Genomic DNA, 57,671 nt, shown 5'->3' on the forward strand with positions numbered 1-57,671 from the left:
TAGAAACTGGAGTCGACTCCAGGTCAAGCTCGGCAGGTTGGCCGTTCAGGAGTCCGCGGCCGCCCTTTGGCCGGGCCGGACGTCACGACCTGCGAAATAGGCGTCGTCGACGTCATCCCGCACAAAGAGCTCCCCGGCAGATCCTTGTGACAGAGCCTCCGTGTACGCAGCCACCTTCGCGGTGATCAGATCGAGAGATTCTTGCAGAACAGCCATTTGGGCACGCACGTCTGCTTCATGACGCTGCAGCAGCTCCAGGCGCTCGGTCTCGTTGCCGGTCCCTGCTCACACCATCTGGGCGTACCGGGCGATCTCAGCCAAGGACATCTCGGATGCGCGCAGACGCTGGACAATCCCGATCCAGGCCAGGTCATCGATGGACAGGAAGCCTTGTACTTCTGACATGAGACGAGGATACGTACACCGGGATGTCGCACATCAGTGACGATATGACCGTCAACACGTCAGCTGAAGGCAGGCGACATCCCGGCATTCGATGCTGCGGACGGATTTTCAGTACCGCTCGATGGGCTTACCGGTACCGGTTGTGATCAACTGCGGCAGGCTTTGGGTGATGTAGAAGCCCCATCCGCGCGAGCAGGCCTCGAAACATTCGGAGTCCTCGGTCAAACCTTCGTGGGTGAACTCGAGCGTCGCACCGCCCGGTGTGGGGGTGATATCGAAGACGACGTTGGTGTCGGTCCACTCGTTGGTGTCATCGATGAAGGTCAAGACCGAATCCAGCACGCGCCAGACCATCCGCTTTCCGGGAACCACGTCGGTCAGATGGAACCTACAGAATCGGATGCCCTCTTTCGAAGTGAGGGCCATCTCTCCCGCAAACTTGGTGTCGTCGGTGAAGATGAACTCGTCGCCGAGGTCGGCAGTGCCGCCGACGATGTTCTCCGACCACCATCCGCGCACGTTGGTGATCGCATCGAAGACTTCCTCCGGCGTGCGATCGACGGTCATCGTGGCGCTCAAATACTCTTTGTTCGACATTTTTGTTCTGCCTCTCTATTCGGTGGGTTACATCCCACCGACGAAGCACGCGGCCTCTCTATTCGGTGGGTTACATCCCACCGACGAAGCACGCGGCCCCAGATCGACATCATCCGAGAATTCTTTTCACCGGCCGTGCCGAACTCCGCGACCGAAGCGGTCTAGAGATCCCGCAGGCGTCGGTCCAGGTAGCGACGTTCGGCAACCGTCGGCGCCAACGACAACGCCTCGCGATACGCCGACGCGGCCTCGGCCGCTCGGCCGTCACGGCGGAGCAGATCGGCGCGAGCCGCGGGTAGGAGGTAATACCCGTCGAGCTCTCCCGCCTCGGTGAGTTCGTCGATCAGGCTCAGGCCTGCAGGGATGTTGTCGGCCATGGCGATGGCAACCGCACGATTGAGTTCCACGACCGGAGACGGTGTCATGCGCGCGAGTTCGGCATAGAGCGCCGCGATCTGCGGCCAGTCGGTGTCGGCGGTGTCGGATGCGGTCGCGTGACAGGCGGCGATCGCGGCCTGGACCTGGTACGGGCCCGGCCACCGCATTGTCAGCGCGCCGTCGAGCACGGCAACACCGTCTGCGATGAGCGCAGCGTCCCAGCGGGTGCGGTCCTGGTCCTCCAGCGGGACCAGTGTGTCGGCCTCGAAACGCTGTTCGCGTCTGGCCTCGAGCAGGAGCATCAGCGCCAGCAGTCCACGCGGTTCGGGTTCGTCGGGCATCAACCGGACCAGCATCCGGGCGAGGTGGATGCCCTCGCCGGCCAGTGCCCGGCGCCCATCCTTCTCGTCGTAGCCCTGGTTGAAGATCAGGTAGAGAACCGCGAGCACCGCGGACAACCGGTCCGGAAGACTTTCGACCGGCGGGATCCGGTACGGGATGCCCGCCTCCGCAATCTTGCGCTTGGCCCGTACAAGTCGCTGCGCCATGGCCGATTCGGAGGTCAGGAACGCATCGGCGATCTCGGCCGTGCTCAGCCCTGCCAGAGTGCGCAGCGTGAGTGCGACGCGCGCCGCGAACGGCAAGGCGGGATGACAGCACGTGAAGATCAGCCGTAAACGCTCGTCGGGAATCTCCTGCGGCACAGCCGGTTCCATGGGCAGCGCCGCGACCTGGCGTAGTTTTGCCGTTTCGGCGGTGGCGTGACGCAGCCGGTCGGTCGCCCGGTTGCGCGCCACCGTGGTGAGCCACGCTCCCGGGCGGCGTGGGACGCCATCGCGCGTCCAGGTGGCCACGGCGGCGGCGAATGAGTCCTGCGCGCATTCCTCGGCGAGGTCCCAGTCTCCGGTCAACCCGATCAGGGTCGCCACCACCTGACCCCACTCGCGTCGATATGCGTCTTCGACCGCGGCACGAACCTCGTCGGGTGTGGTCATTCCCAGACGGGTCGCACTTCCACACATCCTCGACGTGCATAGGGATGTCCCGCCGCAATCTCGATCGCCTCGTCCAGATCTGCGCATTCGATGATGTCGACACCGCCGACGAAGTCTTTCGTCTCCGCGAACGGGCCGTCGGAGATGAGCGTCTCGCCGTCCCGGACGCGCACCGTGGTCGCATCTGCGGTGGGACGGAGCCGGGCACCGCCGTGTTGGACGGCTCGTCGCGCAACCTCGGCGTCCCACTCCTGATATGCGGGATCGGCCGCGATCTCCTCGTTGGAGGGAGCGTCCTTCTCGTCGTCGCAGATCAGAAGCACATATTTCATTTGCCACATATACCGCAACGACCGAGGCGCAACAAGGGTGACCGATCTCCACCAGAGAAATAGAACTCGTTCTAGTATGGGCGCACGACGATTCTAGGAGGATCATGCGGTTCACGTTCGCGGAGGCAATGACCGATCCGAGCTACTACCTGCCACTGGCGAAGGCGGCAGAGGAAGCCGGCTACGAGGGATTCACGATCCCCGATTCGATCGCCTATCCCGAGGAATCGGACTCGACGTATCCGTACACCGAGGACGGCAATCGCGAGTTCCTCGACGGCAAAGCCTTCATCGAGACGTTTGTGATGGCGGCGGCGATGGGTGCGGTCACCGAGAAGATCCGGTTCAACCCGTTTGTCCTCAAGCTTCCCGTGCGGCCACCGGCGTTGGTGGCGAAGCAGGCGATGTCGGTGGCGGTGTTGACCAACAACCGACTTTCGCTCGGCGTCGGCACCAGCCCCTGGGCCGAGGATTACGACATCATGGGCGTCGACCCCAAACGCAAGGGCCGGCGGATGAACGAATGCATGGACATCATCCGCGGACTGAGCAGTGGCGAGTACTTCGAGTTCCACGGGGAGTTCTACGACATCCCCAAGATCAAGATGAATCCGGTTCCCACCAAACCGATCCCGCTTCTGGTCGGCGGACACGCCGATCTCGCCCTCAAACGCGCGGTGATCCGCGGCGACGGCTGGATGCACGGCGGCGGGCAACCCGAGGAACTCGATGCGCTGCTGGACAAGATCACGGCCATCCGCAAGGCGGAAGGAAAACTGAACGACCCCTTCGAGATCCATGTGATCTCGATGGATGCCTACACCCCGGACGGCTGTAAACGCCTCGAGGACAAAGGCATCACCGACGTGATCGTCGGCTTCCGGATCCCCTACATCACCGGCAACGACACCGAGCCGCTGCAGAAGAAGATCGACAATCTCAACATGTTCGCCGATTCGGTGATCAGCAAGGTCAACGGCTAGCTCAACTCACCAAGCCGGCCCGAAAAGCCACCAGCGCCGCCTCGACGCGATTCTTCGCGCCGAGTTTCGTGAAGACCGCCGACACATGGGTTTTCACGGTCGTCTCACTGAGGAACAGCTCCCCGGCGATGACGGCGTTGGGGGCGCCCGTGGCCATCGCGCGCAGCACATCTCGTTCACGGCCGCTCAACTTGTCAACCGCGGACGGGACCGCGGCCACGGGCTGCGGCCGACCGTCGACGATGCGACGCAACGACTCCTGACTGAACAAAGTGTTGCCCGCCGCGACCGCGCGTACCGACTGCTGGAACGTCTGCGGCGGTTCATCCTTGCTCAAAAAGCTGTGCGCCCCGGCGTAGACCGCCTGAATCACAAGGTCGTCCACATCCATGGCGGTCATGGCGATGACCCGCGGCGGATTCGGCATGGCCATCAGTGCGCGGGTGGCGTCGAGTCCACCCATGCGCTTCATCTTCAGATCCATCAGCACCACGTGTGGCCGGAACTGCGTGACTGCGGCCAAGACCTGGTCGCCGTCATCGACATCGGCGACCACAACGATGTCCGCGGTGGCGGCAAAGATGTCGCAGACACCGCGCCGAACAAAGGGATCGTCGTCGGCGATCAACACGGTGATGCGGTGTGGCCCGGTCATGGTGGCCCAGGGTATTACCCTGCACCGACAGCAAGACTCGCGGCACCAGCAAGACTCGCGGCCCTAGGAATACCAGGGCAACCAGCAATCGGTCACGAACTCGCCTCCCACCACGCCCGCGTGGAACGTCCCGCCGATGTCCCTTGCCTGTTCGGCGAGCCCCCGCAACCCGGACCGCGAGCCCACCGGGACCAGCGGCGGACGGCTGCTGAGCTGGTTGCAGATGTTGATGCGGATCCCGTGTTCACCGGCACCGACTATCGAGATCCGAATCGTCTGATCACCGGCGTATTTCTGCGCGTTCGTGAGCGATTCCTGCACCACCCGGTAGGTGACGTGCCCGGAGACCGTGCCGACGTCGCCGGGCAACAGGTCCGTGTAGAGGGTGGCGTGCAGGCCGGCCGCCCGCGCGCCCTGCACCAGCTCGGCGACTGCATCGATCCCCTGATGGCCGCTGTGTTGCGGAGCCGAACCGCGCAGGACCCCGACGATGTTCTTGAGGTCGTCGAGGGCATCGTGCGCGGTCGACCGGATCAACGACGCATTGTTGACGATCTTCTCCGGATTGTCGGTGCCTCCGACCTGAACTGCCCCGGCCATCAAGGAGATCCGGCTCAGGCTCGCCGCCAGGGTGTCGTGCATGTCGCGTGCGATGCGGGTCCGCTCTTCCGTTCGGATCATCTCGTCACGCATCACATCGGTCTGCTTGGTCGCCCGGTCTCGGCTCAGTTTCACCTGGGCCAGTTCGACCTGGGCATGTCGCAGCAACGCGACGGTCACGACGATGGCCACCAGAACCGCCGCGACGATCCACGGGATCCACAGCGGAACATCCCAATCCGGGCTGGGCGCGCCTTCTTCGGGCCGCGGGGAGCTGATGGTCAGAATCGAGTTGTCTCGGGTCCGCATGGTGTCGTAGATGAGCGACACACTCGAAGCCAGGTAGACGGCGAACGCAGCCAGGACAAGCCTGATCCCGCGCTCGGCCTGCGCCAGTGCATAGAGCGCGATGAGGGCCGCGGTGGCATCGGTCGAGAAGAACATCGGCCCGATGACCGAGACCGCCAGCACGGGTATCGGGTACCGGTGTCGCCAGATGAGCGCTACGGCAGCCACCAGGTTCAACAGCAACCCGATGGTGGAGTTCCACACCGGGACACTCCCCGATTCTTCGGTGAGCGCCACCGCCAGAATCGAACCGAAGACGCTCAAGCTCACCGCGCCGGTGGTCCACAGCCGGCGCCGGATCGTTTCGCCGGAAGTTGTTGTCACGGTATGGAGGCTACGGCGAACCTCTGACGTTGCACGATCCACCGAACGGTCTGCATCGGCCGAACCTCCGTCCGAACGTATGAGGGGTGCCGTCCCTTTGGAGGAGGCGACCCGATGTCCGGTTGCGGTCTGCTGTTCTCACCACGCCAACCCCCACCCCCCTCAGGAGGATCTGCCATGACCAATCCCGGCCTGCCAGGCGACAACAACCCCTACAACCAGCCCTACAACCCCACCCCGGGTCCGTATCAGCAGCCGCCGAAGAAGAAGCGCAAGGTCTGGCCCTGGGTCGTGATCGGTGTGCCGATTCTGTTGATCGGCGCCTGTACCGCGATCGTCGCCGGCAGTGGCGGCAACAGCGAAACCAGCGTCACCAAAGCCTCCGGCGAGACCTCTGCAGCGGTCTCGACAACCGCGGGCGCCGAGACCGAAACCGAGAGCGAGGCCGGACCCCAATTCCCGGGGAAATTGGACGACGACACCGCAGCAGCCGGTGGCGATACGATTACCCGCGACGACCTGGCATATACCGTTTCCGCGTTGGAAAGCGCCAATACCGATTTCGGCAATTACCTCTGCAGCAGTGTGACGATCAAGAATGTCGGTTCGAAGCAGAATGACTTCAACGGCTATATCGATTGGAGTCTGCAAGACGCCAGCGGAACCATTCGGAACGCCACGTATGCGCCCGAGAAGCAAATGCTGAATTCGGGCAAGATCGCACCCGGCGGCCAAACAGCGGGTGACATCTGCTTCGACGCACGCGACGGCGCAGCCCCCGGCACCTACGTGGTGCTGTTCGAAGACACGTTCTCGCTGTCGTCGGACCGCCTGGCGTGGGTCAATACCCTGTAACGCAGCTGGGTCATGGTCAGCGGATCTTGAAGATCACCATTCGTTGCACCACGAAGTTGATGACGGTGGCGGTGCCCTGGGCGACCACGAAGGCGGCCAGGCTCCACACCACGGTGTCGTCCCAGATCCGCGACAACACGGTGTAAATCCCCACCTGAACCACAAAGGTCAGCAGGTAGAGCAGTGCAACGGCCACAAATCGGGCCACACTCGGTTCGGCCCGGAACGTCCATCGCCGGTTGATGAGGTAGGCCATTGTGGTGCCGAACACAAAACCGATCGACTTGGCGGCCCATTCCGGGAAGCCCAGCACATGCTGGAAGAGCAGGGTCAACCCGAAATCGAGGACTCCGGACGCCGCGCCGGTGATGACGAAACGGACCATTTGGGTCTTCAAATCGCCACCGGCCGGCTTCGGGGTCTCGACTGCCGCGTCCAGTCCGGTTGTCCGACCCCCCTGGGCCTGCTCTTCTACCACCCAGACACCCTAGCGGCTGGCCGGTTCGGCCACACCCACGGCTCGACACCTCGGCCCAGAACCCGAATGAACACGGCGTCGAATAATAATTCAAGAGAATTGCAAAACCGAACAACTCCACGCAGTTTGCGAATTGGCCACGGGGGGCCTATCGTCCACATCCGGGCGTTTTGCACAAAGGCGAGCAATTGCAATACCGTGCATCTCACCTTTCAGCCCCCATCAATTCTCGATTTTCTTGGTTTCCGATTTCGTCCCCACGTGCGTTGATCACGCGCGCGTCGAAAGGCGCCCTTGTTTTCGCTGAATGATCGAGTCGTTCACGCCCGCACCACGCTGACCGTGGTCTGCATCGGCGTGTTCATGCTCCTGCTCGACATGACGATCGTGTCGGCCGCACTCGCTGACATCCAATCCGACCTCTCCGCAGACCTGAGTGGACTGCAGTGGGTCGTCGACGGATATGCACTTCCGATGGCCGCATTCCTCCTGACCGCGGCGACGCTCGGAGATCGGTTGGGACGCAAGCGGATCTTCCAGATCGGCCTGACGATCTTCGTCCTGGCGTCGCTGGGTTGTGCGTTGTCGGAGAGCATCAACACCCTGAACCTCGTTCGCGTGGTCCAGGGTTTCGGTGGCGCGATGATGCTGGGTGTCTCGCTGCCGCTGATAGCCGCGGCCTACCCGGCCGGCCGGGGGCGTTCGTTCGCGATCGCGATCTACGGGGCCGTCATGGGTGCGGGCAGCGCGGCAGGCCCATTGTTGGGCGGCGCGCTGGTCGACGCGTTCGGATGGCCGGCGATCTTCATGATCAACATCCCACTCGGGATCGTTGCGCTGGCCGTCACCGCTTGGAAAGTCCAGGAATCGCGCGGCGACGTCACCCGCGCAATCGACTTCATCGGCACGGCGACACTGAGCGTCGCCCTGTGCGCCGGTGTGTACGCGATCATCGAAGGAAATGGTCAGGGGTGGACGTCGCCGCTGATCGTCGGACTGTTCTCCATCGCAGCGGTCTTCGCCATCGCGTTTGTGCTCTGGGAAGCAAAGACCACCGATCCGCTCATGAATCTGGCCGTGGTGCGCAGGCCAGGTTTCGCCGGCGTCTCACTTGCCGCCTTCACCACCTCCGGCACAGTCATCGCCGGCACGAATTATCTGGCCCTGTATCTGATGAACACGTTGGGGTTCACTCCCTTTGAATCCGGTGTGCGCGCACTCCCCCTCACGATCGCCTGCATTGTGGGCGCACCGATCGGAATGGTGGTCACGCGCTGGCTTGCGATGCGCCACGTGGTGCCCCTGTCGACGGCAATGATCGCCGCCGGGCTGTGGACGATGATCGGCATCTCCGGTGATACCGGATGGACACACTTCATTCCCGGTTCGATCATCGCCGGCCTCGGCGTGGGAATGATGAGCGCCATCGCCTCGGACGCAGCGCTGTCGTTTGTCCCCGAATCAGAATCCGGGATGGCGACGGGTGTGGTCAGCACCGCCCGCCAGATCGGAACCGTGATCGGCATCGCCGGAATGGGCGCGTTGTTCACGCAGTACGCCGCCTCGCACGCCCGCGAGGAACTCGACTCGTTGACGATCGCCGGAACACCGGTCGATGTCTCTGCCGAACAGACTCTTGCACTGACCGATGCTCTGGGATCGGGTGCGGGTCTGGCGATCCTCGACTTCATCCCGGACCAGTTCGCTCTCGCACTACCCGAACTCGCCCGCATCGCCCGTGAATCCTCGGCTGCCGGTCTGCAAGCGGCCGTGCTGGCCGCAGCCACGGCGGCGACCGTCCTGACCGCAATCGTCTACGCGTTGATCCACCGCGACCACGCATCACAACAGGCTGCCGCCGAGCAGCCCCGAGAGGAGCCACATGTCCGTCACTGACACGTTGCTGATTCCCCCCGCGTCTGCGACCGGCTACTCGATCAGCCTGACGACCAACCCGGCGGACATCGAGGCAGCCCAGCGTCTGCGTTACCAGTCGTTCGCGGACGAGATGGGTGCATCGCTACCGAATGCGGTGCGCGGGCAATACACCGGCGAGATGATCGACGTCGATCGATTCGATCCGTACTGCGACCACGTGGTCGCGCGCGCGGAGAGCACCGGAGAAGTGGTGGGCTGTTATCGGCTCCTGCTTCCCGAAGGTGCCAAGGCGGCCGGTGGCATGTTCACCGAGACCATCTTCGAGTTCGGTGAGGGTATCGAGGCGCTCCGACCCAATCTCGTCGAGCTGGGAAGGGCCGCAGTGCAACCCGAGCATCGCAGCGGCGCGGTGATGGGCATGTTGTGGGCCGGGATCTTCAAATACCAGCAGATGACCGGACATGAGTACGCCATCGGTTGCGCCTCGGTGCAGATGGAAGACGGGGGCCCGCGTGGATCCCTGGTCCGCAAGGTTCGCGACTTCGCCTACAAACGCAGCGTCACCCCGCCCGAACGCCGGGTCACGCCCAAGAACCCGGTGAGCGTCGACGGGCAGTCGCTGGACGAGATACCGGCGACGCCCGGTCGAGTGAAGATCCCACCGATGATGCAGGGATACCTGCGAATCGGCGCTGCCGTCTGCGGTCCACCGTCGTACGACCCGGATTTCGACATGGCCGACTTCGCGGTCTTCCTGTCGCACTCCGATTTCAACGTCCGGTACCTCCAACGGTTGACCGAGGCCCTGGCGGCCCGCCAGTCCGCAGATGCTTCTTCACGACCTAAGGAATGAACCATATGACGCGCGATTCCGCGATAGTCGATCTCGTCGGAATCGGCTTCGGCCCGAGCAATCTGGCGTTGTCTCTTGCCGTCAACGAGCACAACGAGACAGCGCCGGATGCACCTCTGCGGGCACGGTTCTTCGAGAGCAAGCGCTCGTTCCAGTGGCATCCGGACATGATGATCCCCGGCGCACAGATGCAGGTGTCATTCCTCAAGGATCTGGTCACACTACGTAATCCGTTGAGCCAGTTCACGTTCATCAACTATCTGAAGTGCCGGGGTCGACTGGTCGACTTCGTCAACCATCAGACCTTCTTCCCCTCCAGGGCGGAGTTCGCCGACTACCTCGCGTGGGCGGCGGAGCAGGTCTGCGATCAGGTGACCTTCGGCTCGACGGTCTGCGGCGTTCGCGCGGATGGCGACCATTTCGTGGTCGAGGTTCGCGACGCCGACGGCACCACTGCCGAGGTGACGGCCCGCAATGTGGTGGCAGGCGGCGGGATCACCGGTGTCCTACCCGATTTCGTGACACCGTCGGTGCGCCAGTGGCACAGCCACAACCTGCTCGCCCGTCTGAGCGACCTGCCGCCCCTGACCCATCAACGATTCGTGGTGGTCGGAGCCGGGCAGAGTGCCGCCGAGGTGGCCGCCTATCTCCACGAGACCTACCCGGCCTGCGAGGTGCACGCGGTCTTCGCGAAGTACGGTTACACCCCGGCCGACGACAGCCCCTTCGCCAACCGCGTGTTCGATCCTGCGGCCGTCGACGATTTCCACTTCGCGCCGCCCCAGGTTCGACAGCAGTTGATGAGCTACCACAAGGGCACCAACTACTCGGCTGTCGATTCGGACGTCATCAACGACCTCTATGCGCGGGAGTACCAGGAAAAGGTCAGCGGCCGTAGGCGTTTGTTCGTTCGCGGCGCATCTCGACTCGACTCCAGGACGACCGTGGAAACCGACAACGGTGTTCAGGCCACCATCAGCCATCTGCCGACGGGCGCCTCGGAGACCGTCACCGCCGACGCGATCGTGTACGCCACCGGATTCCGGTCCGTTGGCCTCGCCGACCTGCTGGGCGATGCCACCGACGACTATTGCTTCGATGAGGCCGGACTGCCTGTGGTCACCCGCGACTACCGCGTCGAGCGCAAGGGCAATCACCCGGGCAATCTGTATCTCCATGGCGGCGTGGAACATTCACACGGTTTCACCTCGACCCTGCTGTCGAACATCGCCATTCGCTCTGGCGATATCGTCGACTCGATCGTGAACGCTCCGACGTCCTGACTGGCAGCCCGGCCCTCAGCCGGCACCGCAGAGCTTCTCGAGCTCTTCCAATGCGGTGTCGAGGTGGGTCAGGATCCGCTGCAGGCTCGGGATCTCCGCTCGTGCGCCGGTCACCCCGAAGTTCACCATGTCAGCGTTGGTGGCAACGGTGACGTTGAGGGCTTGACCGTCCATCGCGATCGACGCCGGATACACACCGGCGAGTCTGGCGCCGTTCCAGTACAGATCATGCGGCGGCCCAGGAACATTCGAGATGATGAGGTTGAACGGCGGCGGGGTCAGCCGAACAAACCCCGGCACCGTCGAGAATGCGAGCGGGGCGGCGATGACGGCGCCGTACCCCATCGCCTGCAGCGGGCTCAGATCCCGGATCACCTGCTTGCTGGCCCTCGTCGAATCGATCACGGCCGCCAGCCGGCGTTCCGGATCGGGTTGATCGGTCGCGAGGTTCGCCAGGATCGCGGTGATCGCGTTGCCCTCCGAGGAGTCGTCACCCTTGGCGTGCATCGACACCGGCATCATCGCGATCAGCGGGTCGTCGGGCAGGGCATTCTGATCGATCAGATACGAGCGCAGTGCGCCTGCGCACATCGCCATCACCACATCGTTCAGCGTGATCTCCAGCCCCGCAGCCAGCGCAAGCAGACGAGTGGTCGACCACTGTTCGCCCGCGAACCGGCGGGCGCCTCCGATCGGCACGTTGAACATCGTGCGCGGCGCCTGCATCGGCACCATCAGGTTGGCGTCTCGCATGGCCCGAAGTCCGACCCGCGCGGAAGCCGGAAGGAAACCCACGAGCTCACCGGCGATCTTGAACCCCTCGGAGAACAGACTCCGGGACTCCTCCGAGCCCGGCTCCGGCGCTTTGGGCCGGGGAATGAACAACTCCGGATCCCACGACGCCCGGCCCGTCCGGGAATCACAGTCGGGAGACAGCGTCTTCTCGAGCAGCTTCAGGGCAGAGACCCCGTCGACCAGCGAGTGATGGATCTTCGTGTACATCGCAACGCGTCCGTCGGCGAGACCCTCGATGAGGTGTAGCTCCCACATCGGACGATGCCGGTCCAGGAGCGCGCCGTGATTGGCCGAGACGTACCGCAACAGTTCACGTATCCGGCCCGGACGCGGGAGCACGGTTCGCCGAACGTGATATTCGAGGTCGACTTCTTTGTCATGGGTCCATCGCACGGTGCCCATCACACCCACGGGCGAAGCCGGACGTTTGCGAAACAGCCGGTGGACCTCGGTCTGTGCCTGAAATGTCTCGAACATCTGCTCGGAGAGGTCGTCGGCACCATCGACCGGCTCGAACAACTGCAGGCCTCCGACGTGCATCGGATGCTCCCGCGATTCGGCCAGGAGGAACATGGATTCGGTGATGGGCATATAGGGCATACGCGCTCCTGACCTTCGGTTCGACGTGCTTCAGGACTCGATGACCCCGTGCATGTGGCACACGTTACAAGCCCGCCGCGCGCAGCACAGGGTTTGCACATGCCTGCAATCCGATCGGCGTACCACGTGGCCGAGGTTTTGCCTGCGGACAGAAGGGGAACCTTCGAGGTATGCGTTACGGATATACGTTGATGACAGAACAGAGCGGCCCCAAGGATTTGGTGCGCTACGCCGCGGATGCAGAGAAATCGGGCTTCGACTTCGAAGTCGCCAGCGATCACTACTCGCCATGGCTGGTCTCACAGGGTCACGCGCCCTACGCCTGGACCGTGTTGGGTGCCGTCGCCCACGTCACCGAACGCGTCGATCTGGCGACCTACGTGACCGCACCGACGATGCGATACCACCCCGCTGTCATCGCGCAGAAGGCAGCGACGATGCAGCTCCTCGCCGACGGGCGATTCATCCTCGGCCTGGGTTCCGGCGAAAACCTCAACGAGCACACGGTCGGCCAGGGCTGGCCCGCTGTGGACCAGCGTCAGGACATGTTCGTCGAGGCGGTCGAGATCATCCGCGAGCTACACGCGGGCGGGCTGGTAACCCACGACGGCAAGTACTTTCGTGTCGATTCCGCCCGAATCTGGGATCTGCCCGACGATGGGATCCCCATCGGGCTCGCGGTGTCGGGCGACAAATCGATCGAGAAGTTCGCACCGCTCGGCGATCATCTGATCTCCACGGAGCCCGAGGCCGATCTGGTCAGCTCATGGGACCGACACCACCCCGACGACTCCAGGAAGATCGGCCAGATCCCGATCTGCTGGGATCACGATCGCGACACCGCAATTGCCCGGGCCCACGACCAATTCCGCTGGTTCGCCGGCGGATGGTCGGTCAACGCCGATTTGCCCACCCCCGCAGGTTTCAGTGGCGCGACCGAATATGTCCGGCCCGAAGACGTCGCCTCATCGATTGCCTGTGGACCCGACCTCGATGAATTGGCCGAGAGCGTCAAACCTTTTCTGGAGGCGGGTTATACAGATGTGGCGCTGGTACAGATCGGCGGAGATACGCAGGACGCGTTTTTGAGCGAGGCGGCAGAACCCTTGCTCAAGAAGCTGCGCGCACTCTGAGACCGCGCTCGGACCGTTCTTCCAACTCGTCGGCCACCGCGTCGAGGACTGCGAGCGCATCATCGAGACGTCCGGAGCGAATCCATGCCCGAGACCACTCACTGGTGGAAGAACCGACCTGTTTCAGTGCTGCCAGAGCGAGATCGGCGAGCTCAGGGGTTACCGTGAACACACTGTCCGCCAACGTTTTCGGACCAACACCCGCCGCAAGCAAGGGCCTACCCGGTAGCGCTGCGGCCACAGTCGTCGCGGCCGCGAGAGCCGCGAACCCAACAGACTCGTCGTTGCGATCGAACACCGCCGCCAACGCCGCGCGCGTCACGATGGGCCGCGCCGCTGCAGCAGCACGGTCGAACCTGCCCACCCACGCGGTCGCGGGATCGTTGTCGAAAGCTCCGGTTCCCCAGATCTGCATTTCGACGCCCCTCACGTGATGAACAAGTTCCAATAATTACCAACAGTAAAAATAATACCGGACGTGACAGTTCGTCCGCTATTTCAGCGCGCATCGGCGCACTACAATATTCGGCACATTCGCGGCGATAACGCGCACGGTTTCCTCGGACTCGGCTGCAATGTAGATGCCATAGGACGGGATGACGACACCCTGACAATTGCTGTCTCACCAGGATGTCTGGTCGCGGGATGCAGGTGGCGGCATCATGACCGCATGGAGACGTACGACGACATCGTGATCGGGGCCGGCCACAACGGACTCACCGCAGCCGCGTACCTCGCCCGCGCCGGTCGCAAGGTGCTGGTTCTCGAACGGTCCGATCACATCGGCGGGGCAACCGTTTCTGCTCGGCCCTTCCCCGGCATGGACGCCCGACTCTCTCGGTACTCGTATCTGGTGTCGCTGCTGCCCCGGCAGATCATCACCGATCTCGACCTCGACCTCACACTCGTCAGACGACGCTATTCGTCATATACCCCGACGCCCATGGACCCGACCCGCGGCATCCTCGTCGACACCGCCGACGACCGGGCCACCGCGGAGTCGTTTCGCGCCGCCACTGGTTCGGACCGGGACTTCGCGGCCTGGCAGAAGTTCTACGCCGCGATGTCCACCATCGCCGAGGGCGTTTTCCCGACCATGCTGCGACCGCTGATGAGCGCCGACGAAATGGCGTCGATCGCCGGATCCGACCTCGAATCCATGGATCTCTGGGATGACCTGACCAGCACACCTCTCGGCAGCATCATCGAGGACACCTTCACCGACGACATCGTGCGCGGGATCGTCGCGACGGACGGATTGATCGGCACGTTCGCCGACCTGTACGACCCCTCGCTGCTGCAGAACATCTGTCTGCTCTATCACCTGATCGGGGGCGGCACCGGCGACTGGGACGTCCCCGTCGGCGGCATGGGCGCGGTGTCCGGCGCGCTGGCGGCAGCGGCAGTCGCGGCCGGGGCGCAGATCAGGACGGGTGTAGAGGTGACTGCCATCGATACCGTCGACGGCCGGGTCGGTTGGCCCGGCGGCGCTGCGTCGGCCGAGTTCATCCACGCCGCCTGCGCGCCCGCGGTCCTCGATACGTTGCTCGACACCCCGACCGTCGGTGGGCCGCCGCCGCAGGGCGCGCAATTGAAGATCAACGTGCTGCTGCGACGTCTCCCGAGGCTTCGCGATCAGTCCATCGCACCGGGCGTCGCGTTCTCCGGGACCTTTCACGTGCACGAGGGTTTCGAGGCGCTCGCACGCTCACACCGCCAGGCCGCGGCCGGTTCCATCCCGACCACACCACCCTGTGAGATCTACTGCCACACACTGTCCGACCCCACGATCCTCGGGGCCGCACTCGACGGCATGCACACGCTCACCCTGTTCGGCCTGCACATGCCGCCCGAGCTGTTCGCCGCTGCGGGCGCCAAAGACCAAGCGGTGCAGGCAACTCTGGCCGCACTGGACTCGGTGCTCGACGAACCCATCGCCGACGTCATCGCCGTCGACATCAACGGCGACCCGTGTATCGAGGCGAAGACCCCGCTGGAGTTGCAGACCGCCGTTGGCCTGCCCGGCGGCAACATCTTCCACCGGCCACTGCAGTGGCCGTGGGCGCCGACCCCCGATGCCGTGGGGACGTGGGGTGTGGAGACCGAACATCCCCGCCTCCTCATCGCCGGTGCCGGAGCCAGACGCGGAGGTGGGGTCAGCGGGATTCCTGGACACAACGCGGCCGCCGCGGTCCTCGAACCCTGAGCGGGCCCGCTCTACGAATGTGCGAGACGCTTGTTGACCAGTCGGGTCAGCCAGGCGGGAGAGAAGCGAGAACCCAGGGTCATCACCTTGGTCTGCGTACCCACCGCGTGGTGCACCCGATGGATGAGTTTGTCGACCCTGGTTTCCTCCACCGCCGCGACGATCGCATCGGCGACATCCTGGGGTCCGAGCCGGATCCCCAGCGAGTCGGTGGTGCCCGTCGACACGTTCTCGGTCATCGCGGTCTGCACGAACAGGGGCCACATCGCGATCACCCGGATCCCGTGGACGCCCCACTCGATGTCGAGTGCCTCGGTCAGACCGCGGACATAGAACTTGGTGGCGCTGTAGGTGGCCAGTTCAGCCTGGCCGTAGATCGCCGAAGCCGACGCCATGTTGACCACCACGGAGCCCGGAGTGTTCTTCAGATGCCGAAATGCCTGGTGACAGCCGTTGGTCACGCCTTTGACGTTGATGTCGATCTGCCGGTGTTGAGCAGCCAACGGAATGTCCTCGAAAGCCCCGGCAAGCAAGATCCCGGCGTTGTTCAACAGCACGTCGAGTCGACCGCCGCTGTGCTCGGCGAACTCGTCGAGGCGGGCACCGAACTCGTCGGCGTCGGTCACATCGAGATGTCCGGTGACGATCTGCCCACCGAACCCGGCGACCTCTGCGGCGAGGGTGGCCAGTCCGGCGTCGTCGATGTCATAGGCGCCGACCGAATATCCCCTGCGTGCGAAGGTCAGCGCGCTGTGGCGCCCGATTCCTGCTGCGGCTCCGGTGATGAACACCCATCGTGTGGTCATACCTGATTCTTACCATCGTTGGTTGTCACACAGACGTCGCGGCGGACCGTTCCACCCCAGGTAGTCTCTGAATCGATGTCTACCGCTGAATTGCCCATTGAAACCCGCAAGCTCGTCGGCTGGAGCCGCACGACGCCGATCGAGGGTCACGTGCTGGCGACACCCGATGTCGAGGTGATCGCCAAGGCTGTCGCACAGGTTGCCGATGCAAATGCCGACAAGCCGTCCTACCTGCGTCGCGGCGTGATCGCACGCGGCCTGGGACGCTCCTATAACGAGTCCGCGCAGAACATCGGTGGCCTGACCATCGACATGACGCAGCTCAAACGCATCCACTCGATCGACGACACCACCGGGATCGTCGACCTCGACGCCGGCGTCTCGCTCGATGAGCTGATGGCCGTCGCCCTGCCGTTCGGGCTGTGGGTTCCGGTGCTGCCGGGTACCCGCCAGGTCACCATCGGCGGTGCGATCGCCCACGACATCCACGGCAAGAACCATCACAGCGCAGGCACGTTCGGGCAGCACGTGGTCGAGATCACGCTGCTCGTCGCCGACGGTCGCGTCCTGACGCTCACACCGTCGGGCACCTCCGACGATCCGGATGGTGAACTCTTCTGGGCCACGGTCGCCGGAATCGGTCTGACCGGCATCATCTTGCGGGCCAAGGTGCAACTGAAGCGCACCGAGAGCGCGTACTTCATCGCCGACACCGCCACCACGGCAAACCTCGACGAGACGATCGCACTGCACCTCGAAGACGGTTTCGAGGACGGCTACGAGTACGCATCGGGCTGGTTCGACTCGATCAGCAAGCCACCGAAGCTGGGCCGTGGATCCTTCAGCCGCGGCAACCTCGCGAAGCTCGAAGAACTCCCGCCGAAGCTGCAGAAGGACCCGCTGAAGTTCGTCAGCAAGCCACTGCTGACGTTGCCGGACGTCTTCCCGAAGGGCCTGGCCAACAAACTCGACTTCTCGATCGTCGGCGAGGCGTATTACCGGATCGGATCGAACAAAACCGGTCAGGTCAAAACTTTGCCGCAGTTCTATCACATGCTCGACGTCCTCGGAGAGTGGAATCGCGCCTACGGACGCGGTGGCGGATTCACGCAATATCAATTCATCGTGCCCACCGGCAACGAGGATGAATTCAAATCGATCATCGCCGATATCCAGGCATCCGGACACGTCAGCTTCCTCAACGTGATCAAGCTGTTCGGCGAGGGCAACCGGGCGCCGCTGAGTTTCCCGTTCCGCGGCTGGAACGTTTGCCTCGACTTCCCGATCAAGCGCGGGCTCGGCGAGTACCTCAATGAACTCGACCGTCGGGTGATGGCCATGGGTGGACGGCTGTACACGGCCAAGGATTCGCGGACGTCTGCGCAGAACTTCCACGCGATGTACCCCGAGATCGACTCGTGGATCGCCACCCGTCGCCGGATCGATCCGACCGGAGTGTTCATCTCCGATATGGCTCGACGCCTCGAACTCGCCTGAGCCACAAACACTCTCAACGCAGACAGGAACATTCATGATCAACGCCGTAGGCGTCCCCCAGTCCGTGCTCGTTCTCGGCGGAAGCTCCGAGATCGGTCTGGCCATCACCGCCGAGTACCTCAAGAAGGGCCCGATGCGGGTGGTGCTGGCCACCATGCCCGGCGACCCCGCCGGTGAGGCGGCCGTGGAGACCATGAAGGCCGCGGGTGCCTCGTCCGTGGAGCGCATCGACTTCGACGCGCTCAAGCCCGACACCCACCCCGCCGTCATCGACCAGGCGTTCGCAGGCGGCGACATCGACGTTGCCATCGTGGCGTTCGGCGTCCAGGGTGTCGACGAAGAGGTGTGGCAGGACCAGCGCAAAGCCGTCTTCACCGCCACCATCAACTACACCGCGGCGGTCTCGGTCGGTGTGCTCCTCGGGCAGAAGATGCGCGAGCAGGGCCACGGTCAGATCATCGCGATGAGCTCGGTGGCCGGAGAACGGGTGCGTCGCAGCAACTTTGTCTACGGCTCCACCAAGGCCGGCCTCGACGGTTTCTACCTCGGCCTCGGCGAGGCTCTGCGCGAGTACAACATCCGCGTCCTCGTCATCCGGCCGGGCATGGTCCGTACCCGGCTGTCTGCGCACGTGAAAGAAGCGCCGCTGACGGTCAACAAGGAAGATGTGGCCAAGCTGGCCGTGACATCGGCCGACAAGGGCAAGGAACTGGTCTGGGCACCGGGGCCGTTCCGTTTCGTGATGATCATCCTCCGGCACATCCCGCGCCCGATCTTCCGCAAGCTTCCAATCTGAGCCGATGCGGACCCATCTGTCCTCGATAGGGGATCTGATCGGCGCGGCCATCGTGGCCCTTGTGGTCTCGGGCGCCGGTCTGACAGTGATCTCCAAGGTCGACTGGCCGGCATTCAACTCGTCGAATGTCGCGACCGCGCTGACCACCACCGGCCAGGTGGCGGCCATCGTGATCCTGCTGATCGCGGTCGTGCTGTCGCGGACCGGCAAGGCCGGCCGACTGATCAAACCTCTGTCGTGGGTGGGTATCTCATCGTTTGCGGCGGTCACCCTGGCGATGCCGCTGGGTGCCACCAAGCTCTACCTGTTCGGAATCTCCGTCGATCAGCAGTTCCGGACCGAATACCTCACGCGTCTGACCAACAGCCCCCGTCTGGCGGACATGACGTATGCCGATCTGCCGCCGTACTACCCGGCCGGCTGGTTCTGGTTCGGTGGCCGGTACGCCGACCTGACCGGCCAGCCCGCCTGGGAAGCGTACAAACCGTGGTCGATCATCTCGATCGCGATTGCGGCAGCGATCGCAATGGCTTTGTGGCAGCGCATGATCCGTACCGACCGGGCCATCGCCGTCACCCTGGCATCCACGGTCCTGACGCTGATGTACGTCAGTCCCGAACCGTATGCGGCCGTTCTGGTGATGGTCGGCGCACCGATGCTGATCACCATCCTGCACGGGCTGCGCTCGGGCAGCAGACCCGCGATCCTGGCCGGCGGACTCTTCCTCGGCCTGAGCGCCACCTTCTACACGCTCTACACCGGCCTCTACGCGATGACCACCGTCCTGATGGCGCTCTATTTCGTGCTGGCGGCCTGGTTCGGGCAGTCCAACAAGACGATTCCACCCAGCGACATCCGGTCGGCCCGGTGGCGTGCGATCCGGGATCACGGGTTGCGCCTGGTGGTCATGGGTGTCATCGCCGGTCTGGTCGCGCTGATCGTCTGGGCGCCGTACCTGATCGACAGGCTTCGGAACAAGCCCGCCTCCGGCGGTACCGCTGAGCACTACCTGCCGAGTTCGGGTGCGGTGCTGCCGACCCCGATGCTGCACTGGTCTCTGATCGGCGCGCTGACCATGGTCGGCCTGATCTGGATCGTGCTCCGGTTCCGCACGCGCACCGTCGCTTTGGCCTACGGCATCACCGTCTTTTCCATCTACCTGTTCTGCCTGCTCTCGATGGCCCTGACCGCAACCGGCACCACGCTGCTCTCGTTCCGCATGGAGCCGGTACTGACGGTGATCCTCGGTGTCGCCGGGGTCTACGGATTCGCCGAACTCGCCGGCTACGTCGTCCGCCGCTTCGGCGACGTCCGGACCGCCATCGCCATCATGGCAGCCCTTGCCGCGATCGCCGTCGGACAGAGCATCCCGAACCATCTGGCCGCCGAGATCACCGTCGCCTATACGGACACCGACGGCTACGGCGAACGCGCTGATCAGCGCCCCCCGGGCGCACAGGCCTACTTCCCCGAGATCAACGACGTCATCCTCGAACAGACCGGCAGGCCTCAGGCCGACACGATCGTCCTGACCGCCGACTACGGATTCCTGTCGATCTATCCCTACTTCGGATTCCAGGGACTGACCTCGCATTACGCAAACCCGTTGGCGGAGTTCGACAAACGCGCCGCGGCGATCAACGCGTGGTCGGAATCGGAGACCACCGACATCCTGATCGGGCAACTGGATTCGTCGCCCTGGCTACCCCCGACGGTCTTCCTGTTCCGCTACAGCGCCGAGGGTTACGCACTGCGTCTGGCCGAGGACGTCTACCCCAACGACCCGAACGTCCGCCGGTACACGGTGACCTTCAACCCCAACGTCTTCGACGATCCACGGTTCACGGTCACCAACATCGGCCCCTTCGTTCTGGTGGTCCGGAACTAGCTGTTCCAACCCATGAGGTTGTTGACGGCAGATCGAACAACGTGGGCTCGTAGCCGTCCCTGCGAGCCAGATCACGCACCGATCAGTTTTGTGCGCTGAACCGGTCTAAACTCCGACACTGGCTGACGGAAGGCATGGCGCGATGCGGAAACTGACCTACGGCATGAACTTGACACTGGATGGCTACATCGCCGCGCCCGGCGACGACCTCGGGTGGAGCGAGCCGAACGACGAGCTGTTTCAGTGGTGGCTCGATGAGGAGCGGGCGATCGGCCTGTTGATGTATGGGCGCAAGCTGTGGGAGGTCATGAGTTCCTACTGGCCGACCGGCGATCAACAGCCCAATGCCACCCCGGCGGAGATCGAGTTCGCGCGGAACTGGCGGGACACGCCGAAGGTGGTGTTCTCCTCGGTGCTGGAGAAGGTCGACTGGAACACCCGCCTGGTCACCGGCGACGCGGTCGCGGAGATCACCCGACTCAAGGCGCAGGACGGCGGGCCGATGAGGGTTGGTGGTGCAACGCTGGCCGCGGCGGCCATGCGGGCCGGGCTTGTCGACGAGTACACGATCGTGACCCACCCGGTCCTGGTGGGCGGCGGCATGCCGTTCTTCACCACGCTCGATAGCCGGGTGAACCTGAACCTGGTGGAGACGCGGACGTTTCCCGGCGGGGTGGTTCTGAACAGGTACGAGACGAAGCGCTGAGCGCGTTTCCTCCACGCGGCCGAGGAAGTGACGAGGGCAGGTGATGTTCGACGGCCACCAGCACGTCGCTCAACACAACCAGCCCACCGGCCGATTCGAAGCCCATGTCATAGCCTCTCGTTAGACTGATGGGTCGAGAACGTGAAGTCAGCGAAAGATGTTGCAATGCAATATGATTAGTTCGTTCGAAAGCTTGTGCGAATGGGGTTCGGGTCGTACTATTGAGCTATGGACTTCGGGGGAATGTTCGCCAGGCTCTCAGATCTGGCAGGGGATGCGGCTTTGGTCGCCGGGGATGACGTTGAGATTTCATCCCGTACGGTGACAGTTATTCGACTCAATCGTGTTGTGGAACAGATACTTTTCCGACTCATCGGTGAACTCGACCGGCGTGAGATAGCGCAGAAATCGGGTGATGGTTCCACCGCGAGACTGTTACAACAGGCCGGGATGGCGCCGGCGGTCGCGCACCGATACGTGCGAGTAGGTAAGGCACTCAACGACATTCCGTCGGTGGCGTCCTATGGCGTGGACGGGACGCTGTCGGGTGAGCATATCGATTCGATCGTCAAGGGCCTGAGCCATATTGAACGACGGAACCCAGACTTGGTCGATGGTGATCGGGGTGACTGTGTACGGGGGCTGTTGACCGAAGCGCTGATGGCGACACCGGCCGCGGTCTCTGCGCGGGCTCGGCATATGGCGATCGTGTTGTCACCACCGGACAAAGAAGTCCCCGATGCCGAGAATCACGATCTCAATGAGTTCTCGTTCACGACTGGCGACGACGGCCGTACCCACGGAGTGTTCGACCTGGACAACCTCGTGGGCGAGAAACTTGCCGTCGCGTTGAGACCACTATCGACACCGGTACCCGAACCAGATGGGTCACCAGACCCACGTAACAACGCCCAAATCCGGGCCGATGCCCTGGAACGACTGTTGGATTCCTATCTCGGACAGGAAAACCGGCCCAGCAGCGGCGGTGTGAAACCGCACGTGACGGTGACAGTGACAGCCGAATACCTCCAAGCGCTACAGCTGCGCGGACTCGGCAACGCCACACCAACGGCAATAGCGCCTGCATTCGAATGGACCGGACCGGCCTCAGCACCCACCGCGCAGATGGTCGCCTGTGATTCAGTCATCACCAAAATCCTGCTCGACAACAATTCCGTACCGCTCGATGTCGGACGCGAGCACCGCACCGTAACCCCGGCGATCCGCAAAGCACTGATCGCCCGCGACCGCGGCTGCGCATTCCCAGGCTGCGGCTGCCCCGCCGGCTACACCGATGCCCACCACATCGACTTCTGGCGCAACGGCGGAGTCACCAGCTTGTCCAACACCGTTCTGTTGTGCCGGCGACATCACCGATACATTCACCACCGCGGGTGGACGGTATTCCTAGGTCACGATGGCCACCCCTGGTTCATCGCACCCGACGACGCCACCAAGACGCCAATCCGTTCCCACGCCCGCCGCACACTGACCACAGAACTCGCCGCCGCATAAGCACGGCGGAACCGGAACAGGAACCGCCAGACCGACAACAACCCTGCGACAGCTATTTGCCAGAACCACCAATGCAACACAGCTAACCCTGTGAACTGCAAGATCTTTGACAACTACACAGTGTGGGCCCCAGGGGGCCACCAATCAGGACTCGCCGCAGTCTGCAGGTTGGGCGCCGACCACACCACGGACAGAGAGAAGTCCTTCGAGGGTGTATTCGCCGGGTACCGCAGCCGTCAGGGTGATCCAGCTGTCCTCGGTTTCCTCGATGCAGGCGTACACGGACTCATCGACACTGCTGCGCGCAACGAGATATTTGTTGTAGCGCAACTGGATTGGATGCGCGTCCGAATTCGGCACGTCCAATACGAGTTGGGACGGCGACGACTCGACCACGGTCAACGGCAGCGGCACGATCGGTTTCGGACCCTCGACGCGGTAGAGCGTCCAATCGTCGTTACCCCACATGCGATCCAGATAGGGAAGGCCGTCGGTCACCAGTGCAGCTTCATCCTTCAACTGCCGCAACGGATCTGCGGAGACCGCCACGAAGGCGACGGCGTTCTCGGCCAGCCAGCCCTGGTAGGACTCCGGCGTCAGCGCATTCTTCTCGTAGAAGATCGGGTTGTACCGCGAGTCCGACTGGTTCTCCCAGCCGCGCGCGAGTTTGATGTCCAGGCCGAGTTTGTGTGCCCCGGCATGAGTCTGGGCATCCACGAGCTCCACACGATGGTTGTCGATCTCCGGTTGTGCGAGCAACAGCGACTGAAGCGGCGTGTACGACGTCTCGCTCTGGCCGGAGTCTGCACCGACCACCTGATCAGCCGTGGCCACAAAAACGGCATAGATGAGTGCAGGCGCCAGGGCGATCGCCAGGATCTTCAACGACTTCTTCGAATAGAACAAGCAGATGCAGGGCAGCACAAGGCAAAAGAACCGGCTCAGGTTGGAACCGATCCCCGTCGGCACGAGGAACATGAAGATCGCCACCCCGCTCGCGAGCGGCACTATCCACCGAACCGGTGGAATGGTCAGCGCAAACGAGGCACCGATCGCGATCAACGCCATCCAGAACAAAGTGGTGGCCGGAAAGCCCTGTGCACCGGGGGCACCGAACATCACAAACGGTACGACGACCCCGAGCCCCGCCCCACCCAGAACCCACCAGACCTTACGCGCCCGGGCATCCTTTCCGAGAGCGAACGGCAACGCCGCCAATCCGACAAACGCAGGTGCGAGCGGACTCGCCAGACCCGCCACCAGCAGGCCGATGGCCGCCAGCGGCAACAGGTTTCGCCTGAGGGCAAGTATCGAGGCCAAGGCGATCGCCGCACCCACCGAGAACGCAACCCGTCCCGACAACATGTTGAGGACAGCAGCGGCCGTGATCGCCCACATCAATACCGTGGGGTGGGTTCCACCCTTGGAGAGCGGGATCGACAGCAACGCGATGACTGCGGTCGCGATACACAACAGGAGCAGCGATCCGGTCACCGTCGACAGGGCCGGGACGATGAGTGAATAGCTTCCCGGGGACACGCCGCCGTACCAACCGAACCAGTAGCCCAGGCCGACGCCCGAACGCGCGGCCTCTTCCCGAGCGATGGCTGCCTGCAGGTCACCAACCGTCGGATGGGCAAGCCACAGCGCCACAATTGCCACCGCCGCCAACACCATCGGCCACAGGGGCCGCCAGCGCAACAGTGGCGTGGCCACCGGAAGACTCATCCGAGCGGCACTCCGGACCTGGTCGGCGTGACCGCCGATCGGTGGCGCGACCAACGCAACAGCGCAGGCGCATAGATGATCAGCGCAGCAACGGCAAGCAATGCCACGCCCGCGATCACGTCGAGGATGAAGTGGTTACCCGAACCCATCACGACGAAGTAGGTGGTCAGCGGGTAGAGCAAACCGACAAACCGCAGCCACTTCCACTTCGCCAAGCAGAACAGGACCACGCCGCACCACGTTGCCCAGGCACAGTGCAACGACGGCATGGCCGCGAACTGGTTCGAGATCGCGTCGCTTCCGGGCGCGCCGGACGCGGGCCACCATCCCCATGAGGCGGTCTGCGCCATGATGTCGACAAAACCTTCATTGGCGAGCAGACGCGGCGGTGCCGTTGGCATGCAGTAGAAACCGATCAGCGCCAGACCTGTGGTGAGGACCAAGGCACCGCTCACCTTGCGGTAGTGCTCCTTGCGCCGGAACATCAACCAGATCAACACGACCGGGGTGACCCAGAAGTGCAGGGTCGCGTACTGCAGGGCAACGATGTTCGCGAGCCACCCGGTGGTGTGGACCAATTCGTTCAGGGGCCGCTCGAGCGCGATATGCCAGGCGTCTTCGAAGCGGAGGATGTCGTTGGCGTTGCGGTAGGCCTGGTCGGCCACGTCCCCGACGCTGTTACGGATCAGCGAATAGATCGCGTACAGGGATCCGAGTATGAGAACTTCGAGCCACCATCGGGGCCGGGCGAGGTAGCGGTTGACGCGTGTGGCGACCGCTCGGAAACCGGTTTGTTTGAGCTCGGATTCATAAGTATCGAACTCCGCCGCATCGAACTCGGTGGATTCGAAGTCGATTGACTCGTACTCCGCGGCGTCGACCACACCGCTCTTCGGATCGGTGGCGGGTCGGCGGTCATCGCGGAGCGTCATATACACAACTCCCGCATAAAACCCTCCACACACCTAGACAACTCAGAAAACGCGGGTCCCAATCCGAAAGGGACCGACCGCGAAACTACCGCGTTCACACCACGGCCCGACACAACTCCGTACAGATCCAGCGCCCAAGTGGGCGCAAAGGCTCTGCTGGATCATAACCGAGGAGTTCCGCAGATCCTTCCCTCGCGCCACGCGCGAGTCGCTGAACAGGGCGAACGTATTCACTTCCGGTTTCGGCCCCTCGTACTGGGGTCATTCTGCACCATTGGGAGTGACCCTGACCACACTGTCGGTCGGGCAGCAGACCTCTGACTCAGCCGATCAGGTCGATCATCCGACGAATCGCGAACTCGTATCCGCGAATTCCGAAGCCGGCGACAACACCGGATGCGATGCCGGAAACGTACGACTTGTGCCGGAATTCCTCGCGGGCATGCACGTTGCTGATGTGTACCTCGATGATCGGTACCTCGGGGATGACCAGGGCATCTCGGAGCGCAATGGAGGTGTGGGTCCAGGCGCCCGGATTGATGACGATCCCGCTGACCTGCCCCCGCGATTGCTGGATCCACTCGAGCATCTCGCCCTCGTGATTCGTCTGGCGCGCATCGACGGCAAACCCGTACTCGGCGGCAATCGAGGTCGCGAGCGTCACCACGTCGTCGAGTGAGTCGGAGCCGTACACCTCCGGCTGTCGGGTCCCGAGCGTGTTGAGATTGGGTCCGTTCAGCAACAGGACAGGCAGCTTTCCGCTCATCGCGCCCAGTTTTTCACTCATTGCGCAAAGTGTATTGCGCGCCACCGCACCGCTGGTCAATCCGACACGCAAGGACCGATAGCATCAGTCCTTGTGCCAGATGCCGCCGAGACAGACAAGACGCCGTCATCTGTCGGCACCGCAGGCCGAGACCGGGTCCGTATCGCAAAGGTCACCGCGATCATCACAGGGCTTGCCGGAATCCTCCTTGCGCTGCTCACACCGTTGCTCCCCGTCACCCAGACGACAGCTGATCTGAACTGGCCGCAGCAGAACAAACTGGAGTCCGTGCTGGCGCCGTTGGTGTCGTACGTACCGGTCGACCTGCAGATCTCGGTGCCCTGCGCGGCGATCGACCAGTTGACCGAACCGGGACAGACCGTGCTGGTCTCGACGCTCCCGAAGGAAGCCGAGAAATCGGTCGCCAGGGGCCTGTTCATCCGCAAGGCCGGCCAGGCCACCGATGCGCTGGACCGCCAGGTGGTCGAGGTCGTGGTCCGCAACACCCCGGTCGCCTCCGCAACACTCGCCCAGATCCGGTCCCAGGACTGCCAGAGCATCGACGTCACCGCCACCTTCGAGTCGGTGCGGGCCGAGTTCGTCGGCATGACGAACACCGAAGGTGAGGCGCTGGTCGGCGAGACCACCGATGGCGATCAACGCCCCCAGCTCACCGGCATCTACACCGACCTCACCGGTTCGGCCCAGGCCCTGCCCGGGCTGAGCGCGCACGCGAACATCGACGACCGCTATACGACCGCCCCCACTGTGCTGAAGTGGCTGGCCATCGCGGTCGGTGTGGTGCTGACCCTGATTTCACTCGGCGCACTGGCCGTCCTCGACGGCACCGACGGCCGCAGGCACCGGCGGTTCCTGCCCCAGAACTGGTGGCGGTTCAACGCCCGTGACGCCGTGGTCATCGGCGGTCTGTTGATCTGGCACATCGTCGGGGTCAACACGTCCGACGACGGCTACATCCTGACGATGTCGCGGGTCGCCGAAAACGCCGGATACACGGCCAACTACTACCGTTGGTACGGCGCACCCGAGGCCCCGTTCGGCTGGTACTACCACATCTTCGGCTGGCTCGCGCACGTCACCACGGCGAGCCCGTGGATGCGACTACCCGCATTGGTCTGCGGAATCCTGGTGTGGCTCATCATCTCTCACGAGGTGCTGCCGCGCCTGGGACGCGCTGCGGTCACCAATCGCGTGGTGCCGTGGACCGCAGCATTCGTGTTCATGGCGTCATGGTTCCCGTTCAACAACGGTCTGCGTCCCGAACCCATCATCTGCCTCGGCGCATTGCTCACCTGGTGTTCGGTCGAACGTGCCATCGCCACCGGGCGAACATTGCCCGCCGCGTTGGCCTGCATGATCGGTGCGTTCAGCCTCGCCGCCGGACCGACCGGCCTGATGGCCGTGGCCGCGTTGATCGCCGGCGCCCGTCCGATGGTGATGTCTCTCATCAAGAGGGCCAAGGCGATCGGTGGGGGTCTGACGGGTTATCTCGCGATGGCCGCACCGGTGGGCGCTGCCGGGGTGTTCGTCATGTTCGTGGTGTTCTCCGATCTGACACTGGCCGCGTTCACGCAGTCGACCAGCATGAAGACCGCATTGGGTCCCTCACTGAGCTGGTACAACGAGATCGACCGCTACACCGCGCTGTTCGAGTTCTCCGCCAACGGTTCGGTGGGCCGCCGGTTCGCGGTGCTCGCGATGTTGGTCGGCCTGGTGATCTCCGGTGCCATGCTGATCCGCAAGAGCCGCATCCCCGGTACCGCGCTCGGCCCGTCCCGGCGCATCGTCGGCATCACCTTCGCGTCACTGATCTTCCTGATGTTCACGCCGACCAAGTGGACACATCAGTTCGGTGTCTTCGCGGGTCTGGCCGCCGCGCTGGCTGCCATCGCCGCCATCGCCGTGAGCGCCGAGGCCATGCACGCCCGGCGCAACCGGATGCTGTTCATCGCGCTGGTCCTGTTCATCACCGGCCTGTCCTTCACCGCGCCGAACGCCTCTTTCTACGTCTCCAACTGGGGCATGCCGTGGGGTGTGCTCCCGGTTCGGATGGGTGTCGCGCTCGGCACACTGCTGCTGTTCCTATGTGTCGTCGCCCTGCTGATCGCGTTCTGGTTCCACTTCCGGGAACCGTTCCGCGAACCGGAGACGGCCGACACCCCACGCACCAACGGTCGCCGACGCCGGTGGATCAGCATGCTTGCCGCATCTCCGCTGGCCGTCGCGGGCATGTTCGTGGTCGTCTTCCTGATCTGTACCTCCATATTCTCCGGAGTGCAGCAGAGCGGGTCGTTCTCGGTGCCCTCGTCGAACGTGGACGCCTTGTCCGGCGATGTCTGCGGGATGGCCGACAAGGTCCTCGTCGAACCCGACCCGACCGCTGATCTCCTCGAACCCGTCGACGGCAACATCGCCGACGGCCTGGCAGGCACCCAGACGCCCGGCGGTGTGCCTCCGGCCACGTCCGGGTTCACCCCCAACGGACTGCCGCTGTCACTCAACTCGACCGCCAGTGCCGGCAGCCTCGGTGTTCTCGGCGGCAATGTCGCGGCATCTCCGGACGTCCTGAACTCGAATGCCGGTGGCACCGGCGGAGGCGAGTCCGAGCAGGCCGGGATCAATGGCAGCACGGCCAAGCTGCCGTTCGGGTTGGACCCGGCCAAGACCCCGGTCCTGGGCAGTTACTCGCAGGACGATCAGTTCCCCTCGTATCTGACCTCGTCGTGGTACCGGTTGCCTGCACGGACCGCGGACACCCCGCTGGTCACGATGGCCGTGGCGGGTCAGTTCAACATCGAAGACCTGAAGATGGAGTACTCGACCGGTTCGGGCGAGAGCAACGAGGACTTCGAGGTGGCCGGAGAGGTCGACATGATCGACCCGGGCCCGCGTCCGTCGTGGCGCGATCTGCGCACCTACCGCAGTTCGTTCCCGGCCGACACCACCGCGATCCGGATCGTCGCCAACGACGAGAATCTGGCCCAGGACAGCTTCATCGCCGTCACCCCACCGCGGGTGCCGCACGTGGAGACGCTGCAGACGATGGTCGGCAGCAAGGCACCGGTACAAATCGACTGGACCAACGGTCTGGCCTTCCCGTGCCAGCGTCCGTTCGGCCACAAGTACGGCGTCGCCGAGATCCCGAAGTGGCGGATCGCACCGGGCGCCGACCTGGCCGCGGCCGTCGGTGCGTGGTCCGATGCGTTCGGCGGCGGACCGCTGGGATGGATCGAGGTGGCCCTGGACAAGACGACGGTGCCGTCGTACCTGGAAGGCGACATCGGTCGCGACTGGGGTTCGCTGGTGCGGTACGAGCCGTTCGGTGAGCCCGCCACGGTGGCCAAACTGGATCTGGGAACCGCAACCCGCTCCGGTCTGTGGAGTCCGGCACCGATCCGCTATTGAGACCTGGCACGAGCCGACCCTGAGAAACACCCGGACCTTGCCCTGCTCACGGGGCAGGTTCGGGTTCTCAGGTCGGTGCAATACCATCGTCTCTCGTGCCTGTGTCCTCTCACCTCCCCAGTGCGGGGACAGTCCGCCTGGTCGCGATCGTGGCCGGTCTCGTGGGGATCGTGTTCTGCGCGATTTCTCCCCTGCTGCCCGTCAAACAGTCGACCGCGACCATCGAGTGGCCCACCGGCCAGCAGCTTTCTTCCGAGACCGCATCGGTCACCGCTCCGCTGATCGCGCAGACCCCGCAAGCCTTCGACGCGACCATCCCCTGTTCGTTGATCGGGACGCTGCCAGAAGGTGGCGGACTGGTCCTGGCGACCATGCCGCCGGGGGCTGAGCGCTACAACCAGAACGCACTCGTGGTCAACGCATCGGCGAACTCCGTCTCTGTGGTGTTCCGCAACGAACTGGCGACATCCGCGGCCCGCGGCGCCATCGACACCCCGCAGTGCCGCGAGCTACACGTCTGGTCGACGCCGACCGGTGCCGGTGCCGAGTTCGTCGGGCTCGGTCCCGCAGGCCTCCTCGGGATCGACTCGCGTCCGCAGTTCGACGGCGTGTTCACCGACCTGTCCACCGGCGACGTGGAAGCAGCTGCTGCACAAGGCCTTTCGGCGACCACCACCGTCGACAACCGCTTCGACAGCTCCCCGACCGCGATCAAGACCATCGTCCTGGTCCTCGGGCTGATCGCCATCGTGATCTCACTGGTGTGCCTGGCCCTGCTGGACCGGATCGACGGCTACCACCGCCGCATCGGGAAACGTTCGTGGAAGCGGCTGTTGCGCCCGCGGGCCAGCGACCTCGCCGTCACCGCTGTGCTGCTGATCTGGCATTTCCTCGGCGCCGGATCGCCTGACGACGGCTACATCCTGAACATGGGCCGGGCCTCGGAGTCAGCCGGCTACCTGGCCAACTATTACCGCTACTACGGGATCGCCGAGGCCCCGTTCGACTGGTACTACTCGTTCCTCGCGGCCTGGTCGGAGGTGTCGGCGTCCGGTCTGTGGATGCGCATCCCCTCGCTGCTGGCCGGTCTGGCGTCCTGGTTCATCCTCTCGCGGGTGCTCCTGCCGCGACTGGGCGCCGGGGTGCGCCGCAGTACCTGGGCCGTCTGGGCGGCAGCCACGGTGTTCACCGCGTTCTGGCTCCCGTTCGCCAGCGGCCTGCGCAGCGAGTCGATCATCATCCTCGGTTCGCTGCTCACCTGGTGGGCCGTCGAGCAGGCCATCGCCACCCGGCGCCTGCTCCCCGCCGCACTGGCGGCGATGGTGGCAGGCCTCACGCTGGCACTGGCCCCGCAGGGTGTCATCGCGATCGCCGTCCTGATCGTCGGCGCCCGCCCGATGCTGCGAATCGTGATCGAGCGCAGTCGCGAATCGGCCACCACCACCCGTGGTCGCTGGGTGAACCTGGCCGCCCTTGCCGCGCCGTCGATCGCCGCTGCCTCCCTGGTGGTGTTGGTGGTGTTCCGCGATCAGACGCTGGCAACGGTCTTCGACGCGGTCCGCACCCGCTACATCGTGGGCCCCACGATCTCGTGGTGGCAGGAATACCTGCGCTATTACTTCATCACCGTCACCACGCCCGACGGCGGGCTGACCCGACGGGTGCCGCTACTCCTGTTGCTGGCATCGGTATTCGTGACACTGGCGGTCATGTTGCGCCGCAGCAAGATTCGGGCCATCGATCCGGGTCCGGTGTGGCGGGTCCTAGGCGCCACCCTCGTCACGCTGTTGCTGCTGATGTTCACCCCGACGAAGTGGACGATCCATTTCGGCATCTTCGCCGGATTCGGAGCGGCACTGGCAGCCACGGCCACCGTCGCCGTCGCCCAGTCCGCGGCCCGATCGACACGGAACCTCTCCGTGTTCGTCGCCGGACTCATGTTCGCCATGGCCGCGGCGATGGCAGGCGAGAACTCCTGGCCGTTCGCCTACAACTTCGGAATCTCCTGGTTCGACAAAGCACCCGTCCTGGCCGGACGTGAGGTCTCGACGATCTTCCTGATCCTCGCCGTCGTCGCCGCTGCGGTCGCCGTCTGGCAGCACCTGCGCCACGACTTCGTGCAGAACAAGGGCCTGGTCCACACCGGCGACGAGGCCCAGAAGAAGGCCGACCGTCGCCGACTCACCCTGGCCTCCTCCCCCATCGCGCTGATCGCCGGGTTCATGGTCATCTGCATGCTTGCGGTGTTCGCGAAGGCCGCACTCTCCCGGTACCCCGCGTACACGGTCCTCGACGCCAACCTCGAGACCCTCAAAGGCAACAGCTGCGCGATGGCCGACGCGGTTCTGGTCGAGCAGGACCCCAACAAGGGCATGCTGACGCCCGCCAACGGGGTCTCGGTCTCCGATGCCCTCGCCGGCGAGAATCCGGTCGGGTTCACACCCGACGGCGTGGCGGAGAGCCTCACACCCGAGGCCGGGTCGGCCCGCCCCGGACAGATGAACGTCTCGGCCAGCTTCAACAAACCCTTCGTCGTCTCCGGATCGGGCGCGGGCATCGCAGGCGGATACGGCCCCGAGACGGTCAACGGTTCGACGGTGGCCCTGCCGTTCGGACTCGACCCGGCCACCACGCCGGTGCTCGGAAGCTACGGATACGACTCGGGCGAGGCCACACTGATGACCGACTGGTATCAACTGCCGGCCCGCGACGCCTCTCCGATCCTCGCTTTCAGCGCCGCCGGACCGGTCCTCACGCTCAACGAAGAGGGCGTCATGACATTCGGGCAGCAACTGCAGATCCAGTTCGGCATCGAAGAGGCCGACGGTACGTTCGTCGATGTCGGAGCGCAGATCCGTCCCATCGACCCGGGTCCGGACAAGCCGAACCGGCCGTGGCGCAACCTGGTGATCCCGATGGATCAGGTACCCACCGAGGCGACCGGCATGCGGATCATCGCCAAGGACAACAACGTCAACAACAAGCAGTGGCTGGCGATCACCCCACCGCGGGCACCGCAGCTGCGGACGTTGCAGGAGGTTGTCGGATCCAAGGCGCCGACGCTGATCGACTTCTCGGTGGCGAGCCAGTTCCCGTGTCAGCGCCCGTTTGCCATCACCGACGGGGTCGCCCAGATCCCGCAGTGGCGGATCCTGCCGGACCGCACCACGGCCGCGTCGCAGTCGAAGACCTGGCAGGCGGCCGAAGACGGCGGCGCGCTCGGTGTGAGTGAAGCCGTCACCCGCGCCGACACGGTTGCGACCTACCTCGACGACGACTGGTACCGCTCGTGGGGATCTCTCGAGGTCCTGATCCCGCTGGTGCCCGACGCCCCGGAGGCGAACATCATCACCGGTACCGAAACAAAATGGGGCTGGTCGCGGACCGGTCCGCTGAGAGTGGTGCCGCAAGAAAATGAGTGAAAAGGCGAGCATCATCAGTAAAAACGGGTCAGTGGGCAGATTTGCCGGCCCTGGTTACCGGAACGTCAAGATTGTTGCCGTGGTGGCGGGCCTGATCGGCTTCCTCCTGGCCTGCCTCAGCCCGCTGATGCCGGTGAATCAGACCACCGCGCAACTCAACTGGCCACAGGACAACCAGGTCACCAATGTCTCGGCACCGCTGGTCTCTTTTGTGCCGGTCGACATGCGGGTGTCCGTACCCTGTTCCACCGCTGCCGATCTGCCCGCCGATGGCGGCGTACTGCTCTCGACGTTGCCTGCTGGCGGACAGGACGCCACGTCGCGAGGCCTGTTCATCCGCGCCACGTCCGAGCGCATCACCGTCACCGACCGTGACGTGGTGCTGCTGACAGTGGATCGCGCTGCGGCCCAGTCGAATCCGGATTGTCGGATCACCTTCAACGCCGACGGGCAGCGCGCCTACGGCGAGATCGTGAACGGCGGCACGGAGGGTCTGCTCTCGTTCGATGTGCCGGATCCGAACCTGCGCCCGCAGATCGTCGGCGTCTTCACCGGACTGCCGCAAAGCGTTTCGCCGCAGGGCCTCGAGTTCTCGGCCACCATCGACACCAGGTTCGTCACCACCCCGACAAACCTGAAGTTCGCGGCGATGATCATCGGCATCGTGATGACCGTCCTGTCCTTGATCGCGCTGGCACTGCTCGATGCGCGTGACGGTCGCGGACATCACCGATTCCTACCCAGGCGTTGGTGGACGATCCGCGTCTCGGACGTGGTGGTGTTCGCCACGTTGGCGCTGTGGTGGCTGATGGGGGCCAACACCTCTGACGACGGCTACAACTTCACGGTCGGACGCATCGCGAGCGAAGCCGGATACGTCGACAACTACTACCGCTATTTCGGTGTGCCGCAAGATCCGTTCGGTTGGCACTACCAGGTGATCTCGGCCATGACCCACGTGAGTTTGTCGACACCGTGGATGCGTCTGCCTTCCTTCTTGCTCGGGCTTCTGGGCTGGTGGTTGATCTCCCGTGAGGTGATCCCACGACTGGGCCGCACGGTCCGGCATTCGACCCCGGCCCTGTGGTCGGCGTTGTTTGTGTTCCTGGCCATCTGGTTGCCGTACAACAACGGGCTACGCCCCGAACCCGCACTGGCGGTCGGCGCCCTGCTGACCTGGTGTTCGGTGGACCGCTCCATCGCGACCGGACGGTTGCTTCCGCTGGCGGTCGCGACGATCATCGCGTCGTTCACCCTGGCGCTGGCGCCCGGTGGTCTCATGGCCGTGGCGCTGCTGCTCGCCGGCATCCGCCCGCTGTTGCGCCGGATCATGGCCCGCCGTGGCCGTGACGGCCTACTGCCACTGTTGGTACCGATCCTGGCGGCCGGAACCGCGGTGTTGTACAACATCTTTGCCGATCAGACCCTCGCGACGATTCTGACGTCGTCGGAAGTCGCCACCGAGGTCGGACCGACTCTCGAATGGTGGCAGGAACCGGTCCGGTACTACTACCTGATGCTGCCGACCGCCGACGGCACACTGTCGAGGCGGTTCGGCATCCTGATGGCCTTCCTGTGCCTGATGGTCGTGCTGCTGATGCTGCTGCGTCGCCGGACACCGATGGGTATCCCGAAGGGACCCACCTGGCGTCTGGTTGCCGGTGTCTTCGGCTTCATCTTCTTCCTCGCCTTCACCCCGACCAAGTGGACCCATCACCTCGGTGTCTATGCGGGTATCGGCGCCGCGCTCGCCGCGGCCGCCGGCGCGATGATGGCCCCGGCGATCTTGCGGCGCAGGCGAAATCGAACCTTCTTCGCCGCTGCCGTGCTCTATGTGACGGCACTGTCCTTTGCCGGCACCAACGGTTGGTGGTTCGTGGGCAGCTACGGCATCCCATGGTGGGATCGGCCGCCGGCCATCGCCGGGATCCGGGTCGCGTGGATCATCCTCGCGGTCGCTGTCGTCACCACCCTGGTCGGCCTGTACCAGCACTTCCGCGATGACTACGTCGACGCCGAACAGCGCACCGAGGGCTCGAAGTTCTGGCACCGATTCGCGTTCTCCCCCATGCCGGTCATCTCCGGACTGGTGGTCCTGTTCATGCTGCTGTCGTTCGCCAAGGCAGCATATGAACAACGTGACAGCTACTCGTGGCTCAACTCGAATGTGGCTGCACTGCAAGGTGACATCTGCGCGATGGCCGACGACGTCCTGGTGGAGCCGAATCCGAATACCGGGCTGCTGCAGCCGGCATCTGTTGCCGGTCAGGTCGATCTGACCCCGGGTGAAGCACTCGCCGGAACCGACATGACCGGCTTCACCCCGAACGGGGTACCCGGTGACCTGTCCGTGGACGCCACCGAGTCGACGGAGGCGGCCGCCCTGAACACCGCACAGACCGGGGCAGGCGCCGACGAAACGGACGACGCCGACGAAGCCGGAACCGGCGGTGGCCAAGGCGCTCTCGGCGTGAACGGCTCCACGGTCCGACTGCCGTTCGGCCTCGATCCGGCGACCACCCCGGTCCTGGGCAGCTACGGCTCCTCCGGTGGATCCCTCACCTCGGCCTGGTACCAGATGCCCGCGCCGAATGCGGACTCACCGCTGCTCACGCTGTCGGCGTCCGGGCGCATCGAGGCCGTCGACGGTGACGGCATCGTCCAGTCCGGCCAGAAATTGGTTGTGGAGTTCGGGCGGCCCGGACCCGGCAATACCGTTGTGGCGCTCGGCCAGATGGGTCCGATCGACACCGGCGAGCAGCCGATCTGGCGGAACCTGCGGTTCCCGCTCAGCGATGCCCCCGCCGGGGCTTCTGTGGTGCGCGTGATCGCTGCGGACACCTCTGCTGCCCCTGATCAGTGGCTGGCGCTCACGCCTCCTCGCATCACGCAGATGGAGACCCTCGACAAGCTCGTCGGCCACGACGATCCGGTGCTGATCGACTGGCTACCTGCTCTGGCATTCCCATGCCAGCAGCCGATGGCGGTGAAGTACGGCGTGATCGAGGTGCCGAAGTGGCGCATCCTGCCGGACGCCGAGGCAACTCGCCAGAGCACCCAGACATGGATGTCCGGCGACGCAGGCGGACCACTCGGCATCACTCAGGCGATGTTGCGGCCCACCATCATTCCGTCGTACATGCGGAACAACTGGGGCCGGGATTGGGGTTCGCTGCAGAAGTTCACCCCCATCGTCGAGGCCAAGCCCGCCCAACTCGAGATCGGATCGACCACGCATTCGGGGCTGTATGACCCCGCCCCGATGCGCGGCGCCCGCTACTGAGCCAATGATGTGGCCTTATGGCGTTGCCCACCTGGGCTTTTGATCGCCATAAGGCCACATCATCGGGGTCAGGAGGTCAGGTCGAGGGCCCCGCGGACAATGCTGTCCGTGTCGATACCGTGATAGCTGTACACGTCGTCAAGGGTGCCGACCTGGCCGAATCGGCTGACGCCGAGCGAGATTCCGCGGACCTGATTGATGGTCTGCAGAAACGCCAGGGTGTGCGGGTGCCCGTCGAGGACTGACACCATCGGCGCGGCCCGCTCGGCCGGGAAGACCTGATCGAGAATCCAGGTCGACGCGTCTCCGTGTCCACGGCGGGCCTGTAGGGCTTCGAAGAGCAGTCCGGGGCTGGTCACACACACCACCTCGGCGGCGATCCCCTGGTCGGCGAGTCGATCTGCCGCCGTGAGGGTTTCGGTGATCATCGCGCCCATTGCCACCAGCGTCACCTGAGGATCAGGGACATGGCGTGCCGTGTAGGCGCCTGCCACCACTTGCCGGCGGCGACGTTCCCGGGCCGCCGGATCGGTCGGGACCGCTGCCAGGCGCTGATCGACGGGGCGGGTCGACAGCCGCAGGTACGACGAGCTTCCGTCGATCCGGCCCAGGCGGCCGATGCAGGACAACAGGATCCACTCGACGTCGATCGCGAACGCCGGCTCGTAGCTGACACACCCCGGCTGCTCCAGTCCGATCGATGGCGTCTTGATCGACTGGTGGGCACCGCCTTCGGCCGCGAGGGTGACACCGGAGGGCGTGCCCACCAGGATCGACTGTCCGCCGGCGTAGATTCCGTACGACCAGGGTTCGAGTGCCCGTTCCACAAAGGGGTCGTACATCACGCCGATCGGGAAAAGTGGTTCGCCCCAACGACTCCAGGTGGCACCGAGCTCACCCATCAGGCCGACAAGATTGGTCTCGGCGATACCGAGTTCCATGTGCTGCCCGGTCGGGCGTTCCCGCCAGTGCATGATCGTCTCGGAGTCGTCGTCGAACCAGTTCCGACGTTCCCCCGGAGACCACACCCCCACCTTGTTGAGCCATCCGGCGAGGTTGGTGGTGGAGCTGACATCGGGGCTCACGGTCACCACACGCTGTGCGGCATCCGGGGATTCACGACTGAGATCGAGAAGTGTACGACCGAGTGCCGCCTGGGTGGTGGAGGTTCCCGACGGGGTGCGCCCGAAGTCGGCGGGAACCTGCGGCGGCAGATTCGGGGTGGTGTTGTCGCGGTGCAGCGCGGCGGCGGTTTCGCGGCAGAGCCGGCCGGCGGCGGAATTGTCGTCGAACCGGGCCCACGGCTTGGCCGGGTCCATTCCCAGACCGGTGGCGAGCTCGTCGTATTGCGGAACGGTCAGCAGCGACGAGTGGTTCTGCGGATGCCCTTCGGTCGGCAGCGCGTGACCCTTGATCGTGTAGGCGATGATGATCGTCGGCCTGGTGTCGTCGATCTCGCTGTACGCCTTGCGCAATGCGTCGAGATCGTGCCCGCCGAGGTTGCGGATCGCCCGGGTGAGAGTGTCGTCGTCGAGGCCGGCGATCAGGTCGGCCACCGCCTGGGCCTCCGGCCCGTCACCGGGCAGGCGGGTGCGCAGGTCGTCTGCCTGGCAGCGCAGCAGCCGCTGGTATTCGGGGTTGGGCATCTGCAGGATCCGTGTTCGCAGCGCCTGCCCGCCCGGGCGCGAGAACAGTTCCTCGAGCAGGGCACCGAACTTGACGGTGATCACCTGCCAGCCGGCTGCGTCGAACATCTTCTCCAGGCGGTCTGCGGCGATGTTCGGGACAACCCGGTCCAGGGACTGACGATTGAGGTCGACGATCCAGACGACTTCACCGAGTTCGGCGACCGACGGATCGAGGATCGCCTCCCACACGGCGCCTTCGTCGAGTTCGGCGTCCCCCACCAGCGAGTACTGCCTGCCCTTGCCCGCACCGCCGAAGGTGGTCTCGACATAGCGCCGGGCCATTGCGCCCCAGATGGGTGCGGTCGCGCCGATGCCGACGGATCCGGTCGAATAGTCCACCGGATCAGGATCTTTTGTGCGACTCGGGTAGCTCTGCAGGCCGCCGAATTCCCGGAGCCGGGTCAGATAGGACTCGCCGAGTTCACCCAGGAGGTAGTTGATGGCGTGCAGGACCGGCGAGGCGTGGGGTTTGACGGAGACCCGGTCTCCGGGACGCAGCTGGTCGAACCAGAGTGTGGTCATGATCGACACCATCGACGCGCATGAGGCCTGGTGGCCACCGACCTTGAGTCCCGACGTGTTCGGCCTGACCCGGTTGGCGTGGTGAATCATCGACGTCGCAAGCCAGAGCACCCGCTGCTCGACGTCCGCCAGCGATCCGAGGTCCCGCTCGTCCATCAGTTGCTCCTACTCATAGATGTTGTTCGACTGCATCACGCACAGACTTTCTGCGCAACCAATCGCCGTGAGAGTATGCATTTTGCACACCACGACGGATTCGATGGTTCTCAGCGGAGGCACAATGAGCAACGGTCACCAGGCCGACCCGATCGACGCGAAGGTGCTCCGTGCCCTCGCCGCCGAGCCGCGGGCAACCGTCTTGTCGTTGGCCGAGCACACGGGGTTGTCGCGCAACACGGTGCAATCCCGGCTGGCGAAGCTGGAATCGAGCGGTGCGCTGCGGTCTGTTGAACGACGCATCGATCCGGCGGCACTGGGCTATCCGATGACCGCGTTCATCCTCACCAGCGTGGTGCAGCGCGAATTGACCGCGGTCGCCGAGGCGTTGGACGCCATACCCGAGGTCGTCGAGGTCCACGGACTCAGCGGCGCGACAGATCTGTTGGTCCAGGTGGTCGCGCGGGACGCCGACGACCTCTATCGAATCGCCGGCCAGGTGCTCGACATCGACGGTGTCGAGCGAACGATGACGTCGCTGGTGATGCGCAGACTCGTGGACTACCGACTCGACCCGCTCCTACGGCGTTTCGAAGGTTCCGACGGCTGACGGACGTGCCGCTTCGTGCTCGGCCGTCAGCGGCAGCAATCGGGATCAAGCACACCACGCAGGGCGTTCAACGCATCCGGGTGCGCGGCGTAGAAGACGTTCATGCCCCGCCGCGACGACTGCACCATGCCCGCCTTCTTGAGCTGACCAAGGTGATGACTGACCGTCGCCTCCGACAATCCGAGCAGGGCGGCCAGGTTCGACGTGCACGCCTCACCGCTGTCGGCAGTCAGCAGGATCGACATCAACTTGATCCGGACGGGGTCGGCCAGCGCCTTGAGTCGAAGCGCGATCTCCAGTGCGTCGTCATCGCTCACCGGGGCCGCGGACACCGGCGCACAGCAGATCGGCGAGGTGGTGTCGATAACTGGCAGCGCCTTGGGCATGGTTTCCACAGTAGCTTCGATTCGTGACATATGTCTAAAAGGTGACGGTCAGGAAACCGGACACCACGCCGATCCGTAGTATCACCACCGAAATCGCATTCATTCGGAGCTGACGTACCCCGGATGCAGCATCCGGCGTCCCACAGCGCGAGGTATCACCGTGACATCAGATACGACCATGCCCATCGACGGGCGCCCACGCCGGATCGCCGTCGGCCTGACCGTGCGCGATCTCGCGCAGGCGGCTGTTTTTGCGGCCCTCATCGCGGCGTTGGGCCTACCCGGCACGATCACGCTGGGCAGCAGCGGCGTGCCGATCACGCTGCAGACACTCGGGGTCATGCTTGCCGGCGCCATCCTGGGTTGGCGCAAGGGTGCGCTCGCGGTCCTCATCTTCAGCGCACTCGCCATCTGCGGACTGCCCATCCTGGCCGGCGGCCGCACCGGTCTCGTCTCGCTGACCTCCCCGACGGCCGGATTCTTCATCGGCTGGCTGCCCGCGGTCATCGTCATCGGCCTCTTGACCGCCGCGATGATGCCCAAGTACCGGGTAATCCCGGGATTCGTCATCAACGTCATCGGCGGACTCGGCGTCATCTACCTCTTCGGCACCATCGGACTGATGATCCGCGCCGACATGACGTGGTGGGCCGCACTGAGCACCAATGGCATCTACGTGATCGGCGACCTCGCCAAGGCCGCCGCCACCGCGCTCGTCGCCCGGCAGGTTCATCGCGGATATCCGGGGCTGATCACCCCGCTGCGTCTGATGCGACGGTGATGACGGGGATAACCTTCCGAGGCGTCAGTCACGCCTACGCAGATCGAGCAGTACTTCGCGACGTCGACCTGGAGTTGACGCAGCGGCGGATCGGGATCGTCGGGTCCAACGGCAGCGGGAAATCAACGCTCGCCCGGATGATCAACGGACTGGTCATCCCCGACAGCGGCACCGTCGAGGTCAACGGTCTCGACACCCGACGCAAAACCCGCGCGATCCGCAAAGAGGTCGGGTTCGTCTTCACCGATCCGGATCGCCAGATCATCATGCCGACCGTCGGCGAAGACGTGGCGCTGTCGTTGTCGCGGGGGAAGCTCTCGAAGGCACAGGTCGCCGAACGGGTCGGCGAGGTGCTCGCCCGATTCGGGCTGGCCGGGCACGCCGACCATCCCGCACAGAAGCTCTCCGGTGGCCAGAAGCAGTTGTTGGCGTTGGCGTCGATACTGGTCACCGAACCGACGATCATCGTGGCCGACGAACCCACCACGCTGCTCGACCTCCGCAACAGCGCGATGATCCGCGGCGTCTTCGCCGATTTGGAGCAGCAGCTGATCGTGGTGAGCCACGACCTCGAGTTGCTGTCAGATTTCGACCGGGTGATCGCAATCGACGACGGCCGCGTTGTCGCCGACGGCGCGCCCGGAGAAGTGATCCCGCACTATCGAACGCTGATGGCGTGAGCAACGCACTCGGCGTCTACCAACCCGGGAACTCGCCCATCCATCGCCTGCCCGCGGGATTCAAACTCCTTGCCCTGGGTGTTGTGGTGATCACGATGACCGCCCTGATCGACACCCCGGAGCGATTGCCGTTCGGGATCGTCCTCGTGGCCGCGGTGTTCGTGGTCGCCCGGTTGCGGATGCGGGTCGTACTGGCCTCGCTGCGGCCGTTGTTCTGGGTTGTGTTGATGATCTTCGCTTTTCAGCTCATCTTTGCCACCTGGGAGCGAGCACTCGTGGTCTGCGGAGTGATGATCCTGTCGGTGGCCCTGGCCGTCGCGGTCTCACTGACCACCCGCACCATGGACATGCTGGCCGCGTTGACGCGCATGTTCATGCCGTTGCGGCGATTCGGATTCCGGCCCGATCGGATGGCTCTGGTTCTGGCCCTTGCGATTCGGTCGATTCCGCTCATGGTCGAACTCGTCACCCATGTCGACGAGGCCCGTCGCGCGAGAGGTTTGAAGTTCATGCCTCATCGGCTTGCCGTACCGGTGGTTCTGGGTGCACTGCACACCGCCGACCACTTCGCCGATGCGCTGTCGGCCCGCGGGCTCGATCAGTAACAGCGGTCTACCGCAACCACCTTTCCGCCCCTACCTCCGAAACTTCACGAAACTTCTGGAAGACAAGGGGTTCCGCACTGCCGGCACATGCTCGTGCCGAGGCCTTGACACGCTCCCTGATACCGCGGTCACCACCGGGCCAGGGCGTCCGCGGCTATCGCGTCGACCACGCCGAGGAACTGGTGCCCACCAGAGGGATGCTCGTGGACCCGGGCCGAGGGTAGCCGCGCCGCGTTCATCGCCAGATGAGTGAACGGCACCACCTCGTCATCGCGGCAGTGGTGCAGCGAAATCGATTGAGCGGGTTCAGGTCCGTCGAACGCATACTGCTCGACGTCCCATCCCGCCGGACTCCAGTCCGGCATCGCCAGCAGCGACGCCCGGGACGGGATCGGCCGCGCTTCCTCGGCCAGCACCCGGAGTAGCACCGACGCGCCGAAGGAATGCGCGATCAACAGATCCCCCGCACCAATCTCGGCAACCATGCGCCGCACCGGGGCCGCCCACGCCTCGAACGACATGTCGTCTTCGGGGATGTGCGGCATGTCCACAGCCGCACCGACCGCGGCGCCGAGACCGTCTGCCAGTTCACGGTCGTCGAAATAGCCGCCTGCACCGTGGATGAACCGAAGCCACATCGTCACAAACACTCCTCACGGGACCAGAACGGTCCGAGTTCTGCTGGAATCAGTGTTCGCCCAGGCTTTTTCGACTTCCGCAAGCGGCTGAGCACGGACGCTGATCTCGAGTTTTCCGGCGCTGATCACGTCGACGAGGGACGGGAGTTCTGCCATGTATCCGGCTGGGGAAACCGAACCCTGACCATTGCCGAGAATTCGAAGATTCGACGCCCGAAGGGTCGCCGACGGAAGCTCGATGGTCGCACCCGCGACAGCTCCGATCTGAATCCAGTCGAGTGCTTTGCTGCGGTCGTCGCGACCCATCATGAGCGGCGTCATCGCCTGCTGCGCAGGCGCACCCCAGAGGTAGTCGAGGACGATGTCGACATCCTCACCGGCGGCAGCGATCTCGGCACCGAACTCGGCCCCATCCGCAGCGAGCGGAACGAGTACGTCGGCACCGAGGCTCTTGAGCTCCTCGAGGCGAGACCGGTTGCGCGCTACTGCAATCACTTGTGCAGCACCGAGCAATTTGGCCACCTGCACTGCCATCGAACCGGCATTGCCGGTTGCCCCGAAGACCATCACCGTGCTGCCCGGCTGCATCGATACCCGACTGCGCAGTGCCACCCAGGACGACATCGCCGGATTCATTCCGGCCGCAACCTGCAGGATGTCAGCGTCGGACGGCAGCCGGATCGTGCGGCTCATATCGATCACAGCCTTCTCTGCCATCGGCCCCGGCATCTTGCCATCGGCCAAAAAGAAGACGGTGCCGCCGCTCGGGAGCCTGCCGACGCCGTCGACACCCGGGATCATCGGCAATTCTCCGGTGCTGGTGTAGTGCTTTCCGGAAGCACCCGACCGTACTCGCGGATGTAGTCCCACAGCGAGGACGTCAACAAGCTGATGATCCGGCCCATGAACCGCCGGAACCTCGAACTCCCGAAAATGCGGAGGCTCATCAAACGACGTGACGAGAGCCGCATGCATGGTTGTCATGGACCGCACCTCGATTCGCGTATCGATGTGTCCCACAGCGTACGCGGCTCACGTCGCGAGGCACCCGATATGGGCATCTGCACCAATGCCGTCACACTATGAAGTTGTCAAAGGTCATGCAGTACACAGGGTTCAGCCTGTGTTGCTCGGTCTTGCGGTTTGGTGTCTCGTCGTCTTATGCGGCGGTGAGGTCGGTGGTCAGGGTGCGGCGGGCGTGGGATCGTAGTTCGGTGGCGCTGCCGGGTGCGATGAACCAGGGATGTCCGTCGCGACCCAGGAACACTGTCCAGCCGTGGTGGTGGATGTAGCGGTGGTGTCGGCGGCAGAGTAGGACCATGTTGGTCAGGCTGGTGGTGCCGCCGTTGCGCCAGAAGTCGATGTGGTGGGCGTCGGTGTAGACCGCGGGGCAGCCACATCCGGGGAAGGCACACCCCTGGTCGCGGGCGATCAACGCTTTGCGGATCGCGGGGGTGACGGTGCGTTGGTCGCGGCCGACATCGAGCGGTACCGATTCACTGTCGAGCAGGATCTTGGTGATCACTTAAATCGCAGGCCACCATCTGGGCGGTGGGTGCTGAGGCGGGGCCGGTCCATTCGAATTTGGGTGCCATGGCCGGCGGTGTGGGGCCTGGGATGCCGCGCAGCTGCAAATGTTGTAGATATTCAGGTGAGACTGTCACCGTCACATGTGGTTTCGCCCCGCCGCGGGTGGGTCGGTCTTCCTGATCGAAATACGAATCCAGCAATCGTTCCAGCGCATCAGCCCGGATTTGGCCTATGCTCCGCGGCTCCGGTGAGCCGTCGGGTTCGGGTGCCGGTGTGCACAGTGGATCCAGTGCCACCGCCAGCTTTTCGCCGAGCAGACTATCCAAGTCGAGGGTGCCGTGGGTGCGGCCGTCATCACCGGTCCCGAACGACAACTCGTTCAGGTCATGGTTCTCGGCGTCCGGGATCTCCTTGTCAGGCGGCGATAACACCAACGCCATATGCCGTGCCCGGACCGACACCGCCGCCGGCGTCCCCATCAACGCTTCGGTCAGTAGTCCGCGCTCACAGTCAGACCGGTCAGTAGCCGGGAGTTCTGGATTGCGACGCTCAATATGATGGAGACCCTTCACAATTGCATCCGCATGCTCACCAGATAGCTTCCCGTCGATTCCATAATCGGCAATCGACGGAATGTCGCTGAGCGCCTTACCCACTCGCACATACCGGTGCGCAACCGTCGGCGCGACACCTGCGTCCCGCAGTAGCTTGGCTGTGGATCCCACGCCTTTCTTCTGTGCGATCCGACGGTTATCGACCTCGCCGACCAAACGGAAAAGTATCTGCTCCACAACATGATTGAGTCGAACAACCGCCACCGTTCGTGAAGATACCTGCGCATCATCACCGGCGACCAATGCCGCATCCCCTGCCAGATCTGACATTCTGGCGAACATCTCCCCGAAGTCCATAGCCCAATATTACCGGCCGAATCCCATTCGCACAAGTGTTCTATACGAGCAATTCTATTGCTACACAACTCTTTTCACCACATGGCAGGTCCAGACCGCCATCATACCGGGGAGGTCCGACACGAAAGTGAATCCACGCTCCCGACTAACCCACTACCGGTCTCGCCCACACCTCACACGACATACCCGTGTCGGGAATGTGCGACATGCCGACCCGAGATCCTCGGCCAACCGGCGATCGTCGTCATCCCCGCCTGCGCAGTGAATGAAACGAGGTCGGATCACCTCAGGTTGGGCTCACGTGGCGCGACAGACAGCGATTGTGCCGCCGAAGACGCATCGACAGGTCAGCTCAGACCGGTAACCGATGCAAATCTGGTAACCTCGTACACCATACGATGTTATTTTGGTCGCTCAACCGAAAGGCCCACCGTGAAAATCACCGGTACTGCACTGTCCCTCAACGTCGACGACGTCAAGGCCTCCGCGTCGTTTGCGCAGGATCACTTCGGGTTCACAGAGGCGATGTCCGCCGACGGTTTCATCTCGCTGGCTCACCCGGACGCAGGGTTCAACATCGTCTTCCTGAAAACAGGCCTGGAAACGTTCAAGCCGGCGTCGATCGCCGGAGCGGCAGGTCAGGGCATGTTGGTGGCGTTCGAGGTCGAAGACATCGACACCGAATATGCCCGGATCGAAGCCGCGGGCGCCCAGGTCGTCACCGCACCGGAAACCGAACCATGGGGCGAGCGATACTGCCAGTTCACCGATCCCAACGGGATCATCTGGCAGCTGGTGCAGTGGGTCCAATCGGGGGAACCCGTCGACTGAGACCAGCTGACAGCAACAAACCCGACAACACGACAGCGACCAGAAGCAGTGCCACGACATCTCCCCACAGATGCCCCATGTCGTGGCCGCTGCCGAAGGACTGCACCGCCATGATCGCGGCGTGGACGAAGCTCGAACAAACCGTGAACCAGATCAGGCTGATGTTGGCCTCCGGTCGCCGCGCCGCGTTCCAGAGGAAAACGCCCAACGTCGCATACAGGCCGACGATCATCATGAAGTAATCGGACTCGTGCGGAGCACCGTGATGCCACGCCCACCCCGATGGCCACACCTGCGCCAGCGGATAGAGCAGCAGCATCACCGTGCCGAAGACGACCAGCGCGATCCGAAGCAGTTTGTAACTGTAAGAGGATTCCATTGCGCACTCCACGACGTATGGCAAGGCGATCGTGGAATCACCGTACGTCGAGCAGCCCCATTGCAGGCGCGATCCGCAACGTCAGATCGGCATCAAGAAGTGCTTGCGCGGTGTCCGCAGAACCTGCTTGTCCTTGAGCTGCGCCAACGCCCGCCGGAGTTCGAGGCGGGTGTTGGCCGGCTCGATGACAGCGTCGATGTATCCACGTTCAGCCGCCAGATAGGGCGTGGCCATGGCGGTGTTGTAGAAGTCGATGAAGTCCTTGCGGATCTTCGCGGCGTCTTCCGGTGTGGCGTTCTCGGTCTGCTTGCGCGTCAGGACCGCAGCCGCCGACTCCGCACCCATCACCGCGATCTTGGCCGTTGGCCACGCGAAGTTGAGGTCGGCGCCGAGCTGCTTGCTGCCCATCACCGCGTACGCGCCGCCGTAGGCCTTGCGCAGGACCACGGTGATCTTCGGTACGTCGGCCTCGACATAGGAGTAGAGGAAACGACCCGACCGGCGGATCGTGCCCTTACGCTCCTCTTCCAACCCGGGCAGGATGCCGGGAGTATCCACCAGGAAGATCAGCGGAATGTTGTAGGCGTTGCAGATCCGCACGAACCGAGCGGCCTTCTCCGACGAATCGGTATCGAGCACACCGGACATCGCGTTGGGCTGGTTGGCGACAACACCCACCGACGTCCCGTCGATACGGGCGAAACCGGTGACGATGTTGGGCGCGAACAGGTCTGCGACCTCGTGGAACGCACCGTCGTCGAACACCCGCAGGATGACGTCGCGGATGTCGTAGCCGGCGTTGTCGCTGTCGGGCAGGAAGGTGTTCAGCGAGAGATCACTGTCGGTGACCTCGGGCTCCAAGCCCGGATTGATGATCGGCGCACGCTCGTAACAGGTCGACGGCATGTACTCGAGGTACTCACGGACCCAGTCGAAGGCACCCTTCTCGTCGTCGGCCAGGTGGTGGATGTTGCCCCACGCCGCCTGGTTGTACGAGCCACCGAGGTCTTCGGCCGAAACATCTTCGCCGGTCACCTGTTTGAGCACGTCGGGCCCGGTGACAAACATGTAGCTCTGGTCCTTGACGCCCACCAGGATGTCGGTGTTGGCCGGGCTGTACACGGCACCGCCCGCACACTTTCCGAGGATGACCGAGACCTGCGGGGCCATGCCGGACAGCAGATCGCTACGACGACCCATCTCTGCGTACCAGGCCAGTGAGGTGACCGCGTCCTGGATACGAGCACCCGCCGAGTCGTTGATACCGACCATCGGGCAACCGACCTTGGCCGCCCACTCCATGATCGCCGCGACCTTACGGCCGAACATCTCACCGACCGTCCCGCCGAACACGGTCTGATCGTGCGAAAACGCAGCCACCGGACGGCCGTTGACCATTCCATGACCGGTGACGACACCGTCGCCGTAGCCGCTCTCGGCAGCACCCGGCATCTTGGCCAGCTGACCGATTTCCACGAACGTGCCCGGATCGAACAGCATGTTCAACCGCTCACGCGGCGAACCGATGCCCTTCGCCGCCCGCTTGGCAACAGCCCGCTCGCCACCGGGTTCTTTTGCGGCCTCGAGCTTTTCGCGGAGTTCTTTGAGTTTGCCTGCGGTCGTGTCAGTCACTCGTGTCACTTTCCTGCGAGAGCTCGTCCAACCGGGTGGTCAGATCGGCACCGATTTTTCCAATATAAGGCTCGTCGATGATTGCCAGATGATCGCCGCCGACGTGGATGATCTCGAGATCGTCGACGACCTCACCCCATCGTCCGTCTTCATCGATGTGAGCCCACTGCGGCTCGAGTTCGATTGCACCCTCGTGCATCCGGTCGGCACGGTAGAGCACTACCTTGCCGTCGAATCGTGTCGGTTCCACGGTTGTCAGTGCCCGGTTGTCGAGGAAGCTGGTGCGCTGGTGCTCGATGATGCCACCGGGGATCTTGGCGTCGCTCATCGCCAGCATCTCCATGATGATGCGGAACTGGCCTTCGTCATCGGCCTCCACCAGGCGGTCCATCGGCAGCGGCGCATCGTCGAGACCGTATGTGCGCTTGGCGAAGTCGTAGTACCGCTGCAGCCGGGCCCGCTTGGCTTCCGGGGTGTCGAGGATCGGCTCAGACGGGCGGACCACGTCGATCAGACCCACAAACGCGACCTCGTCACCCTGCTCGACCAGCATCTGGGCGCACCCATAGGCCAACGCTCCACCCAGCGACCAACCCACCAGCGTGTACGGCCCTTCGGGCTGAACCTCTTTGAGCTTCGGGAAGTACTGCTTGACGCGCTCTTCGATACTGCCCTCGACGCGGTCGAAACCGATCACGGGCACATCGTCGGGCAGCTTCTTGAGCAGCTGTTCGTAGGCCGCGGTCGATCCACCCGCCGGGTGGAACACCAGAACCGGCTTACGGTCGGTCTTCTCAGGAGTACGCAGGTACCGGATGAACCCGTCGACCTGGCCTCCTTCGAGGTGCTCGCGCACGTAGTTCGACATCGTCTCGATGTTGTCGGCGTCGATGACGTCCTCGACGTCGAGCTCACCGCCTGCCCGTTCGGACAGACGCGCGGTCAACTTCTCGGCGGTCTCGTCGTCGAGCACCGGCAGCGGATTGAAGATTCCACCGGCCGACTTGCCCGTGACCACAGCCCACACACCAAATGTCAGGCGCTCGGCGGCATCTCGCGGCGGCACATCGGCGCCGGCAGCAGCAGCGACTTCGGCCTGACTCTTCAGGTTTGCCGGTGCGGCTGCTGCGGGTTGAGCAACAGCTGCGGCAGGCGCAGCCTCCGGCGAAACCACCACCGGAGCAACCTCGGGTTCAGGCTCGGGCTCGGGTTCTGGTTCGGTTGCGCTCTCCGACGTGTCGGAGTTGATGAGCTCGGCCAGCGCGGCAGTGTCGAGTTCGCCCTGACCTTCGGCCTGAGCGGCGAGTGCCTGCACTTCTTCACGATGTTCGACGGCGTAGGTGACGAACTTGACCACATCTTGCAGGTTGGCCTCACGCATCGCCTGCAGCTGCAGTTGCGGGATGTCGAACTCCCACTCGGCGCGGTTCTTGATCCGCATCGCCATCAGCGAATCGAGACCCAACTCGATCAGCGGAATCTCGCGCGGAAGATCCTCGGCCTCATAGCCCATCGACTCGGCCACGATGTGGGCCATCCGATCCTCAATGCTCTCACCGGAGTTCGGATCCCAGCGGGCGCCGATCTCATCGCTGACCTCGGGGTCGGTGACCACGGTGTTGTCGACGAAGCCAGAGTTCTTAGCGGCGTCGGCGGCATTCGACAGTGCAGGCACCGGCGGCGCGAGCGGCGCACCGGCGGTGACCACCGCGTCGAGCAGCAATCGGAACGACGTGCCTTCCGCGGCATGTACCTGCAGTCCGGCACCACCGGGATGCGGTGCGAGTGTGGTGGTCAGAGTCGTTGCTCCCACGGGCTCGCCGTAAGGCACCACCGCGGTGACCTGCACATCGGAAAGCACCTGCTCGGCAGCGGCTTTCACCAGTTGGGTCAGATCGGTTGCGGCCGTTGCCGAGACCTGCCAGACGTGCCTGCCATCGGGTAGCGCAACGTGCGAGCCGGGGATACGACCCTCACCGGAACCGCCGGAAATCGACGCGGTCAGCCAGTAGGGCTTGCGCTCGAAGCGGGTCCGCGGGATGGCGGCGAAGTCGCCCTGTCCGAACAGGGTTCCGACATCCACCGGATGCCCGTGCACGTAGAGCTTCATCAGCGCATTGATCACGCCGTAGCTCTCGTCTTCTTTGCGGCGCAGCGTTTCGATCAGTTCGGCATCGTGGATACCGGCACCGAAGGTCACTGCGGCAACGGAGATCAGGACAGCCGGGTTCGGTGCCAGCTCCACAAACGTGGTGTGGCCGTTCTCAACAGCTTTCGACACGGCCTGGGAGAACCAGACACTGTGCCGCAGCCCCTTGGTCCAGTATTCGACGGCGTGCACCGGGTCGCTGCCCGGGCGGTAGAACTCTTCGCGGTCCACCGAGCTGTAGAAGCCGATCTTCGGCGACATCGGCTCGATTCCGCTGAGCTCGTACGCGAGTTCGCCGAGCAGCGGGTCGGTCTGGGACGTGTGGCTCGCACCCTTGGTTGCCAGTTTGCGGCCGAGTTTTCCTTCGCTCTCGGCGCGCGCGACGATGGCATCCACCTGGGACTCCGGTCCACCGATCACGGTGTGGGTCGGCGCGGCATACACGCAGATCTCGAGATCCGGGTAGTCGGCGAGCACGCCGGTGATGTCATCGGCGCTGTACTCCACCAGTGCCATCAGCCGGATGTTGTCGCCGGTCAGCGTCGCCTCGGCCTCACCCATCAGGCGCGAACGCTGGCAGATGACGCGCACGGCATCACCCAGCGACAATCCGCCGGTGATGTAGGCGCCTGCCGCTTCGCCCATCGAATGTCCGACCACCACACCGGCATCGGCGCCGTGATGTCGGAGCAGCTCGGCCAGGCCGATCTGGATGGTGAAGATGCCGATCTGTGAGGTCTCGATCTCGTAGTTGACCGAATCGTCGAGGAACTGCTCGACGATCGAGTAACCGAGCTCGTCTTCGATCAGTTTGTCGACCTTGTCGACCGCCGCAGCGAAGATCGGGTTCTCGGTGTAGAGCTGCTTGGCCATTTTCCGATGCTGCGAGCCGAATCCGGACAGCAGCCAGACGGCAGACGCCGGATCCGGCGCGTCACAGGTGTATACGATCGGCGAATTCTTGTTGTCCGCGATCGCACGCATGCCCTTGAGTGCATCTTCGTGGCTGCGGGCCATCACCACCGAGCGCGTACGCCCGTGGTTGCGGTGGGCCAGCGCACGGCCGATGTCTGCGAGCGGCGTGGCCTTGGCCTCATCGGTCTCCAGCCAGTCGGCCAGATCGGCGGCGGCCTTGCGGCGGCGCGACGGCACGAATCCGGAAACGACAAGCGGGACAACCGAACCTTCGACCGCACACGGGGCGAATCCCTCGGTCGGATCGACCTCGGCCACTGCGGTCTCCGCGACCTTCGGGGCCGCAGCCAACTGACCGAGCGCAGCACGCTCGGCCTCGGTGAGGAACTCGTCGGGATCGTCGTCGGCGTCCAGGAAGTCCGCGACTGTGGCCTGCGCAGCCGCCGGTACGTCGACCTCGGTCGTCGCCGGTTCGGTGAGATCTTCTGGGGTCACCTCTCGCACGACGACGTGCGCGTTGGTACCGCCGAAGCCGAACCCGGAGACGCCGGCCACCGCGTGTCCCGAATACCGCGGCCAATCGGTGGCCTCCGGAATCACGTTCAGGTGCAGCGCATCGAATTGGATGTACGGGTTGGGGCCTGCATAGTTCAGCGACGGCGGCAGTTTGTTCTCGCCAAGTGCCAGGACAATCTTGATGAGACCGGCGGCACCGGCGGCAGCTTCGAGGTGACCGAAGTTGGTCTTCGCCGAACCGAGCAGCACTGGCTTGTCGGCCTCGCGACCCTTGCCGAGTACGCGACCGAGCGCGTCGGCCTCGATCGGATCACCGAGGATGGTTCCGGTGCCGTGGGCCTCGATGTAGTCGACATCACGCGGATTGATCGCGGCATCGGTGTAGGCGGTGCGCAGTACCGCGACCTGCGCCTCCGGATTCGGCGCCGGCAGACCGTTGGAGCGTCCATCGGAGTTCACTGCCGAACCGGCGACCACGGCTAGCACCTTGTCTCCGTCGCGCCGAGCATCGGAGAGCCGTTTGAGGACGACGAGCCCGCCGCCCTCCGCACGCACAACGCCGTCGGCGTCAGACGAAAAAGCCTTGATCCGACCATCTTTCGACTGCAATCCCACCGAATCGAAGCCGAGTGTCGCGGCCGGGGTGATGAGCATGTTCACGCCGCCGGCGAGCGCCACGTCCGACTCGCCGGAGCGCAGGCTCCGCACGGCCTGATGCACGGCCACCAGTGACGACGAACACGCGGTGTCGAGGGCGATCGACGGCCCGCGGAAATCGAAATAATACGAAACACGTCCGGCAACAACAGATGTAGACGTTCCGGTGAGTGCGTACGCGGCGGTCTCGCCCGCGCCTTCCGGATCGGAGACGGCAAGCATTTGGTAGTCGTTGGTGGAACTGCCGATGAAGACACCGACCTGACCACCCTTGAGGTCGCTGGCCGGGATGTGGGCGTGTTCGAGCGCCTCCCACGTCAGTTCCAACGCCAGGCGCTGCTGCGGATCGACCATCTCGACCTCACGCGGCGACATCTGGAAGAAGTCGGCGTCAAAGCCCTTGACGTCGTCGAGGTAGCCGCCATTGAGGTTCGCCTCCGCGAGGACCTTCGCAATGCGGGGTTCTGACTTGAACTCCGTCCAGCGATCCTCCGGCAGTCCACCGACACCGTCGCGCCCGTTGATCAACAGATCCCACGTCGACTCCGGTGTGTGCCCGGCCTTCGGAAAACGCGTTGCCACACCGACGATGGCGATGTCGTCGTCGGCGCCACGTACCCGCTGATAACGCTCGGCATCATCATCGTCATCGAGACCCTCATCAGGATCACCCTCGATGATGCGCTTCGCCAACGACGCAATGGTCGGATGCTGGTAGGCAACCGTGGCCGTCAGGATCACACCGGTCTTGTCCTCGATGTCACCCGACAATGCGACCGCATCCCGCGACGACAGACCGAACTCTTCCATCGGCCGGTCATCCGATACCTGATCAAGCGGCAGCCCGGTGGTGTCGGAGACCCAGCCGCGCAGCCACTCACGCAGCTCCGAGACCGTCATGTCCCCGGCCTTCTCGTCATCATGGAGCGCGACACCCGAATCGGTGTCCGACCCCACCGGCGACACGTCAATGTCACCGTCTGAATGCGAGCCGTCTCCCGGCCCGAAACCGGAGCCCGGCAATTCATCGTCCGAGTTCAAAGCACCGGGCTCGTTATTCAGTTCAGGCATCGGGGTTTCCAAACTATTGGTTCTCAATCGGCGCGTCGGGGAACGCGGTCTGCTGGTAGCCACCGCGCAGGCTCCCGTCGATGTACGCCGCCTTACATGCCCGTCGGGCGATCTTGCCACTGGAGGTTCGCGGGATCGAGCCGGCCGGGACCATCAACACATCGCGCGCCATCACGCCGTGTCGCTGTGCGATCGCGGCGCGGACGGTGTCCGCCACTTCCTGTGGATCGACCTTTTTACCGGGCCCACGCTCGCCAACGATGACCAACTGCTCAGATGCGTCATCGGCGTCGAACTTCAATCCGCTGGCGGAGTTCGCGAACACCACCTCCGGCAACTCGTTGGCCGGCACCGCGAAGGCCGCCACAAAACCGGGGCGCAGTGCCGGGCTGGCCTCCTGCGCCGAGAACTCGAGGTCCTGCGGGTAGTGGTTGCGGCCGTCGACGATCACCAGATCCTTGACACGACCGGTGATGTAGAGCTCGTTGTCGTACCAGACGCCGTAGTCACCGGTCTTCATCCACTTGGCACCCTCCGGGGCGCCGACACTGTGGCTTCCCTCCGGCAACGGGTTCACCAGGGTGTTGTTGAAGGTTTCTTCGGTCTCTTCCGGGCGACCCCAGTAACCGTGCCCGATGTTCATGCCGTGCAACCAGATCTCACCGACATGTCCGTCGGGACGCTCCGTGGCGGTCTCCGAATCGGCGATCACGGCCCACTGGCTCACCGAGACCTGCCCACACGACACCTGCGCCACCGCACCCGGTGCGTCCTGGTCGACAAGCTTGAACTGGCCGCGATTGAGTTCATCGCGATCGACATAGATGATCTTCGCCTCGTTGTCGCGCTTGGTCGACGAGACGAACAGGGTGGCCTCGGCCATGCCGTACGACGGCTTGATGGCCGTCTTCGGGAGTCCGTACGGGCCGAACGCGTCGTTGAACTTCTTCATCGAGCTGACCGTGACCGGCTCGCTGCCGTTGATCAGACCGATGACGTTGCTCAGGTCGATGTTCTCGCCGTCCTTCGGCACGCCGCGCACGGCGGCATGTTCGAAGGCGAAGTTGGGCGCCGCAGCAAAGGTGTCCGCGCGGTCGGCCATCGCCGCGAGCTCCTGGATCCAGCGACCCGGGCGGCGCACGAACGCCTGCGGACTCATGATCGTGATGTATTTGCCACCCAGCGCAGGCAGGATGACCGTCAGCAAGCCCATGTCATGGAACATCGGCAGCCAGGTCACACCACGCGAGTTGTGGTCGAACTCGATCGCATCGATCATCTGCAGCGCATTCGCCGCAACGGACTCGTAGGTGATGATCACGCCGGCCGGGACCCGGGTCGAACCCGAGGTGTACTGCAGATACGCGGTGTCGTGCAGCTTCGGCGTCGGACGCACCCAGGTCTCCCCGACCGAATCGGGAACGGCGTCGATGGCGATGACGCGGGGACGGTCCTTGGCGGGCAGCGGCTTGAAGAAGTCACGTACCGCTTCGGCAGACTTCGTCGAGGTCAAGATCGCGGACGGCTTGCAGTCGGCCAGCACCGCGGTCAGCCGATCGGTGTGCCCGGGCTCATCCGGAGAGAACAGCGGGACAGCGATGTTGCCTGCGTAGAGCGCGCCGAAGAAACCGATCACGTACTCGAGCGACTGCGGGGCAAGGATCGCCACCCGGTCACCGGGCTGGGTGACCTGCTGCAGCCTCGCTGCGATCGCGCGCAGGCGCTTGCCGAACTGTGCCCAGGTGAGATCGATGGCCTCGCCGTCGCGCTCACGGCTGTAGTCCATGAATCGATACGCCAGGGTGTCGGCCTGCTCGACGACATTGCGCTCCACGTAGTCGACCAGAGTCGCGTCTTCGGTGAAGAACAGATTGCCGTTCTCGTCCAAAAACTGGTCAAACTCGTTGTTCATTCGCACTCCTGATAGCGGCCGGGGCGCCGGCCCAAATCGGGTCACCGCTGTCGCACTCCGCCGTCGGCGTCATCTCGGCACGGTTGCCGATCTCTACCTTCGGATTCGTCTCCAACAGGGTTCCCTACTTTTCATGTCAAGCCAAATAGGACTCGAAGCCATGTCGACCCGAGCCAAACCCTTCACATCCTACCGGCGACGGTGCCCATCACATGAACACCACCCGCCGTCGGCACCCGTCTTCGCAGGATGGCCGAAAGACAACCTACGCCACTACGACGCGGGTCGCCCCTACTCTCCTTTGAGAAGCGGGATGATGGGCGCGAACGCGTCCATCTGAGTCGGGAAAACTCCGACGTACGACATCGTGGTGCGCCGGCGTACCTCACGGATCTGATCGGCGATCTGCTCGAACGAGCCGAATGCCAGGTACGGCGACTCCAGGATGTCCTCGACCGAGAGCTTCGCATCCATCTCGATGTTCGGCGGATATCCCTGGTCAAGGGCAGCAAGGGCCATCTCTGCGGTGGCTTCGCGATCGTCGGTGATGACAATCGTGGCGATCGTCCAGTTCAGCTCGATCTCGTTGAAACGCTCACCGGCCGCCTGCCGGATCCGGTCCACCCGCTCAACCGTTTTCTGCATCGTCATATCCGAGAGCCGCAGCTTGCCTTCGGCGGTGGTGCCGGTCGCCACAGAGATGATGTCGGCGTGCTTGGCGGCCAGCGCCAGCATCTTCGGACCACCACCACCGACCGCGATCGGAGGCCGCGGGCCCTGCCGTGGCCGAGGGCTGCCGACGAGCCCCTTGATGTTGTAGAACTCACCTGAGAAGTTGACCTCTTCGCCCCGCAACAGGCCGTCCAGGATGGTCAATGACTCATCCAGACGACGAATGCGGACACCCGGCGACTCGAACTCGATGCCGGCCTTGTCGAACTCCTCCTTCATCCACCCCGCCCCGATACCGAGCTCGAGGCGCCCCTTCGACAGCACGTCGATGGTGGTGGCCTCTTTGGCCAGCAGCGCGGGATGACGGTAGCCATTGGCCAGCACAGACGTCGCGAGTCGGATTCGGTCGGTGGCCTGGCTCAGTGCACCCAGGGCCGCAAGCGGACCGACCTGGTTGCCGAGGTGATCCGGCACCGCGAAGGTGTCGAAACCGTACTCCTCGGCGGTCTGCGCGAGTTTGACGAACTTACGGGCACCACCCTCGTCACGGTTGCCCTCGCCGCCTGCTCCGAATCGGAACTTGCGCAGACCGGAGTCCGCCGCAGCTGACGTCATCTTCTCTCCTACCTAGTACGCATTGCCCGCGGCCATCGGCTCAACCCGACGCCGCGCGGTTCGGCGTCACACGTTACTTCCGCAGCCAGGCGGTTCAAAATGGTCGGACAGGGCCAGACGGGCTATTCGTGCTTGGGGAACGGCGCATCGTCGATCACGCCGCGCGCCCAGTCGGTCATCCAGACCGTCGCGGGCTGACCACCGTTGCTCCAGTACTGCGTTGTGTTGTACATCGCGTGGATCGGATTGTTGATGGCCCCCATCAACTTGTTGATGCCTTCGAGGGGGTTGGTAATCGTCGGCGCATCACAGATCAGATCGCCGGGCGCGCACAGCGAGTACGTGCGATCGGTGAGTTCACCGAAACCACCGGGCCGCGGACCGGTCAGATCGATGCCGGGGATCGGCAGGATGTCGAGGGCGATCTCCGCCCCGACCCCGGTCGGATTGGGGCCGACGTTCTCCGCCTGGTTCGGCTGCCTACGACCATCGGCGATCAGGCCGACGCCCAAAACCAGATCCTGGGCGATGGGGCCATTGCCGTTGCCGATCTCGCCGGCGATGTCACCCACGATCACCGCACCCTGCGAAAAGCCCATCAGCACAAAGCTGGTCAGTGGACACTCCGCATTGACCTCCGCGATTTTCGCCCGGGTCTTCTGCGTACCCTCGGCGCGCGAGACGTCGTAGTCGGCCTGCCGGTCCTGCAGGTTCGTCGGATTCCGGAATTGCGCGACGTACGGAACGGTGTAGACGTCAGCGCGCGACGAATCGAATTCATTCGACAGCGGACCAGAAACCTTGAGCATCAACGACTGCGGATTCGCGGTCGGGTTATAGGCGTCGTCGTCGCTCGCCGACTCCCACGTACCCGGGACCGAGATCACCTGCACATCGGGACAATCGGCCGGTTGCGCGGTGGGACGCGGCACCGAACTCGTCGTGTCCTGTGTCGGGCCTTCGGGCCCAACGGGTTCCGGCTTGAGCAGGTTGATGATCAGGATCACCACGAGGATGACCGCGATGACGCTGAGAATCCCCAGACCGAGGATGGCAAAGAGCAGCAGTTTGCCCCGCTTGCGTTTCTTGGGTGTCATTGAATTCGGCCGGTCAGCAGAGCTTCGACTCGGCGGCCTTGATCACCTTGTCGGCGTCAGAGTTGGCCTTGGCCTCATCAGTCGTACCCGACCCGACGATCGGCACCACGAAAATCTTGACGTTCTCGGGCGGAGTCCCCTGCTTCTTGCCCTCACAGACGGTCTGGCCCGCACTGATTGCCAGCGCGTTGTCGGGGTCGTTGGGGATCTGCACACCCTGCTTCTTCAGCTCGGCGAGGTACGCCTGCGTCTTGT

General features: G+C 64.1%; 47 protein-coding genes (2 of these 47 running past the window's edge). 20 read left to right on the forward strand and 27 right to left on the reverse strand.

Annotation, left to right across the window (positions count from 1 at the left end):
* The 5 genes from AC56PL_RS10360 to AC56PL_RS10380 all read right to left on the reverse strand — a co-directional run.
* Nucleotides 1–27, reverse strand: partial view of an ester cyclase gene (locus AC56PL_RS10360; protein ID WP_497153758.1) — the 5' portion only. The gene continues 555 nt to the left of window position 1, outside the view; the window shows 27 of its 582 coding nt (coding positions 1–27); its start codon is at nt 25–27; its stop codon lies off the left edge, out of view.
* Between the two features lie 18 nt (nt 28–45).
* Nucleotides 46–216 carry a hypothetical protein gene (locus AC56PL_RS10365; protein WP_497153759.1) on the reverse strand — a complete coding sequence of 57 codons (171 nt, stop codon included), beginning with the start codon at nt 214–216 and terminating at the stop codon, nt 46–48.
* A gap of 297 nt (nt 217–513) precedes the next feature.
* A complete protein-coding gene (locus AC56PL_RS10370; RefSeq protein WP_497153760.1) occupies nt 514–1,002 on the reverse strand; it encodes an SRPBCC family protein in 489 nt (162 codons plus the stop codon).
* 161 nt (nt 1,003–1,163) lie between these two features.
* Nucleotides 1,164–2,375, reverse strand: a complete 1,212-nt coding sequence (locus AC56PL_RS10375) for an RNA polymerase sigma factor (RefSeq protein ID WP_497153761.1) — start codon at nt 2,373–2,375, stop codon at nt 1,164–1,166.
* Nucleotides 2,372–2,707, reverse strand: a complete 336-nt coding sequence (locus AC56PL_RS10380) for a YciI family protein (protein WP_482136809.1) — start codon at nt 2,705–2,707, stop codon at nt 2,372–2,374. The genes AC56PL_RS10375 and AC56PL_RS10380 overlap by 4 nt, the downstream gene beginning before the upstream one ends.
* 104 nt (nt 2,708–2,811) lie before the next feature.
* On the opposite strand from AC56PL_RS10380, the gene AC56PL_RS10385 reads away from it, so the two are divergent.
* Entirely contained in the window at nt 2,812–3,690 is an 879-nt protein-coding gene (locus tag AC56PL_RS10385; RefSeq protein ID WP_497153762.1) for an LLM class flavin-dependent oxidoreductase, read from the forward strand.
* A gap of 1 nt (nt 3,691) precedes the next feature.
* Here the strand turns inward: AC56PL_RS10385 and AC56PL_RS10390 are convergent, their stop codons facing one another.
* Together AC56PL_RS10390 and AC56PL_RS10395 are read right to left on the reverse strand one after the other, a co-directional pair.
* Nucleotides 3,692–4,345: a response regulator gene (locus AC56PL_RS10390; RefSeq protein WP_495513621.1), complete on the reverse strand. Its 654-nt coding sequence runs from the start codon at nt 4,343–4,345 to the stop codon at nt 3,692–3,694.
* 63 nt (nt 4,346–4,408) lie between these two features.
* Nucleotides 4,409–5,617: a sensor histidine kinase gene (locus AC56PL_RS10395; protein WP_497153763.1), complete on the reverse strand. Its 1,209-nt coding sequence runs from the start codon at nt 5,615–5,617 to the stop codon at nt 4,409–4,411.
* Between the two features lie 177 nt (nt 5,618–5,794).
* Between AC56PL_RS10395 and AC56PL_RS10400 the strand changes: the two genes are divergently transcribed.
* A complete protein-coding gene (locus AC56PL_RS10400; protein WP_497153764.1) occupies nt 5,795–6,472 on the forward strand; it encodes a DUF4352 domain-containing protein in 678 nt (225 codons plus the stop codon).
* A 16-nt stretch (nt 6,473–6,488) separates the two neighbouring features.
* On the opposite strand, the gene AC56PL_RS10405 is transcribed toward AC56PL_RS10400, so the two are convergent.
* Complete coding sequence (locus AC56PL_RS10405; RefSeq protein WP_495515951.1) at nt 6,489–6,911, reverse strand: GtrA family protein; 423 nt, start codon at nt 6,909–6,911, stop codon at nt 6,489–6,491.
* 333 nt (nt 6,912–7,244) lie between these two features.
* Here AC56PL_RS10405 and AC56PL_RS10410 point away from each other — a divergent pair, with 333 nt between their 5' ends.
* From AC56PL_RS10410 to AC56PL_RS10420, 3 genes are read left to right on the forward strand one after another with little or no spacing between them, the layout of a single operon-like run.
* Nucleotides 7,245–8,846: an MFS transporter gene (locus AC56PL_RS10410; protein WP_497153765.1), complete on the forward strand. Its 1,602-nt coding sequence runs from the start codon at nt 7,245–7,247 to the stop codon at nt 8,844–8,846.
* Complete coding sequence (locus AC56PL_RS10415; RefSeq protein WP_495513625.1) at nt 8,833–9,681, forward strand: GNAT family N-acyltransferase; 849 nt, start codon at nt 8,833–8,835, stop codon at nt 9,679–9,681. Before AC56PL_RS10410 ends, AC56PL_RS10415 begins: the two co-directional genes overlap by 14 nt.
* Nucleotides 9,682–9,686: 5 nt before the next feature.
* Nucleotides 9,687–10,964: a lysine N(6)-hydroxylase/L-ornithine N(5)-oxygenase family protein gene (locus AC56PL_RS10420; protein WP_497153766.1), complete on the forward strand. Its 1,278-nt coding sequence runs from the start codon at nt 9,687–9,689 to the stop codon at nt 10,962–10,964.
* A gap of 15 nt (nt 10,965–10,979) precedes the next feature.
* Here the strand turns inward: AC56PL_RS10420 and AC56PL_RS10425 are convergent, their stop codons facing one another.
* On the reverse strand, nt 10,980–12,359 hold the full coding sequence (locus AC56PL_RS10425) for a WS/DGAT/MGAT family O-acyltransferase (RefSeq protein ID WP_497153767.1): 1,380 nt from the start codon (nt 12,357–12,359) through the stop codon (nt 10,980–10,982).
* A gap of 191 nt (nt 12,360–12,550) precedes the next feature.
* Between AC56PL_RS10425 and AC56PL_RS10430 the strand changes: the two genes are divergently transcribed.
* On the forward strand, nt 12,551–13,492 hold the full coding sequence (locus AC56PL_RS10430) for a TIGR03557 family F420-dependent LLM class oxidoreductase (protein ID WP_497153768.1): 942 nt from the start codon (nt 12,551–12,553) through the stop codon (nt 13,490–13,492).
* Here AC56PL_RS10430 and AC56PL_RS10435 read toward each other — a convergent pair.
* Nucleotides 13,470–13,907 (reverse strand): DUF4259 domain-containing protein, encoded by a 438-nt coding sequence (locus AC56PL_RS10435; RefSeq protein WP_497153769.1) that lies wholly within the window; start codon nt 13,905–13,907, stop codon nt 13,470–13,472. The two genes, AC56PL_RS10430 and AC56PL_RS10435, sit on opposite strands and share 23 nt — an antisense overlap.
* A 255-nt stretch (nt 13,908–14,162) precedes the next feature.
* Between AC56PL_RS10435 and AC56PL_RS10440 the strand changes: the two genes are divergently transcribed.
* Entirely contained in the window at nt 14,163–15,698 is a 1,536-nt protein-coding gene (locus AC56PL_RS10440; protein ID WP_497153770.1) for a phytoene desaturase family protein, read from the forward strand.
* 11 nt (nt 15,699–15,709) lie between these two features.
* On the opposite strand, the gene AC56PL_RS10445 is transcribed toward AC56PL_RS10440, so the two are convergent.
* Nucleotides 15,710–16,504 (reverse strand): SDR family oxidoreductase, encoded by a 795-nt coding sequence (locus AC56PL_RS10445; RefSeq protein ID WP_495513631.1) that lies wholly within the window; start codon nt 16,502–16,504, stop codon nt 15,710–15,712.
* A 75-nt stretch (nt 16,505–16,579) separates the two neighbouring features.
* Here AC56PL_RS10445 and dprE1 point away from each other — a divergent pair, with 75 nt between their 5' ends.
* From dprE1 to AC56PL_RS10470, 5 genes are all read left to right on the forward strand, one after another.
* Nucleotides 16,580–18,001 (forward strand): decaprenylphosphoryl-beta-D-ribose oxidase, encoded by a 1,422-nt coding sequence (gene dprE1, locus AC56PL_RS10450; protein ID WP_495513632.1) that lies wholly within the window; start codon nt 16,580–16,582, stop codon nt 17,999–18,001.
* Nucleotides 18,002–18,035: 34 nt separating this feature from the next.
* Nucleotides 18,036–18,797 (forward strand): decaprenylphospho-beta-D-erythro-pentofuranosid-2-ulose 2-reductase, encoded by a 762-nt coding sequence (dprE2, locus tag AC56PL_RS10455; RefSeq protein WP_495513633.1) that lies wholly within the window; start codon nt 18,036–18,038, stop codon nt 18,795–18,797.
* A gap of 4 nt (nt 18,798–18,801) precedes the next feature.
* The gene (locus tag AC56PL_RS10460) at nt 18,802–20,685 is read left to right on the forward strand and encodes an arabinofuranosyltransferase (RefSeq protein ID WP_495513634.1); all 1,884 of its coding nucleotides are present in this window, start codon (nt 18,802–18,804) and stop codon (nt 20,683–20,685) included.
* A gap of 142 nt (nt 20,686–20,827) precedes the next feature.
* Nucleotides 20,828–21,391 (forward strand): dihydrofolate reductase family protein, encoded by a 564-nt coding sequence (locus AC56PL_RS10465; protein WP_497153771.1) that lies wholly within the window; start codon nt 20,828–20,830, stop codon nt 21,389–21,391.
* Between the two features lie 228 nt (nt 21,392–21,619).
* Nucleotides 21,620–22,906, forward strand: coding sequence for an HNH endonuclease signature motif containing protein (locus AC56PL_RS10470; RefSeq protein ID WP_497153772.1), 1,287 nt, complete (start codon nt 21,620–21,622; stop codon nt 22,904–22,906).
* 144 nt (nt 22,907–23,050) lie between these two features.
* Here the strand turns inward: AC56PL_RS10470 and AC56PL_RS10475 are convergent, their stop codons facing one another.
* From AC56PL_RS10475 to aroQ, 3 genes are all read right to left on the reverse strand, one after another.
* Complete coding sequence (locus AC56PL_RS10475) at nt 23,051–24,634, reverse strand: hypothetical protein (RefSeq protein ID WP_497153773.1); 1,584 nt, start codon at nt 24,632–24,634, stop codon at nt 23,051–23,053.
* Nucleotides 24,631–25,566, reverse strand: a complete 936-nt coding sequence (locus tag AC56PL_RS10480; protein ID WP_495513638.1) for a phosphatase PAP2 family protein — start codon at nt 25,564–25,566, stop codon at nt 24,631–24,633. The genes AC56PL_RS10475 and AC56PL_RS10480 overlap by 4 nt, the downstream gene beginning before the upstream one ends.
* 322 nt (nt 25,567–25,888) lie before the next feature.
* Nucleotides 25,889–26,353 carry a type II 3-dehydroquinate dehydratase gene (gene aroQ / locus AC56PL_RS10485; protein WP_495513639.1) on the reverse strand — a complete coding sequence of 155 codons (465 nt, stop codon included), beginning with the start codon at nt 26,351–26,353 and terminating at the stop codon, nt 25,889–25,891.
* 72 nt (nt 26,354–26,425) lie between these two features.
* Here aroQ and AC56PL_RS10490 point away from each other — a divergent pair, with 72 nt between their 5' ends.
* The 3 genes from AC56PL_RS10490 (at nt 26,426) to AC56PL_RS10500 (ending at nt 36,463) form a co-directional block, all read left to right on the forward strand.
* Nucleotides 26,426–29,758, forward strand: a complete 3,333-nt coding sequence (locus AC56PL_RS10490) for an arabinosyltransferase domain-containing protein (RefSeq protein ID WP_497153774.1) — start codon at nt 26,426–26,428, stop codon at nt 29,756–29,758.
* A 95-nt stretch (nt 29,759–29,853) separates the two neighbouring features.
* On the forward strand, nt 29,854–33,180 hold the full coding sequence (locus AC56PL_RS10495) for an arabinosyltransferase domain-containing protein (protein WP_497153775.1): 3,327 nt from the start codon (nt 29,854–29,856) through the stop codon (nt 33,178–33,180).
* Nucleotides 33,173–36,463: an arabinosyltransferase domain-containing protein gene (locus tag AC56PL_RS10500; protein ID WP_497153776.1), complete on the forward strand. Its 3,291-nt coding sequence runs from the start codon at nt 33,173–33,175 to the stop codon at nt 36,461–36,463. Before AC56PL_RS10495 ends, AC56PL_RS10500 begins: the two co-directional genes overlap by 8 nt.
* A gap of 68 nt (nt 36,464–36,531) precedes the next feature.
* Here the strand turns inward: AC56PL_RS10500 and AC56PL_RS10505 are convergent, their stop codons facing one another.
* The gene (locus AC56PL_RS10505) at nt 36,532–38,829 is read right to left on the reverse strand and encodes a thiamine pyrophosphate-binding protein (RefSeq protein ID WP_497153777.1); all 2,298 of its coding nucleotides are present in this window, start codon (nt 38,827–38,829) and stop codon (nt 36,532–36,534) included.
* Nucleotides 38,830–38,953: 124 nt separating this feature from the next.
* On the opposite strand from AC56PL_RS10505, the gene AC56PL_RS10510 reads away from it, so the two are divergent.
* Complete coding sequence (locus AC56PL_RS10510) at nt 38,954–39,439, forward strand: Lrp/AsnC family transcriptional regulator (protein WP_497153778.1); 486 nt, start codon at nt 38,954–38,956, stop codon at nt 39,437–39,439.
* A 26-nt stretch (nt 39,440–39,465) separates the two neighbouring features.
* Here the strand turns inward: AC56PL_RS10510 and AC56PL_RS10515 are convergent, their stop codons facing one another.
* Complete coding sequence (locus tag AC56PL_RS10515) at nt 39,466–39,825, reverse strand: Rv2640c family ArsR-like transcriptional regulator (RefSeq protein WP_495513645.1); 360 nt, start codon at nt 39,823–39,825, stop codon at nt 39,466–39,468.
* Nucleotides 39,826–40,003: 178 nt separating this feature from the next.
* Here AC56PL_RS10515 and AC56PL_RS10520 point away from each other — a divergent pair, with 178 nt between their 5' ends.
* The 3 genes from AC56PL_RS10520 to AC56PL_RS10530 are packed head-to-tail and all read left to right on the forward strand — an operon-like array spanning nt 40,004 to nt 41,891.
* Nucleotides 40,004–40,606, forward strand: a complete 603-nt coding sequence (locus AC56PL_RS10520; RefSeq protein ID WP_497154287.1) for a biotin transporter BioY — start codon at nt 40,004–40,006, stop codon at nt 40,604–40,606.
* On the forward strand, nt 40,606–41,286 hold the full coding sequence (locus tag AC56PL_RS10525) for an energy-coupling factor ABC transporter ATP-binding protein (RefSeq protein ID WP_497153779.1): 681 nt from the start codon (nt 40,606–40,608) through the stop codon (nt 41,284–41,286). The genes AC56PL_RS10520 and AC56PL_RS10525 overlap by 1 nt, the downstream gene beginning before the upstream one ends.
* Entirely contained in the window at nt 41,283–41,891 is a 609-nt protein-coding gene (locus AC56PL_RS10530; protein WP_495513647.1) for a CbiQ family ECF transporter T component, read from the forward strand. Before AC56PL_RS10525 ends, AC56PL_RS10530 begins: the two co-directional genes overlap by 4 nt.
* 128 nt (nt 41,892–42,019) lie before the next feature.
* Here the strand turns inward: AC56PL_RS10530 and AC56PL_RS10535 are convergent, their stop codons facing one another.
* From AC56PL_RS10535 to AC56PL_RS10550, 4 genes are all read right to left on the reverse strand, one after another.
* The gene (locus tag AC56PL_RS10535; protein ID WP_495515953.1) at nt 42,020–42,529 is read right to left on the reverse strand and encodes an alpha/beta hydrolase; all 510 of its coding nucleotides are present in this window, start codon (nt 42,527–42,529) and stop codon (nt 42,020–42,022) included.
* Between the two features lie 15 nt (nt 42,530–42,544).
* On the reverse strand, nt 42,545–43,513 hold the full coding sequence (locus tag AC56PL_RS10540) for a quinone oxidoreductase family protein (protein ID WP_497153780.1): 969 nt from the start codon (nt 43,511–43,513) through the stop codon (nt 42,545–42,547).
* Between the two features lie 175 nt (nt 43,514–43,688).
* Nucleotides 43,689–44,054 (reverse strand): HNH endonuclease signature motif containing protein, encoded by a 366-nt coding sequence (locus AC56PL_RS10545; protein WP_497153781.1) that lies wholly within the window; start codon nt 44,052–44,054, stop codon nt 43,689–43,691.
* On the reverse strand, nt 44,026–44,970 hold the full coding sequence (locus AC56PL_RS10550; protein WP_497153782.1) for a DUF222 domain-containing protein: 945 nt from the start codon (nt 44,968–44,970) through the stop codon (nt 44,026–44,028). Before AC56PL_RS10550 ends, AC56PL_RS10545 begins: the two co-directional genes overlap by 29 nt.
* A gap of 432 nt (nt 44,971–45,402) precedes the next feature.
* Between AC56PL_RS10550 and AC56PL_RS10555 the strand changes: the two genes are divergently transcribed.
* Entirely contained in the window at nt 45,403–45,801 is a 399-nt protein-coding gene (locus AC56PL_RS10555) for a VOC family protein (protein WP_497153783.1), read from the forward strand.
* Here the strand turns inward: AC56PL_RS10555 and AC56PL_RS10560 are convergent.
* From AC56PL_RS10560 to AC56PL_RS10590, 7 genes are all read right to left on the reverse strand, one after another.
* The gene (locus tag AC56PL_RS10560) at nt 45,752–46,180 is read right to left on the reverse strand and encodes a DUF6632 domain-containing protein (protein WP_497153784.1); all 429 of its coding nucleotides are present in this window, start codon (nt 46,178–46,180) and stop codon (nt 45,752–45,754) included. The genes AC56PL_RS10555 and AC56PL_RS10560 overlap by 50 nt on opposite strands.
* Before the next feature lie 81 nt (nt 46,181–46,261).
* Nucleotides 46,262–47,812 (reverse strand): acyl-CoA carboxylase subunit beta, encoded by a 1,551-nt coding sequence (locus AC56PL_RS10565; RefSeq protein ID WP_497153785.1) that lies wholly within the window; start codon nt 47,810–47,812, stop codon nt 46,262–46,264.
* Nucleotides 47,805–53,120 (reverse strand): polyketide synthase Pks13, encoded by a 5,316-nt coding sequence (gene pks13 / locus AC56PL_RS10570; protein ID WP_497153786.1) that lies wholly within the window; start codon nt 53,118–53,120, stop codon nt 47,805–47,807. The genes AC56PL_RS10565 and pks13 overlap by 8 nt, the downstream gene beginning before the upstream one ends.
* A gap of 13 nt (nt 53,121–53,133) precedes the next feature.
* The gene (gene fadD32 / locus AC56PL_RS10575; protein WP_497153787.1) at nt 53,134–55,032 is read right to left on the reverse strand and encodes a long-chain-fatty-acid--AMP ligase FadD32; all 1,899 of its coding nucleotides are present in this window, start codon (nt 55,030–55,032) and stop codon (nt 53,134–53,136) included.
* 291 nt (nt 55,033–55,323) lie between these two features.
* Nucleotides 55,324–56,319: an LLM class F420-dependent oxidoreductase gene (locus AC56PL_RS10580; RefSeq protein ID WP_482136770.1), complete on the reverse strand. Its 996-nt coding sequence runs from the start codon at nt 56,317–56,319 to the stop codon at nt 55,324–55,326.
* A 122-nt stretch (nt 56,320–56,441) separates the two neighbouring features.
* On the reverse strand, nt 56,442–57,416 hold the full coding sequence (locus AC56PL_RS10585; protein WP_495513656.1) for a cutinase family protein: 975 nt from the start codon (nt 57,414–57,416) through the stop codon (nt 56,442–56,444).
* A 13-nt stretch (nt 57,417–57,429) separates the two neighbouring features.
* On the reverse strand, nt 57,430–57,671 hold the 3' portion of the coding sequence (locus AC56PL_RS10590; protein WP_497153788.1) for a DUF732 domain-containing protein. Its footprint extends 298 nt past the window's final position; 242 of the gene's 540 nt are visible here — the last part of the coding sequence; its start codon lies off the right edge, out of view; the stop codon is at nt 57,430–57,432.

The organism is Williamsia sp. Y721, from assembly GCF_059683565.1.

Bases quoted from the DNA above. Each gene is read 5' to 3' on its own strand.
- AC56PL_RS10535 (WP_495515953.1), bottom strand. From the start codon at position 42,529: ATGTGGCTTCGGTTCATCCACGGTGCAGGCGGCTATTTCGACGACCGT.
- AC56PL_RS10510 (WP_497153778.1), top strand. From the start codon at position 38,954: ATGAGCAACGGTCACCAGGCCGACCCGATCGACGCGAAGGTGCTCCGT.
- AC56PL_RS10480 (WP_495513638.1), bottom strand. From the start codon at position 25,566: ATGACGCTCCGCGATGACCGCCGACCCGCCACCGATCCGAAGAGCGGT.
- AC56PL_RS10385 (WP_497153762.1), top strand. From the start codon at position 2,812: ATGCGGTTCACGTTCGCGGAGGCAATGACCGATCCGAGCTACTACCTG.
- AC56PL_RS10370 (WP_497153760.1), bottom strand. From the start codon at position 1,002: ATGTCGAACAAAGAGTATTTGAGCGCCACGATGACCGTCGATCGCACG.
- AC56PL_RS10460 (WP_495513634.1), top strand. From the start codon at position 18,802: ATGCGGACCCATCTGTCCTCGATAGGGGATCTGATCGGCGCGGCCATC.
- AC56PL_RS10560 (WP_497153784.1), bottom strand. From the start codon at position 46,180: ATGGAATCCTCTTACAGTTACAAACTGCTTCGGATCGCGCTGGTCGTC.
- AC56PL_RS10580 (WP_482136770.1), bottom strand. From the start codon at position 56,319: ATGACGTCAGCTGCGGCGGACTCCGGTCTGCGCAAGTTCCGATTCGGA.
- AC56PL_RS10465 (WP_497153771.1), top strand. From the start codon at position 20,828: ATGCGGAAACTGACCTACGGCATGAACTTGACACTGGATGGCTACATC.
- AC56PL_RS10420 (WP_497153766.1), top strand. From the start codon at position 9,687: ATGACGCGCGATTCCGCGATAGTCGATCTCGTCGGAATCGGCTTCGGC.
- AC56PL_RS10515 (WP_495513645.1), bottom strand. From the start codon at position 39,825: ATGCCCAAGGCGCTGCCAGTTATCGACACCACCTCGCCGATCTGCTGT.
- dprE1 (WP_495513632.1), top strand. From the start codon at position 16,580: ATGTCTACCGCTGAATTGCCCATTGAAACCCGCAAGCTCGTCGGCTGG.
- dprE2 (WP_495513633.1), top strand. From the start codon at position 18,036: ATGATCAACGCCGTAGGCGTCCCCCAGTCCGTGCTCGTTCTCGGCGGA.
- pks13 (WP_497153786.1), bottom strand. From the start codon at position 53,120: ATGCCTGAACTGAATAACGAGCCCGGTGCTTTGAACTCGGACGATGAA.
- AC56PL_RS10425 (WP_497153767.1), bottom strand. From the start codon at position 12,359: ATGCCCTATATGCCCATCACCGAATCCATGTTCCTCCTGGCCGAATCG.
- AC56PL_RS10520 (WP_497154287.1), top strand. From the start codon at position 40,004: ATGCCCATCGACGGGCGCCCACGCCGGATCGCCGTCGGCCTGACCGTG.
- AC56PL_RS10540 (WP_497153780.1), bottom strand. From the start codon at position 43,513: ATGACAACCATGCATGCGGCTCTCGTCACGTCGTTTGATGAGCCTCCG.
- AC56PL_RS10505 (WP_497153777.1), bottom strand. From the start codon at position 38,829: ATGGACGAGCGGGACCTCGGATCGCTGGCGGACGTCGAGCAGCGGGTG.
- aroQ (WP_495513639.1), bottom strand. From the start codon at position 26,353: ATGAGTGAAAAACTGGGCGCGATGAGCGGAAAGCTGCCTGTCCTGTTG.
- AC56PL_RS10380 (WP_482136809.1), bottom strand. From the start codon at position 2,707: ATGAAATATGTGCTTCTGATCTGCGACGACGAGAAGGACGCTCCCTCC.
- fadD32 (WP_497153787.1), bottom strand. From the start codon at position 55,032: ATGAACAACGAGTTTGACCAGTTTTTGGACGAGAACGGCAATCTGTTC.
- AC56PL_RS10550 (WP_497153782.1), bottom strand. From the start codon at position 44,970: ATGGACTTCGGGGAGATGTTCGCCAGAATGTCAGATCTGGCAGGGGAT.
- AC56PL_RS10500 (WP_497153776.1), top strand. From the start codon at position 33,173: ATGAGTGAAAAGGCGAGCATCATCAGTAAAAACGGGTCAGTGGGCAGA.
- AC56PL_RS10435 (WP_497153769.1), bottom strand. From the start codon at position 13,907: ATGCAGATCTGGGGAACCGGAGCTTTCGACAACGATCCCGCGACCGCG.
- AC56PL_RS10470 (WP_497153772.1), top strand. From the start codon at position 21,620: ATGGACTTCGGGGGAATGTTCGCCAGGCTCTCAGATCTGGCAGGGGAT.
- AC56PL_RS10585 (WP_495513656.1), bottom strand. From the start codon at position 57,416: ATGACACCCAAGAAACGCAAGCGGGGCAAACTGCTGCTCTTTGCCATC.
- AC56PL_RS10365 (WP_497153759.1), bottom strand. From the start codon at position 216: ATGGCTGTTCTGCAAGAATCTCTCGATCTGATCACCGCGAAGGTGGCT.
- AC56PL_RS10375 (WP_497153761.1), bottom strand. From the start codon at position 2,375: ATGACCACACCCGACGAGGTTCGTGCCGCGGTCGAAGACGCATATCGA.
- AC56PL_RS10475 (WP_497153773.1), bottom strand. From the start codon at position 24,634: ATGAGTCTTCCGGTGGCCACGCCACTGTTGCGCTGGCGGCCCCTGTGG.
- AC56PL_RS10430 (WP_497153768.1), top strand. From the start codon at position 12,551: ATGACAGAACAGAGCGGCCCCAAGGATTTGGTGCGCTACGCCGCGGAT.
- AC56PL_RS10390 (WP_495513621.1), bottom strand. From the start codon at position 4,345: ATGACCGGGCCACACCGCATCACCGTGTTGATCGCCGACGACGATCCC.
- AC56PL_RS10415 (WP_495513625.1), top strand. From the start codon at position 8,833: ATGTCCGTCACTGACACGTTGCTGATTCCCCCCGCGTCTGCGACCGGC.
- AC56PL_RS10400 (WP_497153764.1), top strand. From the start codon at position 5,795: ATGACCAATCCCGGCCTGCCAGGCGACAACAACCCCTACAACCAGCCC.
- AC56PL_RS10445 (WP_495513631.1), bottom strand. From the start codon at position 16,504: ATGACCACACGATGGGTGTTCATCACCGGAGCCGCAGCAGGAATCGGG.
- AC56PL_RS10440 (WP_497153770.1), top strand. From the start codon at position 14,163: ATGGAGACGTACGACGACATCGTGATCGGGGCCGGCCACAACGGACTC.
- AC56PL_RS10525 (WP_497153779.1), top strand. From the start codon at position 40,606: ATGACGGGGATAACCTTCCGAGGCGTCAGTCACGCCTACGCAGATCGA.